Source organism: Marinihelvus fidelis, assembly GCF_008725655.1.
Taxonomy (GTDB): Bacteria; Pseudomonadota; Gammaproteobacteria; order Xanthomonadales; family SZUA-36; genus Marinihelvus; species Marinihelvus fidelis.
On record NZ_VYXP01000014.1, the window covers coordinates 1 to 56,674 of the forward strand.

Consider the following 56,674-nt stretch of genomic DNA (forward strand, 5'->3'; position numbering starts at 1 on the left):
GGTGGGGTAAGCCCTTCCCAGGACTTTCGGCGACAGGGATGTCGCCGAAAAGCCTTCAGGGATGAACTTGTAGCGTGTCCTGGGAAGGGCTTACCCCACCCCAGGACGGTCCCGAGTTCGATCAGGCGCGGGCTTCGAGCGCTACGACAGCCGGCAGCGGCTTGCCCTCGACATACTCAAGGAATGCGCCGCCACCAGTGGAGATATAGCTGATATCACCGGCGACGCCGAACAGGTCGATCGCCGCCAGGGTGTCACCCCCGCCAGCGATGCTGAACGCCTCGGACCGGGCGATGGCATCGGCCACGGCCTGCGTGCCGCGACGGAAATTCTTGAACTCGAAAACACCGACGGGGCCGTTCCAGATCACCGTACCGGCACCCCAGATGATGTCCGCGTACTCGGCGGCGGTCAGCGGACCGATGTCGAGGATCATTTCCTTGTCACTGATGTCGTCCAGGTTGCGAGAGCGGGCCTCGGCCTCGGGATCGAAGCCATCGGCGACGAGCACATCCCTGGGTATGGGAATGTGGCCGCCTTTCTCGTGGGCCAGGCGGATCAGGCGCTGGGCCTCGTCTACCAGGTCCGGCTCGTACAGGGACTCACCGACATCGTGGCCGGTCGCGGCGATGAAGGTATTGGCGATACCGCCGCCGACGATCAGCTGGTCACACTTGTCCAGAAGGGCCTCCAGCACGGTCAGCTTGGTGGACACCTTGGAGCCGCCGACAATGGCCAGCAAGGGGCGCTGCGGATCTTCCAGTGCCGATTTCAGCGCGCTGATTTCGCGCACCAGCAGCGGGCCGGCACAGGCTTCACGCGCGTAGCGGGCCACGCCCTCGGTAGAGGCCTGCGCACGATGGGCGGTGCCGAAAGCGTCCATGACATAGACGTCACACAGCGCGGCCATCTTGCGGGACAGCGCCTCGTCGTTGGCCTTCTCGCCCGGATTGAAGCGGACGTTCTCGCACAGCACGACCTCGCCCGGCCCGATGTCGACACCGTCGAGCCAGTCGCGTTCGAGCCGCACGTCACGACCCAGCAGTTCGCCGAGCCGTTCGGCCACGGGGGCCAGCGAGAATTTCTCCTCGAACTGGCCCTCAGTGGGCCTGCCCAGGTGCGACATCACCAGCACCGAGGCCCCGTCGTGCGACAGTGCCTCGATGATGGACGGAACGGCCGCGCGAATCCGCGCGTCGGACGTCACCTTGCCGTCCTCGACAGGGACATTCAGGTCCTCGCGCATCAGTACGCGTTTACCGGCCAGGTCCAGGTCGCTCATGTGCAGGCAGTACATCGCGTCGTCCTCAGGCGTTGACCAGCGCCAGCGTGGTATCGAGCATGCGGTTGGAGAAGCCCCACTCGTTGTCGTACCAGCTCAGCACTTTCACCAGGTTGCCGTCCATGACACGGGTCAGGCCGGCGTCGAACACGGACGAATGCGGGTCGTGGTTGAAGTCAATCGACACCAGCGGCTTGGCGTTGTAACCCAGCACGCCCTTCAGCGGACCATCGGCGGCGGCCTTGACCGTCGCGTTGATTTCCTCGACTGAGGTATCGCGGCTGGCGATGAAACTCAGGTCCACGACCGAGACGTTGATCGTCGGCACGCGCATCGAAAAACCGTCGAGCTTGCCGTTGAGTTCCGGCAGCACCAGGCCAACGGCCGCGGCCGCGCCGGTCTTGGTCGGGATCTGGCTCATGGTCGCGGAACGCGCACGGCGCAGGTCGCTGTGATACACGTCGGTCAGCACCTGGTCATTGGTGTACGCGTGGATCGTCGTCATCAGGCCCTTCTCGATGCCGATGCTGTCATTCAGCACCTTGGCCAGCGGCGCCAGGCAGTTGGTCGTGCAGGACGCGTTGGAAATGATCTCGTCCGTGGACGTCAGGCTGTCGTGGTTCACGCCGTAAACGATGGTGGCGTCCACACCCTGGCCGGGCGCGGAAATGACCACCTTGCGGGCACCGGCGGCCAGGTGCGCGCTGGCGGCTTCGCGGCTGCGGAAAAAACCGGTGCATTCGAGCACGACGTCAACGCCCAGGTCTTTCCAGGGCAACTTCGACGGGTCACGCTCGGCCTTCACCTCGATGCGGTCGCCGTTGACGACCAGGTCGCCGTCCTTGACGCTGACTTCGCCCGGGAACTTGCCGTGCGCGGTGTCGTAGGCGGTCAGGTGCGCGTTGGTTTCCGCGTCACCCAGGTCGTTGATGGCGACAATCTTGATTTCGTCGGTGCGACCGGACTCGTACACGGCGCGCAGGACATTGCGGCCGATTCGGCCGTAACCATTGATGGCGACTTTAACTGGCATGGTATGACTCCTCTTGCAGGTTAATCCTTATTGAGCGTTTCGCGGACCGCCGCGCAGACGTTGTCGACGGTCAGCCCATATTCTTCGAACAGCTGTTTCGCGGGCGCGGAGGCACCGAAGCGGTCGATACCGACCACCTTGCCACGGTCACCGACAATGCCGCGCCAGCCCTCGGTGACGCCAGCCTCGACGGCGACCCTCGCAGTGACGGACGGCGGCAGCACGGCTTCACGCCAGCCAGCGTCCTGGCCGTGGAAACGGCCGACATTGGGCATGGAGACCACGCGCACGGCGACACCTTCACCGGCCAGCGCATCGGCAGCGCCGGTCGCCAGGCCCACTTCGGAGCCGGTAGCGATAATGATCGCGTCCGGCGTGCCTTCGGTGTCGCGAAGAATATAACCGCCCTTGTCGATATCAGCGATTTTCGCGTCGTCTCGCGACTGGTGTGGCAGGCCCTGTCGCGTCAGGATCAGTGCGTGGGGCCCCTGGCGCTCCTCGATGGCACACTTCCATGCCACCATGGTTTCCACCGTGTCGCAAGGGCGCCAGACGTTCAGGTTCGGAATCAACCGCAGGCTGGCCACGTGCTCCACCGGTTGGTGGGTAGGGCCATCCTCGCCCAGGCCGATGGAATCATGCGTGTACACCAGCACCTGGTGGGCGGGGATCAAGGCCGCCATGCGCACGGCGTTGCGGGCGTAATCAGAGAACGTCAGGAACGTGGCGGTGTAAGGCACGAAACCACCGTGCAACGCCAGGCCATTCGCGAGCGCGGTCATACCGAATTCACGGACGCCGAAATGCACGTAGTTGCCATTGCGGCCACCGCGCAGGACATCCTCACTGCCAGACCAGATGGTATTGTTGGACGGCGCCAGGTCGGCAGACCCGCCAATCAGTTCCGGTAGCGACGGCCCATAGGCATTCAGCGCCTGCAACGACGACTTGCGGGTGGCCACATCACCGCCGTCCGCTTGCGCCTGGCGAATGGCCGCGGCCGTTTCGGTCGCCCAGTCGGCAGGCAGTTCACCCGCCATGCGGCGCGAGAACTCCGCTGCCACTTCCGGGTAGGCCTGGCGGTAAGCCTCGAACCTTGCATTCCACTCGCGCTCGGCCTTGGCGCCCGATTCCCGTGCCGACCAACCAGCGTAGATGTCATCCGGCACTTCGAACGGCGGGTACTCCCAGCCCAGCTCCTTGCGTGTCGCGGCGACTTCCTCGTCTCCGAGGGCAGCGCCGTGCGTGGCCTCGGTACCCTGCTTGTTGGGCGCACCGTAACCAATGATCGTGCGGGTGCAGATCAAGGTCGGGCGGCCCGATTCTGCACGGGCGGTTTCAATCGCCTGGCGAATCTCGGCCGGATCATGGCCATCGACGTTGCGTATCACCTGCCAGCCGTAGGCCTCGAATCGCGCCGGGGTGTCATCGGTAAACCAGCCCTCGACCTCACCGTCGATGGAGATGCCGTTGTCATCCCAGAACGCGATGAGCTTGCCCAGGCCCAGGGTGCCGGCCAGCGAACAAGCTTCGTGGGAAATGCCCTCCATCAGGCAACCATCACCCATGAAGACCCAGGTGTTGTGGTCAACAATCGAGTGGCCATCACGGTTGAATCGATCGGCCAGGACCTTTTCGGCCAGCGCCATGCCGACCGCGTTGGCCAACCCCTGGCCCAGCGGGCCCGTGGTGGTTTCCACGCCGGGGGCTTCACCAAACTCCGGATGGCCCGGGGTCATTGAATGCAACTGGCGGAAGTTGGCCAGCTCCTTCATCGGCAAGTCGTAGCCGCTCAGGTGCAACAGCGAATACAGCAACATGGAACCGTGACCGTTGGAGACCACGAAACGGTCGCGGTCGTACCAGCCAGGGTTGGCCGGGTTGTGGCAGTGGTAGTCGTTCCAAAGGACTTCGGCGACATCCGCCATGCCCATCGGCATGCCGGGATGGCCGGAATTGGCGGCCTGCACACCGTCCATGGACAGCACGCGAACCGCGTTGGCGAGTTCTCTGCGGGTGGGCATCAGGGCTCCCTTAAAGGTGAATTCAGTGGTTCACCCCGGGCGCTCCAACGTCGCAGGGTGAAGCGTCTCATTCTCCATCACTGGCATGACAGGGGCAAGCGCCGGACCGGATCGATCCGGCGCAAACGAATGCAGTCGCCCTTAAGCCGTGTTCAAACGGCTCAGTTCTGCTCCAGGCGGCCGGCTTTCAGGTCTGCCCAGTACTCGCTCAGCTCGCGTTTCACCACCGGCAGCAGGAAGTACACGCCCAGCAGGTTGGGGATGGCCATGGCCAGGATCATCGCGTCGGAGAAGCCGATCACGGCACCCAGCTGCATGCTCGAACCAATCACGACGAAGAACAGGAACAGCAACTTGAAGACGATGTCCGCCGCCCGGGACTCACCGAACAGGTAGGTCCAGGACTTCAGGCCGTAATAGGACCAGGAGATCATGGTGGAGAAGGCGAACAACACAACGGCGACGGTCAGCACCCAGGGGAACCAGGAAATGGCCGACTCGAAGGCGTTCGAGGTCAGCTGCACGCCGTCCACGCCGGCGCTCGCGGTCCCGGTAATGATGATCACCAGGGCGGTGATGGTGCAGACCACGACGGTATCCACGAAGGGCTCATACAGCGCCACGATGCCCTCGGTCACGGGGCGGCTGGTCTGCACCGCGCTGTGGGCAATGGCCGCAGAACCGACACCGGCCTCATTGGAAAACGCCGCGCGCTGGAAGCCGACAATCAGCACACCGACGAAGCCGCCAGCCACGCCCTCGGGGCTGAATGCGCCACTGAGAATGGCGCCGAAGGCCGCCGGCACCTGGCCGACATTCATCAGGATGATCACGACACCCGCCAGCACGTAGGTGACGGCCATGAACGGCACGATTTTCGACGTCACGCGGGCGATGCCGCGAATGCCGCCAAGAATCACCAGGCCGACCAACGCGGCGACCACGATTCCAAACAGCCAGCCCTTGTCCGCCAGCCAGCTGGCCTCGCCCCCGGTCACGTTGACCAGCTGGGAGAAACTCTGGTTGGCCTGGAACATGTTGCCACCACCGAACGCGCCGCCGACGCAGAACACGGCGAACACCACGGCCAGCACCTTACCCAGCACGGCGAAGGCCGGCCCTTTCTCGGCCAGACCCTTCGACAGGTAGTACATCGGGCCGCCAGAGACGGTGCCGTCGGGGTATTCATTGCGGTACTTCACGCCCAGGGTGCACTCGGTGAACTTGGACGACATGCCCAGCAGACCGGCCACGATCATCCAGAACGTGGCGCCTGGGCCGCCCAGCGATACCGCCACCGCGACGCCAGCGATGTTGCCCAGTCCCACCGTACCGGACAGCGCCGTGGCCAGTGCCTGGAAGTGGGTCACCTCGCCGGCCGCGTCAGGGTCAGCGTAGTCGCCACGGACCAGCTTGAAGCCGTGCGTGAACGCGCGCAGGTTAATGAACTTGAAGTACACCGTCATGATGGTCGCGGCGGTCACCAGCCACACCAGCACGAAGGGAATATCCGCGAACCCGAGCGGGATCGGATAGAAAATGACACTGGTGACCGCGTCGGCGATCGGCTGGATGGCATTGTTGATCTTCTGGTCAATGCCATCCTGGGCGACGGCCGGTAAAGCGACCAGCGTGGCGAGTACGGCTGTCAGTATTCTTATGATTCGCATGGTGAGTTTCCCTGGGTGTGTGTTGTAGTCGCGTCTACGCGCGCCTTTGCTTCTTGTCTGCGCTTTGCCGGGTCACGGCACAACCGTGACCGGGCGATCGGCAATCTGCACCAGGCTGCTGGCCACGCTGCCAAAGAACTGGGCCTTGAACCGGGATGAACCGGCGCGGCCGACGATGATGCTGGCGGTGTCGTTGTCTTTTGCGAGTTTGGCCAGCGTTTCCGCCGCGTGGCCATGGCGGATCACCCCACGCGCCTCGATGCCGGCCTCGCGGATTTTTGCCACGACCGGGTCGATGACCTCGGTGCGCGCCCGCGCCAGCTCTTCCTCGCGACGCTTGTGGCGCTGTTCATTCTCCGCCGCCGTGCTGAAGCTGTAACGGGACCATTCGATGACGTGGGCGACCAGCAGGTCGGCGCCGGAATCGCGTGCGCGCTCAATGGCGTAATCAAGGGCGCGGTCGCTGCAATCGCTGCAGTCGACACCTACGAGGTGGGTTGCGGACATGGTGGTCTCCGTGTGAATGATGGCCGATAGTCTAGCCCAATCACCTGTGACCTGCGCCAGCCCTCAAGCTGGCAGGACGCCGTCGGTCAATCCTTGCCCTGGGTCCACTTGATCGAGCAGCCCATTGAAGGCACCTGCTCGGCGGGCCCACGACCGGTTTCGGCGACCTGCTTCATGGCCTCGAACAGTTCGCGGGGCATGTCGGGCGCATCGGCATCCGCGCCGGCGGCGTCGAGCCGGCCGCGGTACTGCAACTCCAGGCCGTCGTTGTAGCCAAAGAAATCAGGCGTGCATACGGCCCCGTAGGCTCGCGCGACCGACTGCGTCGGGTCGATCACGTACGGGAATGGGAAACCGTACTGGCGCGCGACCTGCGCCATGTTTTCAAACGAGTCTTCGGGATAGTCCGCCGGGTCATTGGACATGATGGCCACGCAGCCAATGCCCAGCGCCTGCAACTCGGCGCAGTCACGCACCAGCTTTTCCCGGATCGATTTAACGTAGGGGCAATGGTTGCAGATAAACATGACCAGCAGCCCGTTGGGGCCGCGGCAGGCTTCGAGATCGAGCCAGCGGCCATCGGTGGCTTCAAGGCGGAATGAGGGTGCCGGAAGACCAAACTCGCAAACGGGGGTGTGCTTCAGTGCCATGCGGACTCCAGAATCGCTGAAACCCGCATTATAACGACACTGCGAGCGCTATCATTGTGGGCAGATCGAACCATCTTTTGCTATGCTTGTCTTAAGACACGGATGTGATGCGGGCCTGCATTCCATGGCTCGCCAAAACGGCTCTGCAACCGGTCAACTATGAGAAAGCTTCGCACGACAATTTGGATGCGACGGCGTGGTGCCCTCACCGCGCTTTTTGTGCTGGGCCTGTCCAGCACGCCGTTGCAGGCCGATGAAGCGGGCTTTGAAGTGCCCGGCGTGCCGCCATATTCGCCGATCAGCACCCCCAGGGCCGTCATACCGTTTCCGCTGACCAGCCAGGCCGATTCCGCGCTGTTGCCCTTCGACCTGGGCGGCAGCGACCAGCGGCGCCTGAAACTGCAACTGGAGCAGCCCATTGACCTGCGCGCCATCGGCATTCACGGCAGCTCTTCGCTGAACGGCCAGCGCGTGATTTCCGGCACCGGGCTGGATTTCCGCGTTGATGACCAGCTGTCACTGGGCGGCGGCATGACGCTGGGCCAGGCCGAGCCGGGTTTCCAGGCCCTCGGCAGTATTCATTGCGAAGACGGCACCCTGGACGCAGGCTCCTACACGGCCTCCAACTGCTACTTTATCGACCGCGCGGCGGCCTACCGCACCGGTACCGCGGCGCTGGGCGCGAAGTTCCGCGTGACCGAGCGCGCCGATGCGTCCGTCAGGCTGTACCAGTCCCGCGCGGAACTGGATGTCACCGGCACGCCGTGGGGCGCCATGCCCAGCGTGGATCCCATCGAACGCGTCATGGCCGGCGGCAACCCGCTGCTACCCACGCAGGAGATGCTGCCCGGCGTCAGCTCGCAGGACTCCCAGATGACCGGTATCGACCTGGAGTTCCAGGTGGGCATCTCGACCGACCGCGCCGGCGACATGGTACTCGGCCTGCAATTGACCCGCGTGCTCGACAGCGAACAACGCGGTGTCTACTACTCCTCGCCGGGCATTCATCAGTGGACCATTGCCGAACCGTTCGACACCGCTGGCCTGAGCTTCGACTGGAGTCGCGGATCGTTCAGCGGCGGCGTGGCGTCCTACTACCGTACGCCCGTGGACTTCCTCAACCGCCCGTCGCTGGATGCGCAGGCCACCTTCGACGTGCAATTCACCTGGCGAGCACCGTGGAACGCCAGTCTCAGCGTGGGCGCGAGCAACGTGCTGGATGAAGGCAACGACGAGCCGGCCGTGGACTCGAGCCTGGCCGACCCGTTCGAATCCATCTACGGCCGTATCCCCTACGTCCGTTACAAGCAGGACCTCTGAGTTACCGCCCGGTCAGCGCAGCTTTTTCAGCTGCTTCCTGGCCGAGTGAAGGAACACCCGCGTCACCAGGTAGCCGACCACGCCCAGCGATAGCAGGATCACCGGCACCGTGCCCGGCGCCTGCGTAAATTCGGGCGATTCCCACCAGTACCAGCCACAGGCGGCCAGCATCAGCGAGATGGCCACGTAACTGGTCATTTTCAGGTGATAGATGCGGTCGCGAAGCCGGCGTCGCTGCAGTTCTTCACGCTGCTCATCAGACAGGTCTTCGGGGACAAAGCCGCAGGCCGGGCATCGCGGCGCGACGCTGGACATGGGCTTGTTGCACTTGGGGCATTCGACGATCAAGTTCAGACTCCGTTTCTCATGCGGGCGTCACGTTAACACGGTGCGGCAGGGTAATCAGGCGCCGAAAAATACGATCTCGGCCCGCAGGCCACCCTCAACACGATTCTCAAAGTGGATCCGCCAGCCGTACAGTTCGCAGAGCCGCTTGACGATGGCCAGGCCCAGCCCGGAGCCCGAGCCAGTGGCGCCCTCGCCGCGGTAGTGCCGGTCCAGTACCAGGCGGATCTCGTCTTCGGGGATACCCGGCCCCGTGTCCTCGACGGCGACACGGCCCGATCCGACACGGACCACCACCTCGCCGTCCGGCGTGTAGCGGATTGCATTGCTGACCAGGTTGCTGACCGTCACGGCGATCACTGACTGCGGTGCAATGACGCTGACCCGGTCCTCTTCTTCCAGGCGCAGCTCCAGCGGCTTGCTGTCCAGCAGCGGCCGGTGCAGATCGATGATGTCCTGTGCCACGTCGGCCACGCTGTGCGACTCGCTGCCTTCGTCGGTGCCACGTTCGGCCCGCACCAGGTGCAACAGCGCCGTGGTGATGTCAGTCGACTGCCGTGCCGCGCGGGCGATGCGCAGCAGGCGGTTTCGGGTCTTCGCCGGCAGATCATCCTGCGCCAGCAACAGCTCGGTTGCGCCGGAGATCACGGCCAGTGGTGTGCGCAGTTCGTGGCTGACATCGGCGTTGAACTCCCGGTCCCGCTCGACCAGGTGGTGCATGCGCTCGGCGTAAGCGTCCAGGGCCGCGGCCAACTGGCCCACCTCGTCGTCGGCAAACCATTGCGCCAGCTGCGGCGACGGCGAGGTTTCCTCGGCCTCCTCCAGCCGCTTGGCGAGCTCGGTCACGGGGTGCATGACCCGGGTGGACGACCACATGCCGATGGCCAGCGCGAGCACGGAAAACAGCAGGACCACGCCGATCAGCGCGGTGAACAGCTGGCGTTCCAGGCGGCGGTTGTCAGTCACGTCGTAGAGCAGGAACGCCCACAGGTCTTCGTCCTTGCGCACGGCAACTTTGAAATGGCCATCCGCCAGGTCGACGTCATGAACGCCGGTGTCCAGTTCGCGCACCTGTGCGGAGACGCTGCGGTTGGGGTCGCCCGGCCGGGTCACGTAGCCCTGGATGCGGGTATAGAAGGGCTCAACAACGGAAGGGTCTTCGCGCAGCTGCATGACATAGTCGTCAAGCTCCTGGGCGATGGTCGAGCCAATCAGCTGGTCTTCGAGGTAGCCTTCGAGCAGCAGCACACTGGCCGCGAACAGGCCGCTGAGCAGCGTACCGAGCAGCAGGAACGAGAAGATGATCCGGCTGCGAAGGCGCCGCCTAAACTGCATCCGACTCCATCAGCCGGTAGCCGATACCGTGGCGGGTCTGGATCATCTTGGTGCCGAAGGGTTTGTCGATCTGCGAGCGCAAGGAGTGAATGTGAACCCGCAGGCTGTCGCTGTCAGGCATCTCTTCGCCCCAGACTTCTTTCTCCAGCTCCGCGCGCGTGACCACGTTCGGCGAAGACTCCATCAGGCAACGCAACAGCTTCAGGCCGATGGGATTGAGTTCGATCTCGGTGCCGTCACGGTTGACGGTCAGGGTGTCCAGGTTGTACTTCAGGTTGCCCACCTGCAACACCCGGCTGCCGCGATGGCGGCCGCGACGGCTGAGCACGTCCAGGCGCGCCTCGACCTCCTGCAGCGCGAACGGCTTGACCAGGTAGTCGTCGGCCCCGCTGTCGAAACCGGTGAGCTTGTCTTCCAGGCGGTCGCGCGCCGTCAGCATCAGCACCGGCGTGTCCTTGCCGGCGTCCTCACGGAGCTTGCGGCAGACATCCAGGCCGTCCATGCCCGGCAACTGCAGGTCGAGCACGATGGCGTTGAAGTCGTTGACGACCGCCAGGTGAAGGCCGGTAATGCCGTCACCGGCAAAATCGACGGTATGGCCGCGGTCTTCCAGGAAATCACCCAGGTTGGCCGCGATGTCCGGGTTATCTTCGATGATCAGGATATGCATAGCTGTGACGAGTCCATTTCACGGACATAAAGAAAGGCCCAAGCAGATGATATCAACACCTCGCTTGGGCCTTGACTGCCCCATGTGTCTTGCATCAGCACGATCTGCTGCCACTCGCACCCGCGCTCCATGTCGGTTTGCCAGTGCAGGCACAGTCTAGGCCCGCACGCGTTAAGGCCGGGTTAATCGTGACGGTGAATTACGTTAAGCCCCGTCACCCGGTCAGTCGAGCAACTCGACGTCGTGCAGGCGCTCGGACAGGGAATTGGCGTCGCCGCCTTCCGACAGCTTGACCGCCAGGCGCACCTCGTTGGCCGAATCGGCATAACGCAGCGCGTCGTCGTAGGTGATCTTGCCTTCCGTGTACATGTTGTACAGGCACTGGTCGAAGGTGATCATGCCGTGATGGCCCGATGCCTTCATGATCTCCTTCAGTTCGGCGATCTCGCCCTTGCGGATGGTGTCCTTGACCAGCGGCGTAGCCAACAACACCTCGACAGCGGGCCAGCGCCGCGTGCCGTCCACCGACGGCAGCAGTTGCTGCGCGATCACGGCCTTCATGTTGAATGACAGGTCGAGCAGTACCTGTTCCTGCTGGTCTTCGGGGAAGAAATGCAGGATGCGGTCCATGGCCTGGTTGGCGTTGTTGGCGTGCAGCGTGCACAGCACCAGGTGGCCCGTTTCCGAGAACGTAATGGCGTGCTCCATGGTCTCGCGTGTACGAATCTCACCGATCATGATCACGTCCGGCGCCTGGCGCAGGGTGTTGCGCAGCGCGACTTCAAACGATTCCGTATCGACGCCCACCTCGCGCTGGGTGACCAGGCTCTTGTCGTGAAAATGGACGTATTCGATCGGGTCCTCGATGGTGACGATATGGCCGCTCATGCGCGAATTGCGGTAACCGAGCATGGAGGCCAGGGATGTCGACTTACCGGTGCCGGTCGCGCCCACGAACAGGATGATGCCGCGTTTCTCCAGCGACAGGTCATTGAGGATGTCCGGCAGGTTCAGTTCGTCGGTGGTCGGGATATGGGTCTCGATACGGCGGCAGACCATGCCCACCATGCCCTGCTGGTAAAAGGCACTGACACGGAAGCGGACGTCGTTATCCAGCGACAGCGCGAACTGGCACTCGCTGGTGGACTCGAACTCCTCGCGCTGGCGCTCGCTCATGACGCCGTAGACGATCTCCTCGGCCTCCTCGGGCAGCAGCACCTCGGTGGTGAGCCCGCGAATCTTGCCGTTGACCTTGACGCAGGGCGGCGCCTCTGCGGTCACGAACAGGTCGGACCCCTTCTCCTCGTGCAATTGACGTAACCAGCCTTCGACAACGCTCATGGTGCGACTCCTACTGGAACAGCTTGCGGTCGACCGCCTTGCGGGCGGCGTCGTGCTTGGAAATGATTCCGCGCCCGACCAGCATTTCCAGGTACTGGTCAAGCGTGTGCATGCCGGCCGCCTGGCCGGTCTGGATGGCGGAATACATCTGCGCCACCTTGTCCTCGCGAATCAGGTTACGGATGGCCGGCGTGGCCAGCATGATCTCGTGCGCGGCCACTCGGCCACCGCCATAGCGCTTGATCAGCGTCTGCGCGATCACGGCGCGCAGCGATTCCGACAGCATCGAGCGCACCATCGATTTCTCACCGGCCGGGAACACGTCGATGATACGGTCGATGGTCTTGGCGGCTGAACTGGTATGCAGCGTACCGAAGACCAGGTGACCGGTCTCGGCCGCGGTCAGCGCCAGGCGGATGGTCTCGATGTCACGCATTTCACCCACCAGGATGATGTCCGGATCCTCACGCAGGGCCGCACGCAACGCCTGGTTGAAGCCATGCGTGTCGCGGTGCACCTCGCGCTGGTTGATCAGGCACTTGCGAGACTTGTGAACGAATTCGATCGGGTCTTCGATGGTCAGGATATGACCGGCGACGCTGTCGTTCAGGTAGTCGATCATCGCCGCCAGCGTGGTGGATTTACCCGAGCCCGTGGGCCCGGTGACCAGCACCAGGCCGCGCGGCACGTTAATGATTTCCTTGAACGTGGGCGGCGCGCCGATGTCCTCCAGCGTCCAGACGGCTTCCGGAATGGTACGGAAGGCGCCACCGACGCCGCGATCCATGTGGAAGCAGTTGACACGAAAACGGGCCAGGCCCGGCACCGCGTAGGAATAGTCGACCTCCAGGTTGGCCTCGAAATCGCGGCGCTGGAAATCGTTCATCGTGCTGTAGAGCAGCTCCTGCAACTGGGTATTGTCCAGCGCAGGCACATTGAGTCGCTTGAGGTCGCCATCCACACGAATCATGGGCGGCAGGCCCGCTGAAAGGTGCAGGTCTGAAGCCTTATTCTTGACCGAATAAGCGAGTAATTCCGCGATGTCCATATACCCCTCCTGAACGAGACCCGCGTAGAGATACAATAGCGCCACGCCCCACCCCCGGGGCCCGACGCCGTGTACTTCCTTGCACAACTGTTAAATTTGTTCTCGTAACCTTAGAACATAACGGGGTAATTTCCAATATGGAATCCGCATCCGGCCGCCTGTCGGCCGTACGAAAAACCATCGCTGCGGCGTGTGCGGCCGCGGGTCGCGACCCCGCGGAAGTCAGGCTGCTGGCCGTCAGCAAGCGACACGCCGCGGACCGCATCCTGGGGCTCCTGTCGCTGGGGCAACAGGCATTTGGCGAAAACTATGTCAGTGAAGCCCTCGGGAAACAGGCAGAAATGGCCGATGCGGACATCGAATGGCACTTCATTGGCCCGGTACAATCGAACAAGACCCGTGACCTGGCGCGGGCGTTTCACTGGGTGCAGTCCATTGACCGGGAAAAAATCCTGCGCCGGCTTTCGGACCAGCGACCCGCTTCGCTGGGCCCGCTGAACGTCTGCCTGCAGGTGAACATCGACGAGGAGGCACAGAAATCCGGTGCCGCGCCGCCCGAACTGCCGGCGCTCGCGGCGCTGGCCGCATCGCTTCCGGGCCTGCGCCTGCGCGGCCTGATGTGCATCCCGCGGGCCTGGGACGACCCGGAGAAGTCACGGCAGGCATTCGCCCGGACCCGACACTGTTTCGAGTTGCTGCGGGCCGAGGGCCACGACATCGACACGCTGTCGATGGGCATGTCCGGGGACATCGCCCCCGCGATTGCCGAAGGCAGTACCATGGTGCGCGTCGGCACCGCCCTGTTCGGGCCACGCGACCCGTCCTGAGCCGGCCACAAACTGGAGAACACACGAATGCGCATGACCTTTATCGGTGGCGGCAACATGGCCACCGCCCTGATCGCCGGGCTGGCCAGTGAAAATGGCCCGTTCGAGGAGCTCCGGGTCGCCGACCCCTCGAATGATGCCAGGGAGCGACTGGCCGCCGACTATGGCGTGCAGACCTTCGCCGACGCGGCGGAGGCGATCGACGGTGTCGACGTCATCGTGCTGGCGGTGAAGCCCCAGGTCATGCCCCTCGTTTTCGAGACCCTGCGCGGAAAAGTCGCCCCCGGCACGCTGGTGATTTCCGTGGCAGCCGGCATCCGCGCCGGCGCCATCGTCGATGCACTGGGTGTGTCCGCCGTGGTCCGAGCCATGCCGAATACGCCGGCCCTGCTTGGCGCAGGGGTCACCGGGCTGTACGCCAGCCCCGGCTGCAGCGACGAGCAACGCGAAACGGCCCGCTCGCTACTGGCCATGGCCGGCGCCACCGTCAGCGTCGATGACGAGGGCCTGATCGACGTGGTCACGGCCGTTTCCGGCAGCGGGCCCGCCTACTTTTTTCTGCTCACCGAGGCGTTGCGTGACGCCGGCCAGGCGCTGGGGCTGGACGCCGAAACGGCCACCACGCTGGCCACGCACACGGCCCATGGCGCCGGCGTGATGGCACTGCAGGGCGGTGCCGATGTGTCCGAGCTGCGCCGCCGCGTCACGTCGCCCGGCGGTACCACCCAGGCCGCGCTCGAGACCCTGGGCGCGGGCGGCTTTGGCGAGCTGGTGGCCGCCGCCGTCGACGCGGCCACGCGCCGCGGCCGCGAACTGTCAGGCGGTGGTGACCCGGCATGAATGTTTCCGGCGCCCTGACCTACCTGGTCAGCACACTCATCGACCTGTACATCACCGCTGTCATGCTGCGCCTGCTACTGCAGTGGGTCCGGGCCGACTTCTACAACCCGGTGTGCCAGTTCCTGGTCAAGCTGACCAACCCGTTGCTGGTGCCGCTGCGGCGCGTGATTCCGGCCATTGGCCAGCTGGACACGGCATCGGTGGTGCTGATGCTGGCCCTGGAGCTTGTCAGCGTATCCCTGGTGGTCTGGCTGGCACCGGGCACGGCCAGCTGGGAAATGGTGGCCATCCTGGCCATCAAGAAGCTATTGGCCACCCTGCTGTGGACCTACTTCTTCCTGGTCATCATCATGGTCATCCTCAGCTGGGTCGGCGCCCGCGCGCGCCACCCGGCGATTCCGCTGGTGTTCCAGCTGACCGACCCGGTGCTGCGACCCATCCGGCGGCTGGTCCCGGCCATCGCCGGCTTCGACCTGTCACCGCTGTTCGCACTGATCGGCATACGCGCGTTGCTGCTTCTGCTAGGCTCATAGGACGAGCCCACATCAGGAGGCCATCATGAAAGCTTTCGCGACACTGCTCCTGGCCCTGTTCTCGGTTTGCGCCGCCAGCCAGGCCCTCGCACAGCAGTCGGTCACGGCCGACGGCTACACCATTCACTACAACGCCCTTGGCACCAGCCAGCTGACCCCACAGGTGGCCCAGGTCTACGGCATTCAGCGCTCTTCGAGTCGCGCGTTACTCAACATCACCGTGCTGAACGCCGATGATGAACCCATCGAGGCGAAAGTCACCGCACACGCGCGCAACCTGACCGGGCAGCAGCGCGAGATCGATACGCGCAAAATCAGTGAAGGCGACGACGCCATTTACTACATCGGCGAGTTTCGCGTGAACAACATGGAAACCTTCGACTTCACCGTCAAGGTGGTGCCTGAAGGCGCGAGCCGACCGGTCGAGGTGAAGTTCCGGCAGCAGTTCTATACCGAGTAACGCCGGCCGCGGGACTCAGGGGAACTGGCGCTCGCGGCGCCATTCGCCGTTGTCGAGCGTGAACACGAAGCGGTCGTGCAGCCGCGAGCGACGGCCATACCAGAACTCGACCAGGCGTGGGCGGACCAGGAAGCCCGACCAGTGCGGCGGACGCGGCACGGGCCGGCCCAGGTAGCGCGCCTCGACGGCCGCCACGCGTTTAACCAGCGTTACACGGCTGGCCATGGGGCGGGACTGGTCCGAGGCCCAGGCGCCTAACTGGCTGCCGCGCGGCCGCGAAGCGAAATAGGCGTCGGCATCGGCATCGCTGACCGGCTCGGCCACCCCTTCTACGCGCACCTGCCGCTCGGTCGCTTTCCAGTGGAACACCAGCGCGGCAGCGCCGCTGGCGGCCAGCTGGGTGCCTTTGCGGCTTTCCAGGTTGGTGTAGAAAACGAAGCCTTCCGGCGTGAACGCCTTCATCAGCACCATCCGCGACGACAGCCCGCCATCCACACCCAGCGTGGACAGGCACATGGCCGTGGGCTCGACCTCACCGGCGGCGATGGCCTCGTCGAGACCCTCCCGGAAGCGTTCGACGGCCTCATCGGGCAGGGCGATTAAACCGGTCACCCGGCCAGCGCCTCGCCACCGGGGGCGGCACCATCGCCCGGACGGTCGTCATTGCCACCATCGGCCCGAGGAATCCGCCGCAGCCAGATGAGCCAGACCACCAGTGCGTCGAGAATGATCAGCGCCTGCCACAGGTACAGGTGGAACCACTCGAACATCGGCTGGCTCCACTGGCCCAGGTAGAACAGGCTGATGATCCGGACCAGGTTCAGCCCCTGGATGGCCAGGAAGCCAATGCCAAAACCGATAAGCTTGTGCTTGAACGGTGCTGGAAAGGCAAAAATCGCCGCGAACAGGATAATGACCGCTTCCAGCCCGTTACAGCCACGCTCAATGCGAACCGCGAAGCCACTGGCCTGGTCACGGATGACGTTGCCGGTCGCGACCACGCCGTCATCGAACAGGGTGACAATCCACACCGAGATATCGGCGATCATCGAAGTGAACGGCAGGATGACGTGCTTTTCCACCGGCTGTAGAATTTCCAGTGAGAACAGGCCGATCAACAGCACAGAAAAAATGATGAAAAACCGCAACATGTGGAAAAGCCCGAATATGGCCGGCCGAATGACCCACATGGTAACGAATGGCGGCCCGTCACGCACCCGCCCGGGGCGCGGACGGGCGGGCGGATGAGCGCCGACGACGCGCGGCCGGGGCACAGAATCTTCCTGGTCGGCCCGATGGGTTCGGGCAAGACCACCCTGGGCCGCCGGGTGGCCGACCTGCTCGAACTGGAGTTCGTGGACTGCGACGACGAGATCGAGTCATCGACCGGGGCGAGCATCAACCTGATTTTCGACATCGAGGGCGAAGCCGGCTTTCGCGATCGCGAGGCGCGGATGCTGGAGTGCCTGGCGCAACGCGACAACGTGCTGGTCTCTACCGGCGGCGGTGCGGTGTTGCTGCCGGCCAACCGCGAGCTGATGTCGCGAACGGGCACCGTGGTCTGGCTGAAGGCCACCGTGGACCAGCAGATCAGGCGCCTGGAGCTCGACCGCAGCCGGCCGTTGCTGCAGGCCCCGGACCGGCGCAAACGGCTGGAGGAACTGGCCGCCCAGCGCGACCCGCTCTACGAGGCGGTGGCCGACCTGGCCTTTACCTCCGGCGGCCGCGGCGTGCCCCTGGTCGCCCAGGCCCTGGCCAAAGCCCTGCGCGAGCACCATGACTGAATGAGCAAGGAAACCCCATGAGAACCATCGATATCCCCCTGGGTGACCGGTCCTACCCGGTCCGGATCGGCGAAGGCCTGCTGGCCGACCCGGCCGCCTGGGCACCCCATGTCGGCCAGGCACCCATCCTGATCGTCACCAACGAAACCGTGGCGCCGCTGTACCTGCCCGCCGTGCTGGGCGCGTTGAAAGGTCATGATGTCGACACCTTTACGATGGCCGATGGCGAGGCGGAGAAAAACTGGGACAACTGGCGGGCGCTGATCGGCCGCCTGGCCGACCGCCACGCCCCGCGCGACACCACGCTGGTGGCGCTGGGCGGCGGCGTGGTCGGCGACCTCTGCGGCTTTGCCGCGGCCACGTGGATGCGCGGTATCCGCTTCATCCAGGCCCCCACCACGCTGCTGGCCCAGGTCGACGCGTCGGTCGGTGGCAAGACCGCCATCAACATCCCCCAGGGCAAGAACCTGGTGGGCGCGTTCCACCAGCCGGCGGCCGTCATCGCCGACACCGCCACGCTGCGCACGCTGCCGCCCCGCGAGTATCGCGCCGGCCTGGCGGAGGTACTGAAGTACGGTGCGATCTGCGACGCCGGCTTTATCGACTGGATCGAGGCGAACATCGACGCGCTGCGCGCCATGGAGCCGGACGCGCTCGCCGAGATTGTCGAGCGCTCGGTCCGCTACAAGGCCGAGGTGGTGGGCGCGGACGAGCGTGAGCAGGGCGTGCGCGCAATCCTGAATTTCGGCCACACCTTCGGCCACGCGCTGGAAACGCACACCGGCTACCAGCGCTACCTGCACGGCGAGGCCGTGGCCATCGGCATGGTCGTCGCCGCCACGCTGAGCGAGTCCCGCGGGTTGCTCGCCCCCGGCCTGGCCAGGCGCCTGGCCGACATCCAGTCGGCACTGGGCCTGCCGGTGACCGTTCCCGCAGACATCGACGCGCCGGACCTGCTGCAGCACATGAAACTGGACAAGAAGAACCTGGCCGGGCGCCGGCGGCTGGTGCTGCTCTCGGCACCGGGCAAGGCCATCGTCGACGAGGACAGCGCCGATGCTGATATCCTTGCCGCCCTCAACGCCTGCCGGGCCGAAGATCCGGCGGCCTGAAAGCCGAATACGGAACACCGAACACGGAAAGCCGAATGACAGAACCGAAACACCGATTGCTCCGCGCCCTGCTGCGCCTGCCCGTTGACCGCACCCCGGTGTGGATCATGCGCCAGGCGGGTCGCTACCTGCCCGAGTACCGGGAAGTCCGCGCCAAGGCCGGCAGCTTCATGAACCTGGCGACCCAGCCGGAACTGGCCTGCGAAGTCACGCTACAACCGCTGCGACGCTTCGACCTGGACGCCGCGATCCTGTTCTCCGACATCCTGACCATTCCCGATGCGATGGGCATGGGCCTGTATTTCGCCGAGGGTGAAGGGCCGAAGTTCGAACGCCCGGTACGTGACGTGGCGGCCATCCGCGCGCTGCCACGGCCGGACCCGGATGATGCATTGCGCTACGTCATGGACGCGGTTCGCCTGATCCGAGCGCGGCTGGCGGACGAGAAACCGCTGATCGGCTTTGCCGGCAGCCCCTGGACGCTGGCCACGTACATGGTCGAGGGCGGTTCCAGCCGCGACTTTGCACGCGTCAAGGCACTGCTGTACGAAGATCCTGACGCCGCGCACCTGCTGCTGGGCAAACTCGCAGATTGCGTGACGGATTACCTGAATGCGCAGATCGAGGCCGGCGCCCAGGCCGTGCAGATTTTCGACTCGTGGGGTGGCGCGCTGGCCCACGACGCCTATCGGGAGTTCTCGTTGCGTTACATGGCGCGCATCGTCGACGGCCTGAAACGCGAGCACGACGGCCAGAAGATTCCCGTGATCCTGTTCAGCAAGGGCTGCAACACCCAGCTCGAAGGCCTGGCCGATACCGGTGCCGATGCCCTGGGCGTGGACTGGACCATCACCCTGGCCGAGGCGCGCCATCGCGTCGGGCACCGGGTGGCGCTGCAGGGCAACCTGGACCCGTCCGTGCTGCTGGCTTCACCGGCCGCGATCCGTGCCCAGGCCAGGGCGACACTGGAAAGCTACGGCGACGGCACCGGCCACGTGTTCAACCTGGGCCACGGCATCACCCCCGGTGTGCCGCCCGAGCACCTGGGCGCCCTGGTGGACGCGGTGCACGAATTCAGCCCGGCACTGCACGCCGGGTACTAGTCGATCAGCTCAACCAGTACGGTGCGGCCCGATTCGACATGCTCCATGACCCAGCCGCCCATGAAATTCTTGTCGAACTTCACTTCGTTGGCCGAGCCGGAATAGTTGAACTTGCCCGGCATGCGCTGGCGCCAGACCTGGCCGTTGTCCAGGGCGAAGACCGTCTTGCCGGCCCAGCCGGCAAAGCCGCGGGCCCGCGCGGTGAATTCCTCGGGCGGCTTCTCCGGCTTCGCTGCCGGTTGCGCCGCCGCGGCCGCCGCCACCTCGGCCTCGACTTCGGCTTTCACCTCGGCCTTGACCTCGGCGCGCGTCTGGGTCACCGCCTTGTCACGGTTGTCCCGGAACCAGGCCCCGAGCCGGGCGAGCTCTTCATCAGACAGCTTGTCGAGGCCCGCTTCATTGAATTCTTCAGCCGACATCAAGGCACGAAGATCGACACCCTCATCATCCGCGTGGGCCGCGAACGACAGGGCAAGACACAGGACACAGAACATCCCGAGCCGGGACAAAGTGAGAGTTTTCAACATTGAACGCCTTTGCATCGCTTACGCCGTTGAGTAGCCAAAAAGTATAATGTCCGCCTATGTCGATTGCACCACCAGGCCAGCCCCCCAATCCGGCTGAACAGTTCGCGCGGCGGTTCCAGAACGCCCTGGCGGCCTTTAACCGCGGCGACCTCGCGACCGCGCTCCAGGCCTGCCAGGCCCTGGACGCGGACCTGCCGAATCATGCCGACGTCCAGCACCTGATGGCCATGGCCTGGCAACGCCTGGGCCAGGTCATCAACGCCGAGAAGGCGTTTCGCCGCAGCCTGGCAGCCAACCCCCGCCAGCCCGCGGTGCTGTCCAACCTGGCCACGCTGTTGCGGCGCTCGCGGCGCTTCGAGGAAGCCGACCAGGCACTGGCCAGCGCCATCGAGCTGCAACCCGGCCTGGCCAACGCCTGGTACAACCGTGGCCTGGTCTCGCTGGACCGGCACCGGCCGACAGAGGCCATCGAACAGTTGCAGCGCGCCGTCCAGCTGGACCCCAGGCCCGGCATCGAGATGGCCCTGGTCAGGGCGCTGCAGGCCGCCGGGCGTGAGGACGATGCCCGGGACCTGGCCGACAACATCGCGGCCCGGCACCCCAATGACGCCAGGGCGGTGATGACCCGTGCGCGCCAGCACCGTAAGAAAGCGCCCGCGGATGCGCTCGCCATGCTGCAAACCCTGCTGCAGACCACGCAAGACCGCGCCCGTGTCCAACACGAGATTGGCCTGCTCAAGACCGAAACGAAGGCCCTGGACGAGGCCATCGTGCACTTCCAGGCGGCGCTCGAAGCGCAGCCGCTACTGATCGACGCGCACCGCGCACTGAACGAGATCTTCTGGCAGCAGGACGATGATCGCTTCGGGCAGTCGTACCGTGATGCCATTGCCAGGGCACCCGCTGCGGCCCCGCTGTACCATAACTACGCTTCGGCCCTGCGCTCGGCCGGCCGTGAAGACGAGGCCGAGGCGATCCTGGAATCCGCCATTTCACGGGCCGGCCCGGACCCGTTCCTGCTGCACGGACTGGCGGTTCAGAAACTGCGCCGTGGCGATGACGACACGCCGCGGCAACTGCTTGACCGCGCACTCAGCGCCCAGCCAGACAACGTCCGATTCCGCATTGATTGCGCCAACCTTGATATCCGTGGCGGTGACTATGCGTCGGCGGAGCGTCACCTGGATCACGCTCGCGCCGTTGAGCCATGGAACCAGGAAGTCTGGGCTTACCTGGGCGTGGCCTGGCGACTGGCCGGTGACCCGAAGCACGAATGGCTGAACGACTACGACACGTTGTTGAAGACGTTCACATTGCCGTCACCGACCGGCTTCACTGGCACGCAGGCGTTCATGGAGGAACTGGCTGGCTTCCTGCCAACCCTGCACTCGGCGGGCCGCCAACCCCTTGACCAGAGCGTGCGTAACGGCACCCAGACCTTCGAGATCCTGTTCGGGAATTCCCACCCGCTCATCACGGCCCTGAAGCAGTCAGTCGACACCGTGCTGGCCGAGTACCTGGCCGCCCTGCCCGACGATGACCGCCACCCGTTCTACGCCCGCAAGCGCCAGGCAACGTACTACACCGGCAGCTGGTCGATCATGCTGCGGTCGGGCGGGCACCATACCAACCATGTTCACCCCCAGGGCTGGCTGTCCTGCTGCAATTACATCGCCCTGCCGCCACTTGGCGATGACACGACACGCGATGGATGGATCCGGTTTGGTGAAACCTCGCTGGGCCTGGGCGACCGTGAACACGTGGCCCGGACCATCCGCCCCGCGCCGGGGCAGTGCGTATTTTTCCCGAGTTATTTCTGGCACGGCACCTATCGCTTTGACAGCGAAACGCCCAGAATGACGGTACCCTGTGACATTGACCCAGCCTGAATTCCTTACGGAGGAGCCAAACATGAACATTAGAACCCGGCTGACCACACTGATTTCCGTCGCCGGCCTGTTGCTCAGCACTTTCGCGACCCAGGCCGCCGTACCGGAGCCCTTCCAGGGCCATGACCCGAACTCTGTATTCCGCATCCAGTACGCGGACGTCGACGCCATCCTGGGCACCATGGTGCTGGATGTCGGTCGCTCCACGCGCGAAGTGGCCGCGCCCGCACAGTCCAATACGGGCACGCGGGTCAAAAACAAGATCAAGCGCTCGACCGCGAAGGAAGGCAATCGTTTCTTTTTCGAGGAATTCGAAGACAACGAGCGCTACAGGGAACTGCTGCACGATGTCCGCGTGGCGCTGGAAGCCCTTCCCGCACAGATCCCGCTGGACGCGTTCTCGCGCAAGGAGCAACTGGCGTACTGGCTGAACCTGTACAACGTTGTCCTGCTGGATGAACTGGTGCAGATCTACCCCGAGAAAGACCTGAAGAAGGAACTCAACGGCCGCAAGTCGATTCTCGACCAAAAGGTCGTCACCGTTGCCGACCAGCCCCTTAGCCTGAACGACATCAAGGGCATCCTGAAGGCCAACTACGATAACGACCCGATGATCATGTACGGCCTGTTCCAGGGCGTGATCGGCGGGCCGAACATTCGCAAGAAGGCCTACACGGCCGACACCGTGGAATATGCGCTGCGCGACAACGCGGTGGAATTCATCAACTCCAACCGCGGTACCTACACACGTAACGGCGATTTCGAGGTTTCGACGCTGTACGAGCAGAACAGCGACCTGTTCCCCAACTTCAATGCTGACCTGAAGGCGCACCTGATGAACTTCATCCAGGGCCAGGAGCGCTCCGACCTGCAGACTGCCAGCAAGCTTGATCCGGACATTGACGACTGGACCGTGGCCGATGTCTACGGCACCTTCCGCAACGTGACCGGCAGCTTCAGCACCAGCCAGGCGGCGCTGATGGATGCCGTCATCGGCACCCAGCCGGATGGTGAGGGCGGCACCGTCGTGACCAACGCCTCGGCCAACTACTCGGCCATCCTGGCCAAGGCGCCGACGACATCAAACTTCACACCCGAAGTTCAGGACCTGATCCGCTCCATCACCGCCAACGAGGCGGCAGAAATGCTGGTCCGCGAAGGGCGCGTGACGGTCGAGGAACTGGGCACCCGGCCGGCGGATACGCCGTCTGAAAACCCGAACGAGAACTGATTGACCGGCCCACCCGGGCTTCAGTCAATGGCGCCGGCCCCCAGCGCATCACGCAGCGGGCCGGCGTAGTTCTTCCAGCGACCGACGGAGCGTGTGTGCAGGGGTTCACGCACCTGCCAGACGCTGGCCGTAGCCACGGCGCCTTGCTGCTCGTGGAATGCCAGGCAGGCATCGTCCCACGGCTCACCCAGGTGTTCCAGCACACGGCCTAACGTCGCCCGCGGGTCGCTCACCAGGTCTTCGTAAGCAACCCTGAGCAACGCGTTCCCCAGCACGCCTTCCCAGTGATCCACCAGTTGCCGGTGAAGCCCCAGGTAATGGCGGATATCCGCCGGGTCGGCGGCGTAGGCCTGGCCGGCCCCCAGCCGCGTGGCGAAGACCGACACCAGCACGTCGCGCCAGTCGCGTTCCGTAACGACAAAGCGGGCGCCGGGCACAACCGCCTTGATCAGCCCCACGTACAGGAAGTTGTCCGGGCGCTTGTCTGTCAGCCGCAATCCCGGTTCCGATCGTTCCTCTAACCATCGCGCATGCCGCTGCGCCCAGTCCGCGACCTGTTCCGGCGTGATGGTATCGACACCTTCGGGCCAGCCGGGCCACTCGTCGCGAACCAGCCTGGGGAAGAATTCGCTTTCTCCCCCGGCGGCAAACGCGGGATGCGCCGCCAGCATGCGTTCCAGCAAGGTCGTGCCACTCCGAAACATGCCGCACAGGAACACGGGTCGGTGTGTCTCAACCCGTGGAAACCGATCCAGCCAGTCGCGGCTGAATCCTTCAATCACCTTTACCGCCATGTCTTCGGTCTGCGCCGGCCTGTACGCCGGCAGGCCCGCACGGTCGAGCGTGTTGGCGCGGCTTAACGCGGCCCAGGCGGCGTCGTACTCGCCCACCTGGTCCAGCGCGCGACCCCGGGCGTAATGCAGGTCGGGATTCTGGCTCTGCGGTGCGATGGCCGTGAGTCTTTCAAGCAATGGCTCGCCGGGTTGGCTAAAGACATGCGCGTCGGCCAGCCGGGCCAGCGCCCGGTCATCGGCAGGGTCGAGCTCAAGGCAACGCTTGAAGCACCGTTGCGCCGCTTCCCTGTTCCCCTCGCGCTCCTCCAGGTTGCCCAGGTTGTGGAGCGCGCCCGGATAGTCCGGCCGAAGGGTCAGCGCCTTGTCCAGGTGTAGGCGCGCCCGGGCCGGCTGGTCGAGCTGGTCCATGTACAGGTTGGCCAGGTTCAGGTGCACTTCTTCCGCCCCCTGGACGCCAAGTTCCAGGGCCCGCTCGTATGCCTTTACGGCCGCCGGCGCGTCGCCGCTGGCGGCCTGGTACCACGCCAGGTTATAGGCGATACCGGCATCACCTGGATGCTGGTCGTCACAGGCTTTCAATGCCGCCGCAACGGCGCCAAGCGAATATCCACGCTGTCGCGCGAACTCGGCCAGTGCATTCACCTGGCCCACATCCGGCGCGCTGCGATACAGCAACTCGTCCAGCTCCTGTTGCCCGTTTTCGCGGTCGCCCAACTGGTCCAGGCAGTTCAGCCGCAACCAGCGTGACTGTGTGTCACCGGGCTCACGTTTCAGCACCGTCGCAAGCAGGGACGCGGCCTCGCCAAAACGTTGCGCCTTGATCGCCGCCAGGGCGCGTTGCTTTTCGGATTGGGCACTCATCGGCTCATTGTCTTTTCCGACCGCACAAAAAGAAAGCGGGCCTTTCGGCCCGCTTTCCATCTGACACTGCTGTCAGCGATCAGTTACGCACTGAGTGATCAGTAGCGGAACGTCACGTTGGCGAACAGGTAGCGACCAAGGGTGTCATAGAAACCCGCGATCGTGTTCGCGTTGGTGGACAGTGAACCACCCACCATCGGCGGCTCCTCGTCGAGGATGTTGTTCACACCCAGGACCAGGTCGTTCGACTCCATGAAGCGGAAGATCGCCGTGGCATCGAAGTAAGACTCATCATCGATGCTGTCGTTGGCAATCAGGTCAGCCGAACCGTCGTACTCGACGTCCTGGTAGAAGCGCCAGCGAGCCGTAACCGCCCACCACTCATCCGAGTCGTAGGTGGCTGAAGCCACGTGACGCCATTCCGGAGTCGGGAAACACTGCGTGTTGATCAGGCCCACACAGTCGTAGGTTGCCGTGTCGTCCGTCGGGAGCGGCGCGGTTTCCTTGGTCAGCATGTAGGTACCGATGAAGTCGAAGTTCCAGGTACCGGCCAGCGCTTCCAGGCTCCAGGCCCAGGCAAGGTCAACACCTTCATAGTGCACGCTACCCAGGTTGACGTTGGTGGCGATGACGTAGCCATTCTGGCCCTGCCAGAGTGAGCCACTACCGGAACGGACGACGTTGTCACAGAGAATGCCGGAAACAGCACACTGCGTGACCATCAGCTCGGGATCGATGTTCGCGATCGTGTCTTCGATCTCGATGTCCCAGTAGTCAATGGACAGCTGCATGGTGTCGGTCGGCTGGAAGACCACGCCGAACGTGAAGGTATCGGCGTCCTCGGGGTCGAGGTCCGGGTTACCACCGTACAGCGCGTTGTACTGTGAAGCCGGGCTCAGCGTGATGTTGCCGTACTGTGCCGGGGTCACACCGGTGTTGGCACACTGTGCCGCACTGAGTTCCGGCGTGGCGCCCGCACACGGGTCAACACCACCCCACAGACCCAGGTTCTGCGGCAGGAACAGCTCGAACACGTTCGGCGCACGCACCGCACGGTTGTAGCCGGTACGCACACGCGCCCAGTCGGTGACGGCCCAGTCAAGACCCACACGGTAGGTGCTGACATCGCCCGTGGTGTCGTAATCAGACCAGCGGTAAGCCATGTCGAGGGTCAGGTTCTCGATCAGCGGCAGGTCTGACAGCAGCGGGATGTTGGCTTCCGCGAACAGTTCGTTCACAGAGTAGTTGCCATCCACGCTCGGGGTCGGACCACCCTGGCCCAGCAGCAGGCCCTTCTCGAAGACGAGATCAGCAATACGCTCCATGACCTCTTCACGGTACTCGGCACCCGCCACCACGAAGATGTCGCCGGCCGGCAGGCCGAAGCCCAGGTCGCCGGTGACGTAACCGTTGATCACGGTCGTGGAGGTGTGAGCGCCGATCTTGCCGGTTTCGGCCAGCTGGGCCGCAGCTGAAGGCGTCACGCCACCGAAGGTGAAGACGTCCCAGGGCTCACAGCTGGAGCTGCCCACACAGGAACCGTCAATCGTCGGCAGCACGTTGCTGGCGAAGAAGTCGTTGATGTAGATCGACTCGGACGTGGTCTGTCCGTACAGGTAAGACACATCGTAGTCCCAGTTGTCGGTGATGGCGCCTTTCAGGCCGCCGACGATGCGGAACGAGGTGTGTTGCAGGATATCCGTACGCGGGCCACCTTCGACATTACGCTTACCGATGTAGATACCCAGGTCCGTGGTGCCCGGGAAGTAGTTCTCCAGGGACTGGCGGAACGCATCCGGGAACTGCGGGTTGTCGATGGTCAGCGGGTACGGCTCGAAGAAGAACGTGCCGGACTCGGCGATCTGTGCCTTGGTGCGGTTGTCCGCGAAACCCAGTTCAGCGTATGCAATGGCATGTTCGTTGATTTCAAAATCAATGAACGCACCACCGGACCAGCGGTCATCCGGACGCATGAAGTGGTTGATCGGCGCGAAGTTGTAAACGTTGGAGCCGTCGTAGTCCTGCAGGCTGCTGTCCGACTGCAGGGTCACGAAGATTTCCTGGTCGTAGTCGTAGCCGCCCGGGCCTTCACCCGTCGCGGTCAGCGGTGCAATGAAGAAGTTCGGCACGGCCGCGTTGGCGGAACCACCACAGCTCTGGCCGGAATCACCCAGGGCACAGCTGGAGTAGTCACGCGCGGACTGACGCAGTTCTTCGTTGGTCCGGTACGTGATGTACGCGCTGGCGTTACCACGGCCGTCAGCGAAGTCGCCACCGATGGTCAGGTCAAAGTTGTAGGCCTTGCCGTCGATGCCCGAATCACCCGTGGGGTATTCGAAGTTACGCGCATCCATCAGGTTCTGGATGTAGCTGTTGCTGTTGTCGTGCTGGTAGCCGCTGGCGCCCATGCTGAACTCGACGCCGTTGACCTTGCGCATGATGAAGTTGACAACACCGGCCACAGCGTCGGCACCGTAGGTGGCCGAAGCACCACCGGTCAGCACTTCCACTCGCTCGATCATCGAGGTCGGGATCTGGTTGACGTCGGGGGCGTTGGAGTACAGGCCACCCGGCTGCAGGCGGCGGCCGTTGACCAGGACCAGGGTACGGTTGGCGCCCATACCACGAAGGTCAATGTTGGCCGTACCGGATGAGCCGTTGGCGATGAAAGCCGTCTGGTTGGCTTCGATCTGCGGCAGCTGGTTCAGTACGTCTTCGACACGGGTGAAGCCGATCTCTTCGATCTGCTCCATACCCACCACGGTCACGGGGCTGGTCTGGCTGAATCCGTCAGGGTTCACAATACGCGAACCGGTAACGATCACCTCTTCAAGCGCCGCGAAATCTTCCTCGGCATCCGACTGCTCCTGGGCCATGGCAGCGCCGGCGGTCACCATTGTGGTGAAGCCGAGCGCGGTCTTGACCGCGAGACTCAGTCGATTTTTGTTGTGATACATATCTATTGACTCCTTTGTGAAGGATTATCTGTGCACAAATAACCAATGGCTTGACACGTCAGGAAAGTGAACGGCAAATAGCCGTGAAAACGGGAGCTTCCACAGCTTTTACAGACACTACCTGAGGCATGTGCGTACGCCATTAGTGTTAAACTAACATTAATTTCCGTGAAAAAACATCCCCCGCTCCACGAAACGAATTCGTTCCGGGCATGACTTCCGGGCTATGCCTGTCTATCGTCAACGACCATGGAATGCCTCCCGGACCACGTATCACCATGACCGAAACCACGTTCATTGAAACTTTCAGGGTCGACCACGCACTCTGCGACCGGGCCATCGACTTCTTCGAGAGGAACCGCCACCTGGCGCAGCCCGGGCGGCTGGGCAAGGACCTGCGGGTGGACAAATCCATGAAGGATTCGCTGGACCTGGGCCTGCCGGCACGCATCTATCCCTACTTCGATCCGTTTTTCCTGCAGCTGACCCAGCACGTCGACACCTACGTACAGAAGTACTACTACGATGCCGGCGCTTCCGGCATGGGCCCGCTGGGCGTGGCCGATGTTGCCAACATCCAGTGGTACCCGGCCGGTGGTGGCTATCCGGCCGTGCACTGCGAACGTGACCAGCTGGAATTTTGCAACCGCGCACTGGTGTGGATGCTCTACCTGACGGACACGCCGGGTGGCGGCACGGCCTTTCCCCACCAGGGCCTGGTCACGGAATGCATCAAGGGTGACCTGCTACTGTGGCCCAGTGACATGACGCATATGCACCATGGCGTTGTCTCGGACACCCATGAGAAAATGATATTTACCGGCTGGATCAATTTCGTCAGCCAGACATAAGGGCCCCAGATGACCCCGGAAAGCGCACGCGAACTGTTGACCAACCTGGTTCGCCCGGAAACCTACGACTCGTTCATGGACGGCTATGTCGGCCGCCGCTTCCTGCATGCGCGCAGTGGTGATAATGCGCTCGCGGGGATCATCGGCCCTGACCCCGCCGCCACCATTCTCGACGCCCATGACCGCTTTGCGCACACCCTGACCTGCCACTCGGGCTCGGCCCAGGTGCCGTCACCACGGGCGCGCCGGGTGGCCGACCGCGACGGGTTCGCCGCTTTGCTGGCCGAATATCACCAGGCCCGCTATACCGTGCGTATCCCCGACGCGACGACGTTGTCACCGGAACTGGCGCGCCTGTGCCGGGCGCTGGAAATGCTGTTCGAGAACCCGGCCAGTGCCGCGATCTTCTGGAGCACCGACGGCCTGGACGCGCCGGTGCACCATGACGAATACGACATCCTGATCATCCAGCTGGCGGGCAGCAAACAGTGGTACATCTCCAGCGATGCGCCGACGCTGCCCAATACCTGGAAAGGCGCCGGCGAGCCCGCGCCGCCGCTACCCAACTACCGCACCGTGGACGTGGTGGCCGGCGACGTGCTGTACCTGCCACGCGGAACGGCCCACACCGTGAAGTCGACGACGGAGTCGATCCATTTATCCATTGGTTTCCTGCCGGTCACGGTGCGCCAGGCGCTGATTGCCATGGTCGACGCGATGGCGGAAGCCAACCTGCCACTGCGCACCGGGGCCACAACCCGCGCCGACGCGCTGGCGCTGGACCGGCAGGGCGGACTGGGCGAGGTGGCGCAGCATGTGCGCACAGCCCTGTCGCAACTGCAGCAGGCCGGCGGTAGCGACGCCTATGTTCGCGATGCGATGGCCAGGCGCCGAGCGCGCCTGATCGAGGATATGCCGCGGCTGGCCAGGAACGACGCGCCCGCCCCGCAACTCCAGCCCCAGACACGACTGCACCATCACCCGCTGGCGATGGCGCAATTACTGGCGACCCCGCAGGTCGCCGATCTCAGGTTACCGGGTGACCGGGTGCTGACTCACCCCGGCGCGACGCCCGCGCTGCAGTGGATCATCGGCCAGCCGGAGTTCGTGATCGCCGACATCCCCGGGGGTCTGCCCGACGAGGTCAAGCTGGCGCTCGCCGGGCGGCTGGTCGCCAGCGGCTACCTGGAGCCTGTCAGCGGCGAATGATCTCGACGTCACCGCTGAAGCTCTCGACGCGGATGGTGGCACCACCTTCGCCGGCGACATGCTGCAAGCGCGTGCCCGGGCCATGACCGGGGCGTTCCGGCTCACCGAAGTCACTGCGAATATCACCGCTGAATGACTGCGCACGGATCTCCGCGCCCTGTTCGCGCGGCAGGTAGAGGTAGGCGTCGCCACTCATGGTCTCAAGGGTGACCCGGCCGCCACGCTCAACCGCCAGCGACAGTTCCAGGTTGCCGGACACCGATTCAAACTGGCCACGGCTGAACGAACCGCCGCGAACATGGGCGTCACCGGAAACGACTTTCACATCCAGTGCGCCGCTGACGCCGTCCAGCTCGATGTCGCCGGAAACCGTCTCCGCCGAGGTACGAACGGAAGCCCCGGTGAAATTGACATCACCACTGACCGATGACAGGTCCAGTGACTGGGTCTCCGCGACCACCTCCAGGTCACCGCTCACGGTCTCGATATCCAGGCGCGCGCCTTTCGACCCCGTTACGGTGATGTCCGCACTGACACCATGCAACGACAGGCTGGCACCCTGGGGCACCATCAGGTAGAGGTCGGAATCGTCGACGTTGCCGTGCCGGCCTTTCGACCGTGGCTTGACCTCGATCCGCACATCGCCGCCCGAGGCGTCGACGCGCAATTCGGACCCGTCACCGAGATCGCCGGTCAGGTGCAGTTCGTTCCTGTCCCAGGTCGCTACTTCGATTTCGCCGGCAATGTTGGTCACGCTGACTGTTCCGTCAGCGGCCATATCACGGCGCTCTTCGATGTCGTCGCCGGCCACCGCGGCCATCGGCAACGTCAGTGCCAGCACCCATACCATCTTCATCATGTATCTCTCCTGCTGTTCTGGTCCAGCATGTGTAGTTGTCTCATGAAATCGAGCTGTTGCCCACGCAGATCGAGCAGTTTTTCACCCAGGTACGGGTTATCCGGGTGCTCGTCGAGCGCGGTCAGCAATGCCGTTTCTGCCTGCAGCAGTGCATTCCAGCTGGCTTCCAGCTCTTCCTGCGCCTGCGGCGTCAGCAGGGTTGGCGCCACGCCAACCGTGGTAAAGCCTTTCCATTCGGCCAGGTATTCCTGCTCCGCCGCGCGCAGCGCCACCGCCACTGCGGGGTCACCGGGGTTGAAGGCCATCGTGGGCGCTGCGGCCGGGCCCGGGCCCTGCCGGCCCAGCAACAGGCCCGCGGCGAAGGCGAAGGCCACGGAAGCCGCCAGCGCCGGCCAGCGCATCCTGCGCGCGCCGGCACCGGGCTGCTGCCCCGCACGCGGCTCCAGCCTGGACTCGATGCCCGGCCAGAGGTCGCGCCCCGGCGGCAAGTCCGCGGGCAGCTGTGCGAGCGCGTCGCGCCAGGCCCCCGGGCTGTTGTGTCCTGTGTCATTCATCATCGCATCTCTGTGTTCAATCCGTATTCGGGCTTTCTTCGCCATCTGGCAGGCCCAGGGCCTGGCGGACGAGGTTTCGGGCCCGGTGCAACTGCGCCTTCGAGGAGCCCACCGCCATGCCGGTCATCTCGGCGATTTCCTGGTGGCGGTAACCTTCCACGTCGTACAGCACCAGCACCGACCGGGCCCTCTCGGGCAGCGCCGCGATGGCCTGCTCCAGGTCCGCTCGCAATGGCGCGGAAACATCCCGGTCGCCCATCGCGGTTCGTTCGGTCATCTCGTCCGCCGGCGTTTCGTGGCCGACCCGCCTCAGGCGGATCCGCCGGTCACTCAGCGCAACATTGGCGGCCAGGCGGTGCATCCAGGTGCCGAACGCGCTCTTGCCTTCGAACAGGTCCAGCTTGTTCCACGCCCTGACGAACGATTCCTGCACCAGGTCCTCGGCGAGCGCCGTGTCATGACCGCACAAGCGCCAGCACAGGGCGTGGATTCGGCCGGCGTGCGCACGGTACAAGCGCTCGAACGCGGCCTGGTCACCGGCGCGGGCGCAGTCCACCAGGCGGGACTCTTCGTCCCGCTCCATCGCCATGTCCATCGGCTGGACTGTCATCGCCTGCGCGCCTCCCATGAACCCTTAGACATCGGTTATGGCCGGGCGGTTTAAACGTGGATTCAAGATCCGGGGATGAGCGTTTCGATCACGTGCTCAACGTAAGCCGAGTACTCTTCGCTGGAAAAAACGGGCGCCTGGTGCTGGCTCTGCAGTTGCAGGAAGCCCAGGTAAACGGAGTAGGTCAGGCGCGCCCGGTGGGCCGCGCCGGTGTCATCCATGCCAAGCTCGCTGAAAGCACGGGCGATCTCGGCCATGCGCCGGTTGGCGACCCGTTCGAGCACCGGCTCGACCTGGGGGTGGTCGGCCGCGGAACACAGGGCGCGATAGACATCGTGGGTGAACCGCTCGCGGCTGACGCCATGGATAAAGGCCACCAGGCGTTCGCGCGGGTCTTCAATCGCGCCCATCGACGCTGCCAGGTTACGCGCGTCATGCGCTTCCCATCGTTCCAGCGCCTGCTCAAGCAGGGACTCGCGCCCACTGAAATGCCAGTAGAAGCTGCCCTTGGTGATGCCCATGCGGCGGGCGAGCGGCTCCACGGCCAGGGCCGTCACGCCCTCTTCAGCGATCACCGCCAGGGCTTCGTGTTCCCAGTCCACGGCGGACAGGGTATTTCGCTTGGGCCGGCTCACTTGGCTACCTGCGCTCCCATGAATGAAGACCGCCATTGTGGAGAAACCCGGCGGTCGATACCAGTATAGCGGCCCGGTCGCCGCTATCACCTTGTCTTGACAGCGGCTTCCGCGTTTTCCATACTCATGCGTATGGTAACTGCGACGATGTCGCCAAAATGATCGGGTGACCCCCATGACCTGGATTCTGCTGCTCGCCCTACTGGGCGTTTCTCTGGCCTGCGCGTTTCGCGGGCTGTCCCTGCGTACCTGGACCATCGCCCTGGGTGTCACGCTGTTGGCGTTCTGGCTGTTCACACCGGTCACCCTGTTAACAACGGTGGTCATCGCCCTGGTCCTCGGCGCCCCGCTAGCCGTGCTCAACCACACGCCCTGGCGCCAGCAGTGGCTGACCGCGCCGTTCCTGGCCAAGTACCGCAAGATGCTGCCGGACCTGTCGGACACCGAGGTGGCCGCCATGGAAGCCGGCACCGTGGGCTGGGATGGCCAGCTGTTTTCCGGCGCGCCCGACTGGAACGAGTTGCTGAGCACGCCGTGGGCCACGCTCACCGACGAAGAGCAGGCCTTCCTGGACGGCCCCGTCGAAACCCTCTGCGCGATGATCGATGACTGGGAAATCACCCACGTCGAGGCCGATATCCCGGAGCGCATCTGGGACTACATCAAGGCCGAGCGCTTCTTTGGCATGATCATCCCGCGCGAGTATGGTGGCCTGGGCTTCTCCGCCATGGCGCACCGCGCGGTCTTGCAGAAGGTATCGACGGCCAGCGCGGTGGTCGGCGCGACCGTCGCGGTGCCGAATTCGCTGGGACCGGGCGAACTGATCCTTCACTACGGCACCGACAAGCAGAAAACACATTACCTGCCGCGGCTGGCCCGCGGCGAGGAAATTCCGTGCTTCGGGCTGACCACGCCGTCCGCCGGCTCCGACGCAACCTCGATTGCCGACTATGGCATCGTCTGCGAGCGCGAAGTCGACGGCAAGAAGGTCCTGGGCATGCGCCTGACCTTTGACAAGCGCTACATCACGCTGGCGCCGGTCGCCACGGTCATTGGCCTGGCCTTCCGCCTGTATGACCCGGACGGCCTGCTGGGCGACACCGAGGACCTGGGCATCAGCCTGGCACTGGTGCCCCGCGACACCGAGGGCATGGACATTGGCCGCCGGCACTTCCCGCTGAACGTGCCGTTCCAGAACGGACCGATCCGCGGCCAGGATGTGTTCGTGCCGCTGGATGCGCTGATTGGTGGTTCAGCCATGGCCGGCAAGGGCTGGAAGATGCTGGTGGAAGCCCTGTCCGTCGGCCGCGGCATTACCTTGCCGTCATCGTCCACCGGCGGCGCCAAGATCTGCGCGCTGGCGACAGGCGCCTACGCCCGCATCCGCCGCCAGTTCAACCTGCCCATCGGTCGTTTCGAAGGCGTCGAGGAAGCCCTGGCCCGCATCGCCGGCAAAACCTACATGATTTCAGCCATGTCGCGCATGACCGCCAGCGCCGTTGACCGCGGCGAACGGCCTTCCGTGCCATCGGCGATTGCCAAGTACCACGCCACCGAGGGCTCGCGCGAGATCATCACCGACGCCATGGACATCCACGGCGGCAAGGGCATCATCCTGGGGCCGCGTAACTACCTGGGGCGCGGCTGGCAGGGCTCGCCCATCTGGATCACCGTGGAAGGCGCCAACATCCTGACCCGTAACATGATGATCTTCGGCCAGGGCGCGATTCGCTGCCATCCCTATGTGCTGAAGGAAATGCAGGCCGCGCGCCTGGACGATGACCGGCAACGGCTGAATGAATTCGATCGCCTGCTGTGGGCGCATGTCGGTTTCTCTATCCGCAACGCGGTCAGGAGCGTGCTGCTGGGCCTGAGCTTCGGCCGCCTGGCCGGCGCCCCCGAGCGCCGCGACGCCCGCCTCGCCGGCTACTACCGGCGCCTGTCTCGCTACTCGTCCGCTTTGGCGTTCTGCGCCGACCTGGCCATGCTGACCCTGGGCGGCAAGCTGAAACAGAAAGAGCGCCTTTCGGCCCGGCTGGGTGACGTTCTCAGCCACCTGTACATGGGCTCGGCCGTGCTCTATCGCTTCGAGGCGGAAGGCCGGCCGCACGCAGACCTGCCGCTGGTCGCCTGGGTCATGCACCACGGCGCCCATGAAATGCAAAAAGCGCTGGGTGGGTTCGCCGATAACTTCCCGAACCGCTGGATTGCGGCACTGGTCCGCCTGGTCGTATTCCCGCTGGGCCGCTGGGAGCGTGCGCCGGGCGACCGCCTGAGCCATCGCGCAGCACAATTGCTGCTATCACCTTCGGAAGTGCGTGACCGCCTGACGCGCGGCATCTATATCCCCGACTCCACCGACAACCCGATCGGACTGATGGAGCACGCGCTGCCGCAGGTGATCGCGGCAGAGCCCATCGAGCGCAAACTGCAGAAGGCCGTCAAGGCCGGTGAAGTGGACGGATTGCAATTCGCCGACCGCCTGGCGGACGCGGTCGAAAAGGGGGTGTTAAGCGAGACCGAGGCCAGGACCCTGGCCCAGGTGCAAACCATGGTGGCGGAAATCATCGCCGTCGACGACTTCGACCCCGAAGACCTGCGCGCCAGGCCCTCGACCGGAGCCAACACCGAAGGCGAACGCCTGGCCAGCTAACTAACCCGTCACCTGTTACCCGTCACGCGTCACGCGTCACGCGTCACCATCAAAGCATGCCCGTCTCGAGGCGGGCGGCTTCCGTCATCATCATGTGGTTCCACGGCGGGTCGAACACCAGGTCGACATCGACGGTGTTGATGGTGGGAATCAGCGCGATCTTGGAACGCACGTCCTCCACCAGGATCGGCCCCATGCCACAGCCTGGGGCGGTAAGCGTCATTTCGACATGGACATCGCGCTGGCCGTTACCGGCGCGGCTGATATCACAGGTGTAAACCAGACCCAGGTCGACGATGTTGACCGGAATTTCCGGGTCATAGCAGGTGCGCATCTGGTCCCAGACCAGTTTTTCAACATCTTCCTCGGTCGCGTCGTCGGACAGGGATGGCGGCTGCACGGGCTCACGCCCGATGGCATCGGCGTCGGTGCCGGCCACCCGGAACAGGTTGCCATCCACGAACACGGTAAAACTACCGCCCAGCGCCTGGGTGATGTAGCCGACGGCGCCCACGGGCATGGTCACGGGGTCACCCGAAGGGATCATCACGACCTCGCAATCGCGTTCAAATTGGCAGGGCTGGCTGGTCTGGGAAAACATGGTGCGCCACGGATTGGGTATGCCGATAAGATGCGGCTGATGACGCGTTGAATCAAGTGGCAGGGAAGCAGGCGCGCGCGTGGCGCGCACGCCTGCCGTACCGTCAGCTCATCTTCGACTGCAGGTAGTTCTGCACACCCACCTTGTCGATCAGGCTGAGCTGGGTTTCCAGCCAGTCCACGTGCTCTTCCTCGGACTCCAGGATGCTCTCGAACAGTTCGCGGCTGACGTAATCCTGGCTGGTTTCGCTGTAGGCGATGGCTTCGCGCAGCAGCGGAATGGCATCCATTTCCAGCTTCAGGTCGCACTCGAGCATTTCCTTGACGTTCTCGCCGATGCGCAGCTTGCCCAGGTCCTGCAGGTTCGGCAGGCCCTCGAGTAACAGGATGCGCTCGATGAGCTGGTCGGCATGCTTCATCTCGTCGATGGATTCTTCGTACTCGTGCTCGGCCAGTTCCTTCAGGCCCATGTCCTTGAACATGCGCGAGTGCAGGAAATACTGGTTAATCGCGGTCAGCTCATTGTAGAGCGCACGATTGAGGAATTCGATGACTTTCTTGTCGCCTTTCATGGTGACCTTCTCCGGTTTCAATACGTCCATCCGGCGCGAAACACGCCGTGCTGGGCGAACTATAGCCAAGCCTTCAACGGCCTGAAGAAATGAGAATGGTTAGTGAATGAGAACGACTTACGGACTGGACCAGGGAACGGCCCGAAGTACCTCAGCCCAGGGCGGGCTCCGGCACGAGTTTGAGCACTTCGCCCGAGCCGGACATGGCCTCGCCCAGGACCTCGACCGCAGTGCTGGTGCATCGACCGCAGGTGATGCTGCAGCCGGTACGACTGGACAGCTGGTTGAGGTCGCGAACGCCTTCCTTCACGGCAGCGTGAATATCGGAATCGGTAACGGCGTTGCAGAGGCAGACGTACATAATGCCTGTATCTTAGTTGTGAATGAGAATGATTGTCAATACCTATCAAGCCGTCTAGAATGCGCCCTGCTGAACGCGAATCATTCTCAAACGACACCTGTCCGTACCAAAATCCTATGAAACCGATAACGCTGACCGCTTCCCTTATCCACGCCATCGCTTTTGCGATGACTGGCACGATAGCGAGCACGGCCCTAGCCGATGACACCGAGCGCTGCCAGCCATCGGCAAAGACCGAAGGCGGCACGGACATCGAATGCCTGGCGCTGGAGCACATCACCATCCTGGGTGATGCCGGCGATGTGAATGACGTGGCCGGCGGCGCCAGCAAGGTCTCGCACGAGGACCTGGAGCGCTTCCAGGCCACCGACGTCGTGCGCGCCATGCGCCAGGTGCCCGGCGTGTCGTTCCAGGTGGAAGACGGTTACGGCCTGCACCCCAACATCAGCATCCGCGGCACCGCGGCCGAGCGCAGCAGCCGTGTCACGCTCCTGGAGGACGGCATCCTGGTGGCCCCGGCGCCGTACACCGCGCCCTCGGCATACTACTTCCCGACGTTCGGCCGCATTCACGCCATCGAGGTACTGAAAGGGCCGGCCGCCATCACCCAGGGGCCCTATACCGTGGGTGGCGCGATCAACCTGGTCTCCACGCCTATTCCGGCGCAGGCCAGTGGCCACCTGCTGGGCGAGTTTGGCAGTGACGACACCTGGCGGCTGCACGGCTGGTACGGCGGCGGCGCCGACGACGGTTTCGGCTGGTTGGTGGAAACCCATCAATGGCAGTCTGACGGCTACCAGCATATCGACCGCAGCGACAGCGATACCGGCCTGGACAAGTCGGACTACCTGGCCAAGGGCCGTTACACGCTGGACACCGGCGATGGTGTCACCCACGTGTTCGACATCAAGCTGCAGACGTCCGAGGAACAGTCCCGGCAGAGCTACCTGGGCCTGACGGACACGGATTTTCATGCCGACGCGCTGCGACGGTACGGCGTGTCCAGCCAGGACGAGATGGACAACGAACACCAGCAGGTGGTCCTGGGCTGGCGCATGGTTTTCGAATCGGGCGCGGAACTGTCCATCGCCGCCTATGACAACGAATTCGAACGCGCCTGGTACAAGACCGAGGCCATCGACTTCGACGGCAGCGCCGATGCGCAGTCCTTCAGCGGAACGGGTTGGGCCAACGTCATCAACGGCATCAATACCGGTACCGGAACGGGGGGTTACGATGCCGGCTTCCTGCAGGCCATTGTCGACGGCGCCGACACCCCGGAAGGTTCGATCCAGGTCCGTAACAATTCACGTGAGTACTACGCCCGCGGCATCCAGCTCATCGGCCAGTTGCCGCTGGAATCGGGCGATGTGCTCCACGGCCTGCAGGCCGGACTGCGCTTCCATCGCGACGAGGAAGACCGGCTGCAGCGCAATGACACCTGGCGCCAGCTCAACGGCCAGATGGTCATCAGCGATGTCGGCCTGCAAGGCAATGCCGGCAACCGCGTCCAGGACGCCGAGGCCTGGGCCACGTGGATCCAGGACCGGATCGAGTGGAACGACTGGACCTTCACGCCGGGCCTGCGTTACGAGAACATCGAACTCAGCCGCCACAACTACGGCACCTCCGGCCCTGACCCGTCGAGCCGGAACGACGACAACCTGTCCAGCTACCGCGAGAACCACGTCGACGTCTGGATTCCCGGCATCGGCGTGATGCGCGACCTTGATAACGGCCTGCAGTTGCTGGCCGGCGTGCACAAGGGTTTCGCCGTGCCGGGCAACTCGCCGGGCACCGACCCCGAGGAAAGCATCAACTACGAGCTGGGCATGCGCTGGGCCGGCCAGGCCTGGCAGCTCGATGTCACCGGCTTCTTCAACGACTACGAAAACCTGGTCGGCACCTGCACTAACTCATCGGGCAGCAATTGCGAGCCCGGTGACGCCTTCAACGGCGAAGGGGTGCATATTCCCGGCCTGGAGGTCTCGGCCTCCGCCTTCCCCGTCCTGGGCAACGTCACCGTGCCGTTGCAGCTGACCTACACGTGGATGGACGCCGAGTTCCAGACCAGCTTCGATTCCGAGTTCTTTGGCGATGTCGAGGCCGGCGACCCGGTGCCCTACGTGCCTGACCATGAGCTCTATGCCTCGGCCGGCATGGAATGGCAGCGCCTGTCTGCCTACCTGGGCGCGAGCTATGTCGACAGCGTGTGTACCCAGGCGGCCTGCGGCGCCTTCCAGGAAACCGACGCCGCGACCCTGTTCGATCTGTCCGCGCATTACCGGCTGGGTGATCAATGGACCGCGTACGTAATAGCAGAGAACGTAACCGACGAGATCTACATCGCCGGCCGTGAACCCTACGGCGCACGCCCGAACAAGCCGCGCAGCGTTTACGCGGGCGTCACGTTCGACTTTTGAGACCGGGCCCCGGCCGTTCAGCCGGTTGAGGCCATGGGCTCCAACAGGGTCAGCGCGCGCTGGTAAACCCGGCGCTTGAAGGGAATGACGTGGGCCACGGGGTACCAGAAGTCGACCCAGCGGTATTCGAAGAACTCGGGTGAATCGGTGGCGTCCAGCGCCAGCCGGGAATCATCGGCCAGCATGCGCAGCAGGAACCAGACCTGCTTCTGGCCAATGCACAGCGGCTTGTGATGACGGCGTAGGTAACGGTTCGGCAAGCGGTATCGCAGCCACCCCGGAGTTGAGCCCAGGATCTCGACATGATGGCTGCGTAGCCCGGTCTCCTCTTCCAGTTCCCGGTACATGGCCTCTTCGGGCGTTTCGTCGGTGCGCATGCCGCCCTGCGGAAACTGCCAGCCATCCTGGTTGGCGCGATGGGCCCAGAACACCTTCCCGTCTTCATTGAGCAGTACGATGGCCACGTTGGGCCGATAGCCGTCAGGGTCGATCACGCCGGAACCCCGGTCGTGCCGGGCCGCCGCCGGCATTGTGTTGGTAGGGCCATGTGCCTGTGTTATTTTGCCGCAGTCGGTAAAATCTTAATCAATCCCGGGATTCTTTCCAATACGATGCCGTTTTCCTCCCAGCGCTGGTTCCTGGGCGCCCTGGCGGCGCTGGCCCTGGGAAGCATCGTGTTTGCCACCATGGTCGGCTCGACGATCAGCGGGCCGGCCGCCTGGCTGGACGCGCTGACGCACCCCGACAGCCACGCCGGCGAGGTGCTCTGGCGCCTGCGCCTGCCCCGCGCGCTGGCGGCATTCGTCGTCGGCGGACTGCTGTCGCTGTCCGGCTGCCTGATGCAGGTGCTGCTGCGCAACCCCCTGGCCGACCCGTACATTCTTGGCGTGTCCGGTGGCGCCGCCTTCTTCACGCTCGCCGGCATGACCCTGGGCATCGCCGCGGTGTGGTGGCCGCCGCTGGCGCTGGCCGGTGCGTTTTTCTCGGTGCTTGTCGTGTTCAGCCTGGCCCGCGGCAGCGGGCCGTGGAGCGGCACCCGATTGCTGCTGACCGGCGTGGTCACCGCATCCGGCTGGGGCGCGCTGATCACATTGCTGCTGGCGCAAAGCGACGACAGCAGCCTGCGCGGCATGCTGTTCTGGCTGATGGGCGACCTGGGCTATGCGCGCCTGCCGGCCTGGGCCGTGGCAGTCCTGGCGCTGTCACTGGTGCTGGCGCTGGGGTTCGCGCGTGGCCTGAACGTGCTGGCCATGGGCGAGACCACCGCCAGGTTGCTGGGGGTATCGACACGTCGCCTGTTGTGGGGCATTTACTTCGTCGCTTCTCTGCTGACGGCGGCCGCGGTCAGCATTGCCGGCAGCATCGGCTTCGTCGGCCTGATCGTGCCCCACCTGGCACGCCTGCTGGTTGGGGCCGACCATCGCGTACTGGTCCCGGCCGCGACCCTGTTCGGTGGTGCTTTCCTGGTCCTGTCCGACACGCTGGCGCGGACCATCATCGCGCCGCGGCAGTTGCCCGTGGGTGTTGTCACGGCATTGCTCGGCGTGCCGCTGTTCCTGTTGCTGCTGAACCGCGCCCGCGTACGTGGGGGCCGCGAATGACGACCACCACGCCCTCCAGCAAGGCCGATCACGGCTTGCGGTGCCATGCACTGGATGTCGAGATCGGTGCTCGCCCGGTGGCCCGTGAGCTGGACCTCGTGCTCCGCCCCGGCGAATTCTGGGGGCTGCTTGGCGCCAACGGCTCCGGGAAGACGACCCTGCTGCGACACTTCGCCGGCCTGCTTCCACCCGCCGGCGGCACGCTGTCGCTGGACGGCCGGCCGCTGGCCCGCTGGCCACGCCGGGAACTGGCCCGCTCCCTGGGGATGATGCAACAACACGCCGACTACGTGTTCGATGCCAGCGTGCTGGATGTCGCCCTCACCGGGCGCCACCCCTACCTGGGCCCATGGCAGCGCGAGAGTCGTGATGACCGTGACCACGCCATGCGTGCGCTGGCAACTGTCGACCTGGCTTCGCTGGCGGACCGGCCGGTGACGCGACTGTCCGGTGGCGAAGCGCGCCGGCTGGCGTTTGCCGCCCTGCTGGTGCAGTCACCGGATACCCTGTTGCTGGACGAGCCCACCAACCACCTGGATTTCCGTCACCAGGTGAGCGTCATGCGTACCGTGGGTAATCATGTCTATGGCGATGGGCGACTGGCCGTGGCCGCGCTGCACGATGTGAACCTGGCGGCGACCTACTGCAGCCACGTGCTGTTGCTTTACGGCGAGGGTGAGTGGCAGGCCGGACCGGCACCGGACCTGCTGAACATGGACAACCTGGAGCGGCTGTACCAGTGCCCGGTCACCGTGGTCGACACCCCGGACGGGCGGCGGTTTCACCCGTCGTTTTCGCGACTCTCCGACGGCCCCTCGGCCGATTGACCCACCCGGGCCTGGTAGTGCCGGCCCAGGAACCAGGCCCCCGTACCCCAGGCCGCCAGAACCGGCAGGTACAGCCAGGTGATCTGCGTGATGCCCAACCCGGCCGTGGTCATGCCCTTGAACAGCCAGCTGGCGGTCACATCACTGCCGCGATAGACGACGGTGTCGATAAAGTTCTTTGACTTGTAGCGCTGCTCGCGCCCCACCACGGTGAACAGCATCTCCTTGACCGGCCCCAGCATGCCGTAGTTCAGCGACCGCTGGGCCACCTGCACCGCGGCGAACAGCACCAGCCCCATGCTGGAGCCCAGGATGACGAAACCCGAGGCCAGCAGCACCGGCGGCACGATGATCGCGCGGCGCATGCCCAGCGCGTCCACCAGCCGGGAAGTCAGGAAGAACTGGAATGCGAAGGCCAGCACCTGCACCACCAGGTCGACCACGGCAAAAAACTCCGTGCGCTCTGCGAAACCAACGATCTCGCGGTCGACCAGCACCGCCAGGCCGTTATACAGGAACGTTGCCGTCAGGTTGTGGGTGAGCATCAGCAGGCAGATCAGTAGCAGGTACTTCGAGCGGAACACCTCGATGGCGCCTTCGAGCACCCCGCCGCCGATGACCTCACCGCCCTCATCGTGGCCGGTGGCGCGCTCGTAGCGACCCATGACCACGGCCATGCCGGTGGCCACCAGCAAGCCGGCCAGGGCCACCATCATGATGCCGGATGCGCCGACATCGGCCACCAGGCCGCGGGTGGCCAGCGGGCCTACGATGGCGCCGATGCTGCCGCCGGCCATGATGGTGGGAAACAGCCGCCGCGCCTGGCCCGGACGGAACACGTCGGTCATGAAACTCCAGAACACCGACACCACGAACAGGTTGAAGACGCTCAGCCAGACATAGAACGCGCGCTGCACCCACGCCGATGTCGCGTCGCCGCTGAAGGCCCAGGCGAAAAAGCCCAGCTGGGTGATGAAGAACAGGTAACTGGCCGGCACGAACACGCCGCGCCGGAATCGCGACACCAGCCAGCCGAACACCGGCACAATCAGCAGCATGCACACGAACGTGGCGGTATAGAGCAGGTGCAGCACCTCGGCGTTGTTGGACGCCACGGTGCCACGTAGTGGCCGCAGCATGAAATAGCTGCCAAGCAGGAAAAAGAAATACGTGAACGCCAGGTCGAAAGCGACCCACTCGCCATGCTGCACCCGGAACAGACGCTCGAACGGATTCTGGTAGCCGCGCTCCGCGGTGGTGTCAGTCAAGGCCCAGGGCTCCCGGCATCAACCGTCCGCCACCATCACGGACTGCCCGGGCTGCAGTCGCTCGTTACCGCGAATCACCACGCGGTCGCCGCCGCGCAGGTCGCCTTCCACCGCGATCCGGTCGGCCGTGCCGACGCCGGTCGTGACCGGCACCTGGCGGGCCGTGTCATCGGCGCCGACAACAAACACGGAGATATTGCCCGGGCGCAGAACCAGGGCGTCACGCGGCACCGACAGCAGTTCCTCGGTATGCGCCATCGGCACGGCCACGCGCAGTGTCTGGCCCACGGGGAAGCGCTGTTCCAGCAGGTCCAGGCGGAGCTCGAACTGGTGCGTATTCAGGTCACCGACGGCGACCACGGTGCGAACCACCGCCTGCGCGGTGGCGGCGCGTGTGCGCAGGTCCAGGCGCTGGCCGGGCTGGACATAGCCGTAGTACTCCAGCGGCGCGCGGGCGATGACCTCCAGGTGCGCCTGGTCGACCACGCGAACCACGGTGCTGCCGACGATGACGCGCTCGCCGGGCGTCATGACCCGCTCGACAACAACGCCATCGAACGGCGCGCGAATGACGGTGCGCGCGAGCTGGTCCTCGTTCTGCGCCAGCCGTGAACGCGCCACGGCCAGGTCGCCGCGGGCCACATCACGGTCCGCGCGGGTCTGCTCCAGCTGCGTGGCCGCGGCCAGGTTGGACTGTGCCAAGCGGTCGAAACGCTTCTCCTCGGCCTCCAGGAACACCAGTTGCGCCTGGGCACGCTCCACCTCCGCGGCCAGCTCGTCGCGCCGGAGCCGCAGGGCCGTGTCTTCAATAGTGGCCACGGGGTCTCCGGCAGCCACGGCCGTGCCGACATCAGCGACGGTGTTCAGGCGCCCTTCCACTTCCGCAGCCAGGCGGGCGTCGTTGCGGCTGGCCACGGTGCCGGGCACCCAGGTCACCGGCGCCATCGGCCGGACCTCGGCCTGGGCCACGCGGACCGTGGCCGGCGGCATCTGGTCCTGGGCCCAGGCGGGCGCCAGCAGGGCCAGCGCCAGGCCCAGCACACCGGTGCGGCGCAGCAGGGAAGGGGTCAGTGTCTTCATCGTCATCATCCTATACGGCCTCCGGCGCGACGTGGGTCTCGGCCGTCTTTTCTTCATTCATGCGCAACAGGCTGGGCAGCAGCAACAGCGTAAACAGCGTGCTGACGGCCATGCCACCGACGATCACCGAGGCCATGCCCCGGTACAGTTCCGAACCGGAGCCCGGCATCAGCATCAGCGGCAGCATGCCGAAGATGCTGGTGGTGGTGCTCATCAGGATGGGCCGCAGTCGCAACCGCACGGCGCTCTCCACCGCATCGCGACGGCTCATGCCTTCGCGCTCGGCGTCGCGGGCGCGGTACACCAGCAGGATGGCGTTGTTGACCACCAGGCCCAGCAGGATGACAAAGCCGATCATCGTCAACAGGTCCATCTGCTGGCCACCCTGCGACATCAGCGCCAGGTCCATCATCCGCAATGACAGGATGCCGCCGACCGTGGCCATCGGAATGGTCATGATCACCAGCAATGAATCCCGGAAGGACCGGAATAGCGCCGAAATCAGCAGGTACAGGATCACCACCGCCAGCGTGAAGCTGCCGGCCATGCTGCGCAGGGTCTCGGACAGCGCCTCGGCGGTGCCGGACAGCTTGATGGTGCCATCCGGCGGCAGCAGCGCGCGGATCTGCGGCAACACCTGCTCGTCGATCACGGTGAGCGCCTCCTCGATGGCCATGGCGCCCGGCGGCGTGATCTGCAGGGTGAGCGTTCGGCGGCGATCCACGCGCTGGATGCTGGACGGCCCGGCGGTGCGTTCCAGCCGCGCCAGTTCGCTTAACGCCAGCACCTCGCCAGACGGCGTCGCCAGCGGCATGGCGGCCAGTTCCTCCGGCGTGGCCCATTCCTCGGCGCGCATGACGATGTTGTATCGCCGCGTGCCATCGAAATACTCGCCCAGGAACGCGCCGTCGCCCAGCGCGCGGACCACGGTCGCCATGCGTGCACGGTTCCAGCCGACCTCGGCGATGGCGCGGTCATCCGGCACCAGGCGCAGTTCCGGCTCGGCCATTTCCAGGCCGGGCACCGGCTGGATACTGGCACCCGGCAGCGCCTGCATGACCGCGAAGAAACCGGCCTGGCCGGCACCCAGCAAGGACTCGAAAGATTCGGCCTGCAGGTCCAGGTTGATCTGCCGGCCACCACGGGCGCCGTTGAAGATCGGCGCACGGCGGGCGAAGCCGAAGGTGTCCGGGAAACCCTGCAGGATCTGGCCATTGAAGAGCCCCAGGAAGGCATCGACTTCGTCCGGATTCACCGCGCGGCCACCCAGGAAAGTACCGAAACTGGGGTCCGAGCCCATGTAGTAACTGCTCAGCTGCATCTCCGCCGTGCCGTCGATATGCGGCGCCAGGCGCTGGTCGATGACATCCATGATCTCGCGCTCACCGGTTTCCACGCCAAGCCCGGGCGGCGCCACCAGGAAGCCGTCGATCCAGTTCTGGCGGCCCTCGGGCAGGTAGTCGGCCGGCGGCTTCAGCAGGATGACCAGCACCAGCGGGACGATGGTCAGCACGCCAATCCACGTCAGCCTTTTCGAGCGCGTATCAGTCCAGCTCATGATGTGGTCGGTGGTCCAGCGCCACCAGTGCTGGTGATGGTCTTCGATACCCGCGCCCTTGACCCAGTTGGCCGCGGCCGAGGGCAGTACGGTCACGGCCACGACCAGGCTGACCGTGACCGCGGCGGAAATCGTGATGGCCAGGTCGGCGAACAGCTGCCCGGCCTCGTCGTCCAGGAACGCCACGGGCATGAAGATGGCCACTGTGGTGGCGGTGGAAGCCAGCAGCGCACCCCAGACCTGGCTGGCGCCGCGCAGCGAGGCCTCGTCGCCATCGCGGCCCTGCTCGCGCTGGCGGAAAATGTTCTCCAGCACCACGATGGCCGCGTCCAGCACCATGCCGGTGGCAAACGCCAGGCCCGCCAGCGAGATGATGTTCAGCGTGCGCCCGGTGATCTCCATGACCAGGAACGAGGCCAGCAGGCACAGCGGGATCGACAGGCCGACCACCAGCGTGGCGCGGAACTTGCGAAGGAACCACCACAGCACTACGACGGCCAGCGCCATGCCCAGCAACAGGTTGTTGCGGACCATGGCGATGGAGGCGTTGATGTAGTCGGTCTGGTCGAAATTCTGTTCGATCTGCAGGCCGACGCGCGGTAACTGCTCGGCCTGCATTTCGGCGATCACGTCCCTCACGCCGGCCATCACGTCGAGCACGTTGGCGCCGGATTCCGGCGACACCGCCATGCCGATGGCCGGCCCGCCGTTCAGATGCAGCACCGTGGTGGGGTCGACCATGGCCATCTCCACGCGCGCCACCTCGCTGAGCCGGATGGGCGTCTGGCCACGCCACTCCAGCACAAGGTCGCCCAGCGACTCCACCGCGTAGCGGCCGGAGAACCGAACCGTGTACTGGCGCCGCCCGACCTCCATGTTGCCGCCGGAAACATCGGTATTGCTGCCCAGCTCACCCGAGACCGCGGTCAGGTCCAGGCCGATGGCCGCGGCCTTGTACGGGTCGAAGGTGATGCGCACCTCGTGCGAGCGGCCGCCAAAGGACCCCACCCACGACACGCCGGCCACGCGCTCGATGCGGGTCACCACGTTGTCGTCGATGTAGTCCTGGTAGCTCTCGATGGGCCGGTCGTTGCCCTCGGTGGTGGAAATGGCGAACCAGCCCATGACCCGGTCGAAGTTGAAACCACCCACCAGGATGCCGGGTTCATCGGCGTCGACGGGGTAGCGCGGCACCTGGTTGAGCCGGTTCATGACCTCGATGAGGGCGCGGTTCATGTCCGTGCCCACGGCAAACTCCAGCGACACCGAGGCCGCGCCATAGTTGGCGTTGGAGGTCATCCGCAACAGGCCCGGGGTGCTGCGCAGGACCGTTTCCTGCGGCTCGATGATTTCAGATTCGATTTCGTTGGGCGCCGACGCGCGCCAGCTGGTGCTGACCAGGATGATCGGCCGGCTGATTTCCGGCGTCATTTCGATCGGCAAACGCGTCATCGCGATCAGGCCGAAGATCGCCAGCAGGATGCCGCCGACAGCCACGGCGACCGGGTTGCCCAGTGAGAGCCGGGTCAGGTTCATTAAAATTCCCCCACTCGCCAGCGACCCATCCGCCGGCTCGAACAGCGGATTGTATCAGCCCATCACGCCGGCAAGCATCGGGATGGGCACGTGCACCGCCGCACAGGTGGCTCGCATCAACTCAAGCTCGGCCGGCCGCAGTTCCCCATCGGCCGTGACGGTCGCCATCAGGGCCTGCACCAGGGCCTGCTTGGCTTCGGGCGACAGTTCATCCAGCCGCGGCAGCACCTTGTCCATGGTTTCGATCCAGTCGTGCACGGCGGGCAGCGCACCGGCGTCCTCGTTAAAGGCCGCTTTGTACCCCGCGGCCCAGGCCTGTGCCGCGGCATCGGCATCTTCGGGCGCGCCGTGCCAGGCCAGCACCGCAATGAGCTCGCGAACCGGCCCGGACAACCGGCCCAGTGATTTGCGCCCAGCCGCGCGCACCCTGTGCGGATTGGTCGACTCCCACAGGTACTGGCGCACCAGTCGGGTCATCAGGTATTCGAACACGTCGATATGCCCATCCACCCGGATCACGCGGTCGATCGCCTCCAGCAGCTTTTGCACGCGTGAGGCCGGGTGGCGCCGCAGCAATGGCAGGGCCGTTTCGAGCAGCGGCAGGCGCTGCGCCGGCTGGGGCAGACCCGACGCACGAATCAGGTGTTGCACGCCGGCCTCGGTATCAGCGCCCATGACCTGGGCGATGGCCAGCAGCTGGTCTTCGCGTGAACGCGCGTCGTCGTGCAAAAGGCTGTACAGCAACATCGCCGGTGCGTGGTCAGGTGAATGCGCGGCCGCTTCCAGCGGTTCCGGCAGGCTCGCCGCCACGGTCGCGGCCATCAGCAGGCGGCTGAAATCCGGGTTGCCGATCTGGTCGATGATGCGACCGGCATCAAACGGACCGGGCTCGGCGGTACTGGCGGCCTGCTCGCGTGCGGCGATCTCGGCCTGGCGCTCCGTCTCGCGCTGGATGCGTTTGGCCAGGGTTGTCAGCTCCTCGGGCTGGAAGCCCGGCTCGACGCGGGCAATACGTTCCATCAGGGGCGGGTGGGTGGCGAACAGGTGTGACACGCGACCCTGGCCGAACAGCATGTGGCCGACCTCCTCGGTGTCGACCTGGAGCTGGGAGCCACCGCTGTAAACCGCGATCTTCTTCAACGCGCCGCCGATGCCATTGGGGTCACGGGTGAACTGCACCGCCGAGGCATCGGCCAGGTACTCCCGTGATCGCGACACCGAAGCCTTGATCCAGCGGCCGAAGAACATGCCGATCCAGCCCACCACGGCCAGGACCACGGCGATAACCAGGATGGGCGCGCCGTTGCGATCGCGGCTGCTGCCCAGGTAACGGCCGTGATAGAGCACTTTGCGGCCGATCAACGACAGCAACAGGATGCCGAACAGCACCCCCATCAGGCGGATATTCAAGCGCATGTCGCCATTCAGGATGTGGCTGAACTCGTGCGCGATCACGCCCTGCAGTTCGCTGCGGTCGAGCTTCTCCAGGGTGCCGCGGGTCACGGCCACGGCCGCGTCCGCGGGCGAATAGCCGGCGGCAAAGGCGTTGATGCCCTCTTCCTGCTCCAGCACGAACACCTCGGGTACCGGCACACCGGAAGCCAGGGCGATCTCCTCGACCACGTTGATCAGCCGGCGCTTGAGCGGGTCGCGGGTATCGGGCTCGATGGGTGTGCCACCCAGCTGCCGGGCGACGTCTCCGCCACCACCGCGCAGGGAAATGGTCTTGAACAGGCTGGCGAAACCGATCACCGCGCCCGTGGCCATGCTGGTCGCACCCAGCAGGGGCGCATTCTGGCGCAGGCCCTGGGCAGAAAACGGACTGACGCCCTGTTCCAGCGAGGTGAATCCGAAGGCCAGCATCAGCGCCAGGTCGACGGCGGCGATGATGGCCAGCACGGCCAGGATGAACAGGAACACCAGCCAGCGGGTATGCCGCCGCGAACGGTCCTGGTGTTCGAAGAAATTCACGTCATGCCCCGGTCAGGCATCCCCCCTGTCGCCGGCCCGAAGTCAGAATTCGACCTTGGGCACCTCGCGCTTGGCCTCGTCCTCGATCTCCAGCAGTTCCGCCGGGCCGAAGTTGAACCAGCCAGCGAAGAAGTTGTTGGGGAAGGACTCGCGCAGCGTGTTGTAGCTCATCACCGAATCGTTGTAGGCCTGGCGGGCGAAGGCCACCTTGTTCTCCGTGGTGGTCAGTTCCTCGGAGAGCTGCATCATGTTCTCGTTGGCTTTCAGGTCCGGGTAGGCCTCGGACAGCGCGAAAAGGCGACCCAGGGCGCCGGAAAGGCCCTGCTCGGCCGCGGCCAGCTGTTTCATCGCCTCGGGGTCACTGGGGTCGGCAGCCGCCTGCTTCAGGCCGGCCACGGCCGTGTTGCGGGCGTTGATCACGGCCTCGAGCGTCTCGCGCTCGTGGCTCATATAGCCCTTGGCGGTCTCGACCAGGTTGGGTATCAGGTCATGACGGCGGGTGAGCTGCACATCGATCTGCGCGAACGCGTTCTTGTAGCGATTGCGACTCGCCACCAGGCGGTTGTAGATCGAAATCGCGAACACCACCGCCGCGCCGACCAGCAACAACAGAATCCAGCCCATATCCTTAACTCCCCTACCGTCAGGTCAATGTTCCAAGCATAGCAAAATGGGACGGCCAGAATACGTGCCGCAAGTCACCGGGCGCGACGCCTGGCGCGGAGGCGCGTAACGGTGTCCCCGGACTCGCTGTGAATACGTCCCTGTACGCTCATCGGCGGCATCCCTGCCGCCGAAGGTCCGGGGACACCGCTACCCACCTCCGCTCGTGTCACGCGGAGATTGGCTGGTGAAAGCCGCAGGTTCGCACCGCCTGCGCACGAGTTAGCCGCTGATGGGGCGTCACGCTTGCGGGGTTGGGTTGCCCGTGTACCGGGCCTTCGGCGGCAGGGATGCCGCCGATGAGCGATCCAGGGATGGACTTGAGCGCGCCCGGTACGCGGGAAACCCATCCCCGCAACCCGCGACGCGGCCCGTCAGCGCGAGAGTTTGGCCCAGGTGTCGCGAAGGGTCACGGTGCGATTGAAGACGGGCTTCTCCGCCGTGCTGTCATCATCCGGGGTGAAGTAACCGTTGCGCTCGAACTGGCGGTAGGCGGGGCCACCGCCTTCGAGGGCAGCGGGCTCGACCCAGGCCGTGTCGATGACGGTCAGCGACTCCGGGTTCAGGTGCTCGAGGAAGTCGGTGTCCTTGTCGGCCAGCGGGTTCGGCACGTTGAACAGGCGGTCGTACAGGCGCACCTCGGCGGCGACCGCGTGCTTCGCGGATACCCAGTGGATGGTGCCCTTGACCTTGCGATTGGCGCCTGGCATGCCGCTGCGGGTGTCGGGGTCGAACTCGCAGTGCAGTTCGGTCACTTCGCCGGCGTCGTTCTTGATCACGTCCACGCACTTGATAATGAAGGCGTTGCGCAGGCGCACCTCGCCGTCCGGCTTCAGGCGGAAGTACTTGCGCGGCGGCTCTTCCATGAAGTCGTGGCGCTCGATCCACAGTTCCCGCGATAGCGGCACCTGCCGTGTGCCCATGGACTCATCCTTGGGGTGCAGCGCGGCCTCGAGGAACTCTTCCTCGCCCTCGGGGTAATTCAGCAGCACAACCTTGATGGGGTCCAGCACGGCCATGGCGCGTGGGGCGCGGTCGTTCAGGTCGTTGCGGATGGCGTTCTCGAGCACGCCCATGTCGATGATGGACTCGGACTTGCTCACGCCCATCTCGCCCCAGAAGGCGCGGATGGATTCCGGCGTATAGCCGCGGCGGCGCAGGCCGGCAATGGTCGGCATGCGCGGGTCGTCCCAGCCGTTCACGTGATCTTCTTCGACCAGCTGGCGCAGCTTGCGCTTGCTCATCACCGTGTAGTTCAGGTTGCCGCGCGCGAACTCGATCTGGCGCGGCTGGCTGGGTGCCGGGATGTGCTTCAGGTACCACTCGTACAGCGGCCGGTGATCTTCAAATTCCAGCGTGCACAGGCTGTGGGTGATGTGCTCGAGCGAATCCGACTGGCCATGCGCCCAGTCATACATCGGGTAGATGTGCCAGGTGTCGCCGGTGCGGTGGTGCGCCGCGTTGATGATGCGGTACAGCACCGGGTCGCGCAGGTTGATGTTGCCGGCGGCCATGTCGATTTTCGCCCGCAGCACGTGCTCGCCATCGGCAAACTCGCCGGCCGCCATGCGCTCGAACAGGTTGCGGTTCTCGGCCACGGGCCGGTCGCGGTACGGGCTGTGGGTGCCCGGCTCGGTCAGCGTGCCGCGCTGGGCGCGGATGGTGTCGGCATCCTGGCTGTCGACATAGGCCAGGCCTTCATCAATCAAATGCAGGGCCCACTCGTACAGCTGCCCGAAGTAGTCCGAGGCGTGGTGCAGCGCGTCCCACTCGAAACCCAGCCAGCGCACGTCGTTCATGATCGACTGCGCGAAGTCCTCGTTTTCCTTCAGCGGGTTGGTGTCATCGAAGCGCAGGTGCGTGCGACCGCCGAACTCGTCGGCCAGGCCGAAGTTCAGGCAGATCGACTTGGCGTGACCGATATGCAGGAAACCATTCGGTTCCGGCGGGAACCGGGTGACAATGGATTCATGTTTGCCGCTGTCGAGATCGTCGATCACGATGTTGCGGATGAAGTTGGTATTCTGGGTGGGTTGTTCCATGCTGGATATCGCAGTTGCTGCCGGGTCTTTGCCAACCCGGTGGTCGAAGCGGTAAATTCTATCGCAATCCGCGCCGCGGCCACCATGAAAGCGGCGCGCCAGAACCATAAAACCAGAACGCACGCACACCGGGAAGTCCACTCATGTCCGAAAAGAAGAAGGCCAGTCTTACCACGCGCATCCTCATCGCCATGATCCTCGGCGCCATCGTCGGCGGGATCATCGGTGCGATGGGCAACCCTGACTGGGCCACGATCTGGCTGACCGAGGGCATTTTCCGGGTCGTCGGCCAGGTGTTCATCTCGCTGCTGCAGATGCTGGTGGTGCCGCTGGTGTTCGTGTCACTGGTCTGTGGCTCTTCGGCCCTGTCGGACCCCAAGGTGCTGGGCCGGGTGGGCGGCAAGACCATCGCGCTCTACCTGCTGACCACCGGAATCGCGGTCACGCTGGCGCTGGGCGCCGCGCTGCTCTTCAAGCCGGGAGTCGGTGTCGAAGCCGCGGCGGCCACGCCGGCCAGCATCGCCGCCGGCTCACCCTTCACCCAGGTCCTGATCGACATGGTGCCGAAGAACCCGGTCGCCGCCATGGCCCAGGGGCAGATGTTGCCGATCATCCTGTTCTCGGTGCTGCTGGGCATTGCCATCACGCTCAGCGGCGCGCGTGGCCAGCGCATCGGCGCCTGGTTCAATGACATGAACGAAGTGATCATGAAACTGGTGGGGCTGGTCATGCGTTTCGCGCCTTACGGCGTGTTCGCGCTGATCGCCATCCTGGCCGCCACCAGCGATTTCGCGGAACTGAAGAAGCTTGGCAAGTACGTACTGCTGGTCTTCGCCGTGCTGTTTGTCCACGCGCTGGTGGTCTACCCGACCCTGCTCGTGCTGGTCGGCCGCCTGAACCCGTGGATGTTCCTGTACAAGATGCGCGCGGCCATGCTGTTCGCGTTCTCCACGGCCTCCAGCAACGCCACCCTGCCGATCACGCTGGAAACCGTCCGCAAGCGCCTGGGCGTCAGCAACAAGGTCGCCTCGTTCACCGTGCCGCTGGGCGCGACCATCAACATGGATGGCACCGCCATCATGCAGGGCATCGCCACCGGCTTTATCGCCCAGTTTTACGGCATCGAGCTGGGCGCTGGCCAGTTCCTGATGGTCGTGGTGATGGTCATCCTGGCCTCCATCGGCACCGCCGGCGTCCCCAGCGTGGGCCTGATCGTACTGGCCGGCGTACTGTCCCAGGTGGGCCTGCCCGCCGAGGGCATCGCCATGATCCTGGGCATCGACCGCGTGCTGGACATGACCCGTACCGCGGTCAACATCACCGGCGACGCCACCGTTACCACGCTGGTGGCCAAGAGCGAAGGCGAGCTCGACCTGGACGTGTTCAACGACCCCGAAGCCGGCGCGGATTTCGAAAGCGCCACCGATGAAGCCGAGGCACCGCCAGAACGCCATTAAGGACCACACCCCAAGGGATATGATCCATATACAGACCATGTGAGCGGATTATGGTCTATTTATGGGTCATTATGCATTGACTGACCCCGACTGGACTGGTAATTTGGTTCATATGGCGTCCATAAGGCCGCCATATGACCCATATAAAGACCAGTGCTGGCAATGCCAAAGTCCATTAAACGCACCTATTCAAGATACAGCCGCGATGCCACCGCGTTGCTTGGCGGATTGATCCGTGCGGCCCGCAAGGAACGCAAACTGACCGCGCAGGAGCTGGCTGACCGCGCGGGAATTTCCAGGGGCCTGCTGCAGCGCATTGAGAAGGGCGACCTCAAGTGCGAAATCGGCGCTGTCTTTGAAGTGGCCACCCTCGTCGGCGTAAGACTCTTTGATTCCGACGAGCCCACGCTTGCCAGGCACCTGGGCCAGACCAGGGACAAACTGGCCCTGCTGCCGAAATCCGTCCGCAAGAAGCGCGCAACGGTGCAGGATGACTTCTAGTGACTACAGGGAGGCATATGTCTGGATCTGGCTACCGGACGAGACCAGGCCCGTCGTCGCCGGAAGACTGGAAGCCGACAACGGCAATATCCAGTTCAACTACGGCAGAAGCTACCTTGAGCGAGTAGGCGACCCGCCCGAAGCCATACCCATTTACGAACCCGAGTTGCCGTTGCGGGCCGGAGCACTGCCACTCCCCGAAGGTTTGACCATGCCCGGCTGTATTCGCGACGCCGCTCCCGATGCATGGGGTCGGCGCGTGATTATCAACCGAATGCTGGGGCCAGGGGCCGCCGGAGTGGATACAGCCGAGCTGGGCGAACTGACCTACCTGCTGGAGTCCGGCTCCGACCGAATCGGCGCGCTGGATTTTCAGCGTTCACCGACTGAGTACGTCCCGCGATCCGCGGACAACGTCAGCATGGAAGAACTGATCGAATCCGCTGACCGGGTTGAGAAAGGCCTGCCGCTGACCCCCGAGCTGGAACAGGCGTTGTTCCACGGCAGCGCCATTGGCGGCGCGCGACCCAAAGCCCTGATCCAGGACAGCGGCAAGAAGTACGTCGCGAAATTTTCTTCCAGCACTGACCTTTACAGCGTCGTAAAAGCAGAATTCATCGCCATGCGGCTGGCGCACATTGCCGGGCTGGATGTCGCACCGGTTAAATTGGTCAGCGCGGCCAACAGGGACGTGCTGCTGATCGAGCGTTTCGACCGTCGGCCCAAAGACGAAACCTGGACACGCAGGGCAATGGTATCCGCGCTGACCCTACTCGGACTGGACGACATGATGGCGCGCTACTCCAGCTACGAAACGCTGGCAGAAATTATCCGTCACCGCTTTACCCACCCAAAAAAAACGCTACGGGAACTGTTCTCCCGGCTGGCCTTCAACATCCTATGCGGCAACACCGATGACCACGCGCGCAACCATGCCGCGTTCTGGGACGGCGCATCATTGACGCTGACCCCCGCCTATGACATTTGCCCTCAAGGCCGTACGGGCAACGAGGCATCACAGGCCATGCTGATATCCGGCCATAACAACCTGAGCCAGCTAAAATCCTGCCTCGAAGCAGCGCATCACTTTCTGCTCTCCGAACACGAGGCCCGCGCCATCTTCACCCACCTGTCAGACACCATCGAAAGCCACTGGCACGCCGTTTGCGCAGAGGCGCAACTCAGCGAAGTCGATAAGAAGCTTTTCTGGAAAAGGCAGTTTCTGAACCCGTTCTCAACCGAGCAATAGGTACCTGCCATGAGAATGCGGGCCGGCCGTTGCCGCCCGAGGCGCTGTCGCGCACCCGGTCGACGTGGTTGAGGGCGTCGTACTCGATATCCACCGTGCGGCTGCCCAGCTTCTTCTGCTTGATGTTGCCCAGTGGGTCGTACGTGTAGCTACCGGTGCCCCAGGGGCCGTAGGCGGAGTCCAGGCGGCCAGCGCCGTCGTAGCCGAACACGCGGTCGTAGGCGTCATCGAACTGGGCAACGATGTCCGTGACCCGGCCGTTACCGTCGTAGAAGTAGTTCAGGGTCTCGCCGTAGCTCGCGATCGAATCCACCAGCTGGCGGGCGTTCAGGCCCTGGGCGTAGGGCTCGTTGTTGCCTCGCGTCAGCGAGGCGATCTTGCCGTTGGGGTGCCAGGCGATATCGCGAACGTAGCCGCCGCCGTCGTGCCCGATGCAGGACGCTCGGCCCAGGCCGTCGTTGTAATAGGTGTAGGTGTTGCCGCTGGGGTACACCAGTTCGTCCATACGGCCGTGGTCGTCCCAGTGCGGGTCGTAGACATAGGTCTGGCCGTCGACGGTCAGGGGCGCCTGGAGGCGACGATCGACCCCGACGATGCCAGGCGCCGTGAACTCTCTGTTCCCCGCTCAATGGCCGCAGAGGTGGGCAGCGTAGAACAGATGTTCATGTCGTTCCGCCTAAAGGCACATGAAAGACTCCAAAACATACTGTGCCGTCTCGACGAGCCGGGCAGCTGAGGCCGCGTCCGGCAGAATTCTTTTGTAATCAGTTTCAGTTCAGCGACGAGTATTCGTGTTCCGCGCTGATGACGCTGTGGGGCATGTTGGCCATCAGGTGGCTGAACTGCTCGCCGCTGACGTGCACCAGGTGCTCGTGGTCGCCGGCCTCGACATAGATGTCGGCGTTGCCGTCGAGCTGGTCGTCCCAGATGACGTCCAGGCCGTAGGCGTCGCTAAACGCCGGCACGGCACCCAACTCGCAATCCCGGAACAGCGGCTGCAACTCGGATTCCGCGGCCAGCCGCATGCTACGACCCAGCGAGTCACGGAGCCAGCCGAAGTCCACACGGTTACGTGACGGCACCACGGCAACCACGTAGCCGCGGTCGTCTTCGAGAACGACGGCCTTGGCGACCTGGCTCTCGGGGACATGCGCGGCATGGGCCGTCTCCAGCGCGGTGCGCGAATGCGCATGCTCCAGGACGTCATACTCCACGTCGCGATGCTCAAGGTAATTCTGAAGTGATCTGGCGATGGCCATGGCCAACCTCCTGTCTATTTCAAGGAACGGCCGACCCACCCCAAGTATAGCCCGCCATTTTTTGCCCGCCCGTTGACCCCTCCGGGGTAATGTGCTTCCGGCAGCGTCGTGGCGGTGGGGGACTCACGGGACTGTACGTGGCCATGGATGGCCACGTCCAAGCGATCCATGGACGGACTTGAGCGTGTCCCG

The 56,674-nt window shown here is 64.5% G+C and carries 51 protein-coding genes; 19 read left to right on the forward strand and 32 right to left on the reverse strand.

All coding sequences use genetic code 11. The features are described 5' to 3' along the window. Positions 1-121: 121 nt before the first annotated feature. From F3N42_RS15210 to F3N42_RS15235, 6 genes are all read right to left on the reverse strand, one after another. A complete protein-coding gene (locus F3N42_RS15210) occupies positions 122-1,297 on the reverse strand; it encodes a phosphoglycerate kinase (protein ID WP_150865715.1) in 1,176 nt (391 codons plus the stop codon). Positions 1,298-1,307: 10 nt separating this feature from the next. Further along, complete coding sequence (gene gap, locus F3N42_RS15215) at positions 1,308-2,315, reverse strand: type I glyceraldehyde-3-phosphate dehydrogenase (protein ID WP_150865718.1); 1,008 nt, start codon at positions 2,313-2,315, stop codon at positions 1,308-1,310. A 20-nt stretch (positions 2,316-2,335) separates the two neighbouring features. Then, positions 2,336-4,339, reverse strand: a complete 2,004-nt coding sequence (tkt, locus tag F3N42_RS15220) for a transketolase (protein ID WP_150865721.1) — start codon at positions 4,337-4,339, stop codon at positions 2,336-2,338. Positions 4,340-4,500: 161 nt separating this feature from the next. Further along, on the reverse strand, positions 4,501-6,009 hold the full coding sequence (locus tag F3N42_RS15225; protein ID WP_150865724.1) for an alanine/glycine:cation symporter family protein: 1,509 nt from the start codon (positions 6,007-6,009) through the stop codon (positions 4,501-4,503). Between the two features lie 72 nt (positions 6,010-6,081). Then, the gene (locus tag F3N42_RS15230) at positions 6,082-6,516 is read right to left on the reverse strand and encodes a universal stress protein (protein WP_150865727.1); all 435 of its coding nucleotides are present in this window, start codon (positions 6,514-6,516) and stop codon (positions 6,082-6,084) included. An 86-nt stretch (positions 6,517-6,602) separates the two neighbouring features. Then, positions 6,603-7,166, reverse strand: a complete 564-nt coding sequence (locus tag F3N42_RS15235) for a thioredoxin family protein (RefSeq protein WP_150865730.1) — start codon at positions 7,164-7,166, stop codon at positions 6,603-6,605. A 186-nt stretch (positions 7,167-7,352) separates the two neighbouring features. On the opposite strand from F3N42_RS15235, the gene F3N42_RS15240 reads away from it, so the two are divergent. Beyond that, entirely contained in the window at positions 7,353-8,486 is a 1,134-nt protein-coding gene (locus tag F3N42_RS15240; RefSeq protein ID WP_150865731.1) for a TonB-dependent receptor, read from the forward strand. Positions 8,487-8,498: 12 nt separating this feature from the next. Here the strand turns inward: F3N42_RS15240 and F3N42_RS15245 are convergent, their stop codons facing one another. From F3N42_RS15245 to F3N42_RS15265, 5 genes are all read right to left on the reverse strand, one after another. After that, positions 8,499-8,834 (reverse strand): hypothetical protein, encoded by a 336-nt coding sequence (locus tag F3N42_RS15245; protein ID WP_150865734.1) that lies wholly within the window; start codon positions 8,832-8,834, stop codon positions 8,499-8,501. Between the two features lie 54 nt (positions 8,835-8,888). Further along, positions 8,889-10,166, reverse strand: coding sequence for a sensor histidine kinase (locus F3N42_RS15250; RefSeq protein WP_224784977.1), 1,278 nt, complete (start codon positions 10,164-10,166; stop codon positions 8,889-8,891). Then, positions 10,156-10,836 (reverse strand): response regulator transcription factor, encoded by a 681-nt coding sequence (locus F3N42_RS15255; RefSeq protein ID WP_150865737.1) that lies wholly within the window; start codon positions 10,834-10,836, stop codon positions 10,156-10,158. Before F3N42_RS15255 ends, F3N42_RS15250 begins: the two co-directional genes overlap by 11 nt. 222 nt (positions 10,837-11,058) lie before the next feature. After that, entirely contained in the window at positions 11,059-12,177 is a 1,119-nt protein-coding gene (locus F3N42_RS15260; protein WP_150865740.1) for a PilT/PilU family type 4a pilus ATPase, read from the reverse strand. 10 nt (positions 12,178-12,187) lie between these two features. Next, entirely contained in the window at positions 12,188-13,225 is a 1,038-nt protein-coding gene (locus F3N42_RS15265) for a type IV pilus twitching motility protein PilT (RefSeq protein WP_150865743.1), read from the reverse strand. A 137-nt stretch (positions 13,226-13,362) separates the two neighbouring features. On the opposite strand from F3N42_RS15265, the gene F3N42_RS15270 reads away from it, so the two are divergent. Genes F3N42_RS15270 through F3N42_RS15285 form a run of 4 tightly spaced genes read left to right on the forward strand, consistent with a single transcriptional unit; the run spans position 13,363 to position 15,885 of the window. Then, positions 13,363-14,052 (forward strand): YggS family pyridoxal phosphate-dependent enzyme, encoded by a 690-nt coding sequence (locus F3N42_RS15270; RefSeq protein WP_150865746.1) that lies wholly within the window; start codon positions 13,363-13,365, stop codon positions 14,050-14,052. Positions 14,053-14,079: 27 nt separating this feature from the next. Continuing rightward, positions 14,080-14,892, forward strand: a complete 813-nt coding sequence (gene proC, locus F3N42_RS15275) for a pyrroline-5-carboxylate reductase (RefSeq protein ID WP_150865749.1) — start codon at positions 14,080-14,082, stop codon at positions 14,890-14,892. Further along, positions 14,889-15,425 carry a YggT family protein gene (locus tag F3N42_RS15280; RefSeq protein ID WP_150865752.1) on the forward strand — a complete coding sequence of 179 codons (537 nt, stop codon included), beginning with the start codon at positions 14,889-14,891 and terminating at the stop codon, positions 15,423-15,425. The genes proC and F3N42_RS15280 overlap by 4 nt, the downstream gene beginning before the upstream one ends. 25 nt (positions 15,426-15,450) lie before the next feature. Then, positions 15,451-15,885, forward strand: coding sequence for a DUF4426 domain-containing protein (locus F3N42_RS15285; protein WP_150865755.1), 435 nt, complete (start codon positions 15,451-15,453; stop codon positions 15,883-15,885). Between the two features lie 15 nt (positions 15,886-15,900). Here the strand turns inward: F3N42_RS15285 and pdxH are convergent, their stop codons facing one another. Together pdxH and xrtH are read right to left on the reverse strand one after the other, a co-directional pair. Continuing rightward, positions 15,901-16,497 carry a pyridoxamine 5'-phosphate oxidase gene (pdxH, locus tag F3N42_RS15290; protein ID WP_224784978.1) on the reverse strand — a complete coding sequence of 199 codons (597 nt, stop codon included), beginning with the start codon at positions 16,495-16,497 and terminating at the stop codon, positions 15,901-15,903. Then, on the reverse strand, positions 16,494-17,036 hold the full coding sequence (xrtH, locus tag F3N42_RS15295; RefSeq protein WP_150865758.1) for an exosortase H: 543 nt from the start codon (positions 17,034-17,036) through the stop codon (positions 16,494-16,496). The genes pdxH and xrtH overlap by 4 nt, the downstream gene beginning before the upstream one ends. 93 nt (positions 17,037-17,129) lie before the next feature. On the opposite strand from xrtH, the gene F3N42_RS15300 reads away from it, so the two are divergent. From F3N42_RS15300 to hemE, 3 genes are read left to right on the forward strand one after another with little or no spacing between them, the layout of a single operon-like run. Beyond that, positions 17,130-17,669 (forward strand): shikimate kinase, encoded by a 540-nt coding sequence (locus tag F3N42_RS15300; protein WP_150865761.1) that lies wholly within the window; start codon positions 17,130-17,132, stop codon positions 17,667-17,669. A 17-nt stretch (positions 17,670-17,686) separates the two neighbouring features. After that, positions 17,687-18,781 carry a 3-dehydroquinate synthase gene (gene aroB / locus F3N42_RS15305; RefSeq protein WP_150865764.1) on the forward strand — a complete coding sequence of 365 codons (1,095 nt, stop codon included), beginning with the start codon at positions 17,687-17,689 and terminating at the stop codon, positions 18,779-18,781. A gap of 35 nt (positions 18,782-18,816) precedes the next feature. Continuing rightward, positions 18,817-19,884, forward strand: coding sequence for a uroporphyrinogen decarboxylase (gene hemE / locus F3N42_RS15310; protein WP_150865767.1), 1,068 nt, complete (start codon positions 18,817-18,819; stop codon positions 19,882-19,884). Here the strand turns inward: hemE and F3N42_RS15315 are convergent. Beyond that, positions 19,881-20,303, reverse strand: coding sequence for a hypothetical protein (locus F3N42_RS15315; protein WP_150865770.1), 423 nt, complete (start codon positions 20,301-20,303; stop codon positions 19,881-19,883). The genes hemE and F3N42_RS15315 overlap by 4 nt on opposite strands. Before the next feature lie 164 nt (positions 20,304-20,467). On the opposite strand from F3N42_RS15315, the gene F3N42_RS15320 reads away from it, so the two are divergent. Both F3N42_RS15320 and F3N42_RS15325 read left to right on the forward strand, forming a co-directional pair. Then, a complete protein-coding gene (locus F3N42_RS15320) occupies positions 20,468-22,300 on the forward strand; it encodes a tetratricopeptide repeat protein (protein WP_150865773.1) in 1,833 nt (610 codons plus the stop codon). A gap of 22 nt (positions 22,301-22,322) precedes the next feature. After that, positions 22,323-23,531: a DUF547 domain-containing protein gene (locus F3N42_RS15325; RefSeq protein ID WP_150865776.1), complete on the forward strand. Its 1,209-nt coding sequence runs from the start codon at positions 22,323-22,325 to the stop codon at positions 23,529-23,531. A gap of 20 nt (positions 23,532-23,551) precedes the next feature. Here F3N42_RS15325 and F3N42_RS15330 read toward each other — a convergent pair whose 3' ends face one another. Then, complete coding sequence (locus F3N42_RS15330) at positions 23,552-25,186, reverse strand: tetratricopeptide repeat-containing sulfotransferase family protein (protein WP_191621476.1); 1,635 nt, start codon at positions 25,184-25,186, stop codon at positions 23,552-23,554. Between the two features lie 98 nt (positions 25,187-25,284). Beyond that, positions 25,285-28,143: a TonB-dependent receptor plug domain-containing protein gene (locus tag F3N42_RS15335; protein WP_150865782.1), complete on the reverse strand. Its 2,859-nt coding sequence runs from the start codon at positions 28,141-28,143 to the stop codon at positions 25,285-25,287. 278 nt (positions 28,144-28,421) lie between these two features. Here F3N42_RS15335 and F3N42_RS15340 point away from each other — a divergent pair, with 278 nt between their 5' ends. Together F3N42_RS15340 and F3N42_RS15345 are read left to right on the forward strand one after the other, a co-directional pair. After that, the gene (locus tag F3N42_RS15340; protein ID WP_150865787.1) at positions 28,422-28,994 is read left to right on the forward strand and encodes a 2OG-Fe(II) oxygenase family protein; all 573 of its coding nucleotides are present in this window, start codon (positions 28,422-28,424) and stop codon (positions 28,992-28,994) included. Between the two features lie 9 nt (positions 28,995-29,003). Beyond that, entirely contained in the window at positions 29,004-30,203 is a 1,200-nt protein-coding gene (locus tag F3N42_RS15345; protein ID WP_150865790.1) for a JmjC domain-containing protein, read from the forward strand. Here the strand turns inward: F3N42_RS15345 and F3N42_RS15350 are convergent. The 4 genes from F3N42_RS15350 to F3N42_RS15365 all read right to left on the reverse strand — a co-directional run bounded on the left by F3N42_RS15350 (position 30,190) and on the right by F3N42_RS15365 (position 32,861). Continuing rightward, complete coding sequence (locus F3N42_RS15350; protein WP_150865793.1) at positions 30,190-31,062, reverse strand: DUF4097 family beta strand repeat-containing protein; 873 nt, start codon at positions 31,060-31,062, stop codon at positions 30,190-30,192. The two genes, F3N42_RS15345 and F3N42_RS15350, sit on opposite strands and share 14 nt — an antisense overlap. Further along, positions 31,059-31,616, reverse strand: a complete 558-nt coding sequence (locus F3N42_RS15355; RefSeq protein ID WP_150865796.1) for a hypothetical protein — start codon at positions 31,614-31,616, stop codon at positions 31,059-31,061. The genes F3N42_RS15350 and F3N42_RS15355 overlap by 4 nt, the downstream gene beginning before the upstream one ends. Positions 31,617-31,632: 16 nt before the next feature. Further along, on the reverse strand, positions 31,633-32,226 hold the full coding sequence (locus F3N42_RS15360; RefSeq protein ID WP_150865799.1) for an RNA polymerase sigma factor: 594 nt from the start codon (positions 32,224-32,226) through the stop codon (positions 31,633-31,635). Positions 32,227-32,288: 62 nt separating this feature from the next. Continuing rightward, positions 32,289-32,861 (reverse strand): TetR/AcrR family transcriptional regulator, encoded by a 573-nt coding sequence (locus F3N42_RS15365; RefSeq protein WP_224784979.1) that lies wholly within the window; start codon positions 32,859-32,861, stop codon positions 32,289-32,291. A 175-nt stretch (positions 32,862-33,036) separates the two neighbouring features. On the opposite strand from F3N42_RS15365, the gene F3N42_RS15370 reads away from it, so the two are divergent. Further along, positions 33,037-35,514 carry an acyl-CoA dehydrogenase gene (locus tag F3N42_RS15370; protein ID WP_150865805.1) on the forward strand — a complete coding sequence of 826 codons (2,478 nt, stop codon included), beginning with the start codon at positions 33,037-33,039 and terminating at the stop codon, positions 35,512-35,514. A gap of 49 nt (positions 35,515-35,563) precedes the next feature. Here the strand turns inward: F3N42_RS15370 and sufT are convergent, their stop codons facing one another. The 3 genes from sufT to F3N42_RS15385 all read right to left on the reverse strand — a co-directional run bounded on the left by sufT (position 35,564) and on the right by F3N42_RS15385 (position 37,047). After that, positions 35,564-36,115, reverse strand: a complete 552-nt coding sequence (sufT, locus tag F3N42_RS15375; RefSeq protein ID WP_150865808.1) for a putative Fe-S cluster assembly protein SufT — start codon at positions 36,113-36,115, stop codon at positions 35,564-35,566. Positions 36,116-36,218: 103 nt separating this feature from the next. Then, positions 36,219-36,686: a bacterioferritin gene (bfr, locus tag F3N42_RS15380; protein ID WP_150865811.1), complete on the reverse strand. Its 468-nt coding sequence runs from the start codon at positions 36,684-36,686 to the stop codon at positions 36,219-36,221. Positions 36,687-36,837: 151 nt separating this feature from the next. Next, positions 36,838-37,047 carry a (2Fe-2S)-binding protein gene (locus F3N42_RS15385; RefSeq protein ID WP_150865814.1) on the reverse strand — a complete coding sequence of 70 codons (210 nt, stop codon included), beginning with the start codon at positions 37,045-37,047 and terminating at the stop codon, positions 36,838-36,840. Between the two features lie 167 nt (positions 37,048-37,214). Here F3N42_RS15385 and F3N42_RS15390 point away from each other — a divergent pair, with 167 nt between their 5' ends. Then, entirely contained in the window at positions 37,215-39,470 is a 2,256-nt protein-coding gene (locus F3N42_RS15390) for a TonB-dependent receptor family protein (RefSeq protein WP_150865816.1), read from the forward strand. A gap of 17 nt (positions 39,471-39,487) precedes the next feature. Here F3N42_RS15390 and F3N42_RS15395 read toward each other — a convergent pair whose 3' ends face one another. Continuing rightward, complete coding sequence (locus F3N42_RS15395) at positions 39,488-40,000, reverse strand: RNA pyrophosphohydrolase (RefSeq protein WP_224784980.1); 513 nt, start codon at positions 39,998-40,000, stop codon at positions 39,488-39,490. Positions 40,001-40,081: 81 nt separating this feature from the next. On the opposite strand from F3N42_RS15395, the gene F3N42_RS15400 reads away from it, so the two are divergent. Together F3N42_RS15400 and F3N42_RS15405 are read left to right on the forward strand one after the other, a co-directional pair. Then, entirely contained in the window at positions 40,082-41,071 is a 990-nt protein-coding gene (locus F3N42_RS15400; protein WP_150865822.1) for a FecCD family ABC transporter permease, read from the forward strand. After that, positions 41,068-41,898 carry an ABC transporter ATP-binding protein gene (locus F3N42_RS15405; RefSeq protein WP_150865825.1) on the forward strand — a complete coding sequence of 277 codons (831 nt, stop codon included), beginning with the start codon at positions 41,068-41,070 and terminating at the stop codon, positions 41,896-41,898. The genes F3N42_RS15400 and F3N42_RS15405 overlap by 4 nt, the downstream gene beginning before the upstream one ends. On the opposite strand, the gene F3N42_RS15410 is transcribed toward F3N42_RS15405, so the two are convergent. The 6 genes from F3N42_RS15410 to F3N42_RS15435 form a co-directional block, all read right to left on the reverse strand. Continuing rightward, on the reverse strand, positions 41,853-43,166 hold the full coding sequence (locus F3N42_RS15410; RefSeq protein WP_150865828.1) for an NTP/NDP exchange transporter: 1,314 nt from the start codon (positions 43,164-43,166) through the stop codon (positions 41,853-41,855). The genes F3N42_RS15405 and F3N42_RS15410 overlap by 46 nt on opposite strands. A gap of 18 nt (positions 43,167-43,184) precedes the next feature. Further along, on the reverse strand, positions 43,185-44,246 hold the full coding sequence (locus F3N42_RS15415) for an efflux RND transporter periplasmic adaptor subunit (RefSeq protein ID WP_191621477.1): 1,062 nt from the start codon (positions 44,244-44,246) through the stop codon (positions 43,185-43,187). A 10-nt stretch (positions 44,247-44,256) separates the two neighbouring features. Beyond that, positions 44,257-47,340: an efflux RND transporter permease subunit gene (locus tag F3N42_RS15420; protein ID WP_150865834.1), complete on the reverse strand. Its 3,084-nt coding sequence runs from the start codon at positions 47,338-47,340 to the stop codon at positions 44,257-44,259. Between the two features lie 54 nt (positions 47,341-47,394). Beyond that, positions 47,395-49,311 (reverse strand): M48 family metallopeptidase, encoded by a 1,917-nt coding sequence (locus F3N42_RS15425; RefSeq protein WP_150865837.1) that lies wholly within the window; start codon positions 49,309-49,311, stop codon positions 47,395-47,397. A gap of 42 nt (positions 49,312-49,353) precedes the next feature. Continuing rightward, positions 49,354-49,935, reverse strand: coding sequence for a LemA family protein (locus tag F3N42_RS15430; RefSeq protein ID WP_150865840.1), 582 nt, complete (start codon positions 49,933-49,935; stop codon positions 49,354-49,356). 413 nt (positions 49,936-50,348) lie between these two features. Further along, entirely contained in the window at positions 50,349-52,016 is a 1,668-nt protein-coding gene (locus F3N42_RS15435) for a glutamine--tRNA ligase/YqeY domain fusion protein (RefSeq protein ID WP_150865843.1), read from the reverse strand. Between the two features lie 143 nt (positions 52,017-52,159). Here F3N42_RS15435 and F3N42_RS15440 point away from each other — a divergent pair, with 143 nt between their 5' ends. From F3N42_RS15440 to F3N42_RS15450, 3 genes are all read left to right on the forward strand, one after another. After that, a complete protein-coding gene (locus F3N42_RS15440; RefSeq protein WP_150865846.1) occupies positions 52,160-53,473 on the forward strand; it encodes a dicarboxylate/amino acid:cation symporter in 1,314 nt (437 codons plus the stop codon). Positions 53,474-53,635: 162 nt separating this feature from the next. Then, positions 53,636-53,974, forward strand: coding sequence for a helix-turn-helix transcriptional regulator (locus F3N42_RS15445; RefSeq protein ID WP_150865850.1), 339 nt, complete (start codon positions 53,636-53,638; stop codon positions 53,972-53,974). Continuing rightward, positions 53,964-55,223, forward strand: a complete 1,260-nt coding sequence (locus tag F3N42_RS15450) for a type II toxin-antitoxin system HipA family toxin (RefSeq protein WP_150865853.1) — start codon at positions 53,964-53,966, stop codon at positions 55,221-55,223. The genes F3N42_RS15445 and F3N42_RS15450 overlap by 11 nt, the downstream gene beginning before the upstream one ends. Here the strand turns inward: F3N42_RS15450 and F3N42_RS15455 are convergent. Together F3N42_RS15455 and F3N42_RS15460 are read right to left on the reverse strand one after the other, a co-directional pair. Further along, entirely contained in the window at positions 55,156-55,728 is a 573-nt protein-coding gene (locus F3N42_RS15455) for a hypothetical protein (protein ID WP_150865856.1), read from the reverse strand. The two genes, F3N42_RS15450 and F3N42_RS15455, sit on opposite strands and share 68 nt — an antisense overlap. 265 nt (positions 55,729-55,993) lie before the next feature. Beyond that, positions 55,994-56,482, reverse strand: coding sequence for an aminoacyl-tRNA deacylase (locus F3N42_RS15460; protein ID WP_150865859.1), 489 nt, complete (start codon positions 56,480-56,482; stop codon positions 55,994-55,996). Positions 56,483-56,674 lie beyond the last annotated feature (192 nt).

Bases quoted from the DNA above. Each gene is read 5' to 3' on its own strand.
- F3N42_RS15385 (WP_150865814.1), bottom strand. From the start codon at position 37,047: ATGTACGTCTGCCTCTGCAACGCCGTTACCGATTCCGATATTCACGCT.
- F3N42_RS15420 (WP_150865834.1), bottom strand. From the start codon at position 47,340: ATGAACCTGACCCGGCTCTCACTGGGCAACCCGGTCGCCGTGGCTGTC.
- F3N42_RS15460 (WP_150865859.1), bottom strand. From the start codon at position 56,482: ATGGCCATCGCCAGATCACTTCAGAATTACCTTGAGCATCGCGACGTG.
- F3N42_RS15440 (WP_150865846.1), top strand. From the start codon at position 52,160: ATGTCCGAAAAGAAGAAGGCCAGTCTTACCACGCGCATCCTCATCGCC.
- F3N42_RS15325 (WP_150865776.1), top strand. From the start codon at position 22,323: ATGAACATTAGAACCCGGCTGACCACACTGATTTCCGTCGCCGGCCTG.
- F3N42_RS15450 (WP_150865853.1), top strand. From the start codon at position 53,964: ATGACTTCTAGTGACTACAGGGAGGCATATGTCTGGATCTGGCTACCG.
- F3N42_RS15335 (WP_150865782.1), bottom strand. From the start codon at position 28,143: ATGTATCACAACAAAAATCGACTGAGTCTCGCGGTCAAGACCGCGCTC.
- F3N42_RS15235 (WP_150865730.1), bottom strand. From the start codon at position 7,166: ATGGCACTGAAGCACACCCCCGTTTGCGAGTTTGGTCTTCCGGCACCC.
- F3N42_RS15330 (WP_191621476.1), bottom strand. From the start codon at position 25,186: ATGAGTGCCCAATCCGAAAAGCAACGCGCCCTGGCGGCGATCAAGGCG.
- F3N42_RS15315 (WP_150865770.1), bottom strand. From the start codon at position 20,303: ATGTCGGCTGAAGAATTCAATGAAGCGGGCCTCGACAAGCTGTCTGAT.
- F3N42_RS15350 (WP_150865793.1), bottom strand. From the start codon at position 31,062: ATGATGAAGATGGTATGGGTGCTGGCACTGACGTTGCCGATGGCCGCG.
- F3N42_RS15370 (WP_150865805.1), top strand. From the start codon at position 33,037: ATGACCTGGATTCTGCTGCTCGCCCTACTGGGCGTTTCTCTGGCCTGC.
- F3N42_RS15345 (WP_150865790.1), top strand. From the start codon at position 29,004: ATGACCCCGGAAAGCGCACGCGAACTGTTGACCAACCTGGTTCGCCCG.
- F3N42_RS15390 (WP_150865816.1), top strand. From the start codon at position 37,215: ATGACTGGCACGATAGCGAGCACGGCCCTAGCCGATGACACCGAGCGC.
- F3N42_RS15340 (WP_150865787.1), top strand. From the start codon at position 28,422: ATGACCGAAACCACGTTCATTGAAACTTTCAGGGTCGACCACGCACTC.
- F3N42_RS15265 (WP_150865743.1), bottom strand. From the start codon at position 13,225: ATGGACATCGCGGAATTACTCGCTTATTCGGTCAAGAATAAGGCTTCA.
- sufT (WP_150865808.1), bottom strand. From the start codon at position 36,115: ATGTTTTCCCAGACCAGCCAGCCCTGCCAATTTGAACGCGATTGCGAG.
- F3N42_RS15400 (WP_150865822.1), top strand. From the start codon at position 40,082: ATGCCGTTTTCCTCCCAGCGCTGGTTCCTGGGCGCCCTGGCGGCGCTG.
- F3N42_RS15435 (WP_150865843.1), bottom strand. From the start codon at position 52,016: ATGGAACAACCCACCCAGAATACCAACTTCATCCGCAACATCGTGATC.
- F3N42_RS15230 (WP_150865727.1), bottom strand. From the start codon at position 6,516: ATGTCCGCAACCCACCTCGTAGGTGTCGACTGCAGCGATTGCAGCGAC.
- F3N42_RS15430 (WP_150865840.1), bottom strand. From the start codon at position 49,935: ATGGGCTGGATTCTGTTGTTGCTGGTCGGCGCGGCGGTGGTGTTCGCG.
- F3N42_RS15395 (WP_224784980.1), bottom strand. From the start codon at position 40,000: ATGCCGGCGGCGGCCCGGCACGACCGGGGTTCCGGCGTGATCGACCCT.
- proC (WP_150865749.1), top strand. From the start codon at position 14,080: ATGCGCATGACCTTTATCGGTGGCGGCAACATGGCCACCGCCCTGATC.
- tkt (WP_150865721.1), bottom strand. From the start codon at position 4,339: ATGCCCACCCGCAGAGAACTCGCCAACGCGGTTCGCGTGCTGTCCATG.
- F3N42_RS15260 (WP_150865740.1), bottom strand. From the start codon at position 12,177: ATGAGCGTTGTCGAAGGCTGGTTACGTCAATTGCACGAGGAGAAGGGG.
- bfr (WP_150865811.1), bottom strand. From the start codon at position 36,686: ATGAAAGGCGACAAGAAAGTCATCGAATTCCTCAATCGTGCGCTCTAC.
- F3N42_RS15415 (WP_191621477.1), bottom strand. From the start codon at position 44,246: ATGAAGACACTGACCCCTTCCCTGCTGCGCCGCACCGGTGTGCTGGGC.
- F3N42_RS15280 (WP_150865752.1), top strand. From the start codon at position 14,889: ATGAATGTTTCCGGCGCCCTGACCTACCTGGTCAGCACACTCATCGAC.
- F3N42_RS15210 (WP_150865715.1), bottom strand. From the start codon at position 1,297: ATGTACTGCCTGCACATGAGCGACCTGGACCTGGCCGGTAAACGCGTA.
- F3N42_RS15250 (WP_224784977.1), bottom strand. From the start codon at position 10,166: ATGCAGTTTAGGCGGCGCCTTCGCAGCCGGATCATCTTCTCGTTCCTG.
- F3N42_RS15270 (WP_150865746.1), top strand. From the start codon at position 13,363: ATGGAATCCGCATCCGGCCGCCTGTCGGCCGTACGAAAAACCATCGCT.
- F3N42_RS15360 (WP_150865799.1), bottom strand. From the start codon at position 32,226: ATGACAGTCCAGCCGATGGACATGGCGATGGAGCGGGACGAAGAGTCC.
- aroB (WP_150865764.1), top strand. From the start codon at position 17,687: ATGAGAACCATCGATATCCCCCTGGGTGACCGGTCCTACCCGGTCCGG.
- F3N42_RS15455 (WP_150865856.1), bottom strand. From the start codon at position 55,728: ATGGACGAACTGGTGTACCCCAGCGGCAACACCTACACCTATTACAAC.
- F3N42_RS15300 (WP_150865761.1), top strand. From the start codon at position 17,130: ATGAGCGCCGACGACGCGCGGCCGGGGCACAGAATCTTCCTGGTCGGC.
- F3N42_RS15320 (WP_150865773.1), top strand. From the start codon at position 20,468: ATGTCGATTGCACCACCAGGCCAGCCCCCCAATCCGGCTGAACAGTTC.
- F3N42_RS15255 (WP_150865737.1), bottom strand. From the start codon at position 10,836: ATGCATATCCTGATCATCGAAGATAACCCGGACATCGCGGCCAACCTG.
- F3N42_RS15355 (WP_150865796.1), bottom strand. From the start codon at position 31,616: ATGAATGACACAGGACACAACAGCCCGGGGGCCTGGCGCGACGCGCTC.
- F3N42_RS15285 (WP_150865755.1), top strand. From the start codon at position 15,451: ATGAAAGCTTTCGCGACACTGCTCCTGGCCCTGTTCTCGGTTTGCGCC.
- gap (WP_150865718.1), bottom strand. From the start codon at position 2,315: ATGCCAGTTAAAGTCGCCATCAATGGTTACGGCCGAATCGGCCGCAAT.
- hemE (WP_150865767.1), top strand. From the start codon at position 18,817: ATGACAGAACCGAAACACCGATTGCTCCGCGCCCTGCTGCGCCTGCCC.
- F3N42_RS15225 (WP_150865724.1), bottom strand. From the start codon at position 6,009: ATGCGAATCATAAGAATACTGACAGCCGTACTCGCCACGCTGGTCGCT.
- F3N42_RS15405 (WP_150865825.1), top strand. From the start codon at position 41,068: ATGACGACCACCACGCCCTCCAGCAAGGCCGATCACGGCTTGCGGTGC.
- F3N42_RS15240 (WP_150865731.1), top strand. From the start codon at position 7,353: ATGCGACGGCGTGGTGCCCTCACCGCGCTTTTTGTGCTGGGCCTGTCC.
- xrtH (WP_150865758.1), bottom strand. From the start codon at position 17,036: ATGTTGCGGTTTTTCATCATTTTTTCTGTGCTGTTGATCGGCCTGTTC.
- F3N42_RS15445 (WP_150865850.1), top strand. From the start codon at position 53,636: ATGCCAAAGTCCATTAAACGCACCTATTCAAGATACAGCCGCGATGCC.